This is a genomic window from Oceanobacillus neutriphilus (genome assembly GCF_014645515.1).
GTDB lineage: Bacteria > Bacillota > Bacilli > Bacillales > Amphibacillaceae > Oceanobacillus > Oceanobacillus neutriphilus.
Map to the genome: position 1 here is coordinate 115,344 of NZ_BMLW01000013.1, position 57,671 is coordinate 173,014.

Consider the following 57,671-nt stretch of genomic DNA (forward strand, 5'->3'; position numbering starts at 1 on the left):
TATCTGGAATATAACTGATATAGATTGTCCCAAAATCCGGCTGATTTGTCATCGGACAAAGTGTTGTAAATTCCGGACAGTTTAATTTCACAAAATAATCCCGATTCGGATGCTGATTATCAAACACCTCTAAAATCTCAGGTGTATAATCAAACGCATATTTCGTATCTTTATTTCCCAGCAATTCAATTCCTTGCAGATCCTTTTCACTTCTTCCTGCCATGCTGCTCACCTCCTTTAGATGTTTTAAGATAAACAAAAAAGCCATGCCCCCAAGGAGCACAGCATGATAATCGCAAGTTGTCCTTAGTTTTTTATAGAGGGTTTACGCTAAGAACCTCTGCCTATTGGTTAAAATTAACACTTCATATTATAAGAATGTAAACTCTGAATGTCAATCCTTCTTTTATATTATAAAATGCCTTATCTTACCTTTCATACCCGGATCGTGCTCCACAGCTTTACTCCTCAGCATCCTCACCAATAATCCGCACTTCACGCTCTAACTGCACAGCAAATTTCTCTTTCACTGTCGCCTGCACAAATTGAATTAATGAAATATATTCGGATGCTGTTGCATTATTTTTATTGACAATAAAGCCGGCATGCTTTGTAGAAACCTGTGCTCCACCAATCTGATGTCCTTGAAGATTACTGTCCTGAATCAGTTTTCCTGCAAAAAAACCGGGCGGGCGTTTGAACACACTGCCACAGGATGGATATTCCAATGGCTGCTTGGACTCTCTCTTATATGTAAGATCATCCATGATTTCTTTAATTTCTTCCTTACTTCCGGCTTTTAGAGCAAAGGTTGCTTCTAAAACAATATAGCCGTTGTCCGGGATATTACTTGTACGATAGCTGAGATCCAGCTGTTCTGCAGTTAATGTCAGCAGCTCTCCATCTTTCGTTACAACTACTGTGCTTTCCAGCGCATCTTTAATTTCTCCTCCGTACGCACCTGCATTCATATACAGAGCTCCCCCGACAGAGCCTGGTATTCCACATGCAAATTCCAGCCCTGTAAGCTTTTCTTCCAAAGCAAAACGGGAGGCATCAATAATTCTTGCACCACTTTGAGAGATAACCTTATCCCCTTCTCTCCAAATCGATGCCAGCTGTTGAAGGTTCATAACAATCCCGCGGATACCGCCATCCTTCACGATTAAATTAGATCCATTCCCAAGCATCGTAAATGGTACATTTTCCTGATTGGCAAAGCGGATAATTGCCTGAACTTCCTCATAAGATGATGGTGTGATATAAAAATCTGCTGCACCGCCCAATTTTGTATACGTATGTTCTCTTATCGGCTCATTGATTAATACATTTTCTTTATTTGTATGTTGAATTAATTGATCATAGAGATGATGGTATTTATTCATGCTATCATTCCTTTAATTTGATGAATCCTATACTATTGTAGTTGAATCCAATTAATCTTGCCACAAAAAGCTATAAATCAATTTATCAATTTGCTGGCTTTCATGCATAGCACTGTGTGTCAGCTGCGGATCATCAATAATTGTCTCTTTATAATTTTGTTCTGGTATTATATTCCTTAGCGTTTTTACACTTTCCGGCACGGCAACAGTATCACCTGTACTGGCTATATTGTACACATTAACATCTGCCGGAAACATATTCTCCCGCAATACATTTAGGGCGGGAGAGTCAGGTCTTAAATCATCTGCAGCTTCATCCTGATGTAATTCAAAATAAGCTTCATTATAAATACCATCAAACGGACTGCCGATTGCAACAAGCTTATTTACTGTTGGATAACCATTTAGCGGATACTCCATCGTATACTTCACTGCCAAAATACCACCCATAGAATGGCCTACCAGATTAACCTCTTCCACACGATAGTTTTCCTTCAGGTCGAGAAGCACATTGGCAATCCATTCTGTACTGTCCTGAAAGCTTGCACGGTTGTCTTCCAGAACAATCTGTACAAACGTCGGCGCGTATCTCCCTTTATTTAAATTATAATCAATTATATTACCGTCCTTTTGAACATAGTAAACAAAACCTTTATTTCCCCACTGGTACGTATTTTCAAAGCGGTCAAGCATATATCCAAATGAATTTTCCGTTCCTTTGTAGCCATGTATAAAAACAGTCGGTGCTCCCGTATAATCTTCTGCCTGTGTTTGATTCTTCTGATAGAAATAAAAACCTGAAGCAATACCGGCCACAATTACTATACTCAAAACAAAACCTGCTATCTTCTTACTCATGTATTTCGTTCCCTCGATTTCTTTTGTAAATCTATGTTTGCATCATTGTCAAAAATACATAGCTATTATAACATCCCTATCTTGTTAAGACATCTTTTCAGATGAAGAAAAATTGGCAAGTCAAGCCAAAAAGTGCAGGGCTGTCCTAACTGAAAAAGTGACCGGCATTACGGGCCCATCAAAAATATACACTATTATTTTGGAGTGCAAAAAAAAGCAAATAGAATCTGCTTTTATAAACAGCATTCTATTTGCTTTCACTCATTAATGAGCAATCAGTTCATGAACAATCTCATCCGTATCTAAATCAGATGGATAATATGTCGGCCAATGATCCATTTCCTCTAATAAGTCGGCATTGTCATCTCCCATATACAAATGGAAGTGCCATGATTCACCAGGAGCGATTCCATGGTCGCTGAATTGGATATATGCTGGCAGGTTTTCATCCGCATCTCCTTCTAATTCAAAAATATAACGGACACCGCGGTTTCCAGCTTCATATTCAAGAATTTCATAACTGTCATAGGCATACGTTCCTGTGTGCTCTTCGCCATTTTGGTAAAACGTAATTTCATCCCCTTCAATAACAATACGCTCTACATCTGTTTCATAGCCAGTGGTATAATAATCTTTATATTCATCTGCTGTCATATCGTCACTTTCTTCTGCTTTATGCTCAAATACTTCATCTAAAGAACCATCTTCTAAATATGGATAGATGGATTGCCAATCACCTTCCCAATCAGCCAATGGACGATCTTCTACCTGCTCGTCTTCAAAATATCCTTCATAGATTTGCTGGCTCTCCTCATCATCTCCATGATGGTGATGATGTCCATGCTCATGGTCATCGATTGTAATTTCTGTCACAGGAGATTTGGCAACAGGCTCATGATCGCCATCATAAAGAACGGCAAGAACCTCCTGCCCGTCTACTTCTGCATCACCAATATAAGAGTCCTCATATTGATCTTCTGCCACAACCCATTCCTCTTCAGAAGAATCACGTATGTACCAATGCCAATGATCAAAGTCCTCTTCTGTTACTGCTTCTAATTTAAAAACATCACCTGTATGGTAATGGTCGGATAAACCTTCAATTTGTATATTTTCTGGTACATCATCAAAGGAAACAGCTTCGTCCCCATGATCGTGATCATGCTCTTCTTCATGATTCCCTTCTGCCTCTTCCTGGCTATCTGTTCCTTCCTCCTGACTGTCTGCTTCGTCATTTCCCGATTGACAGCCGGCTATAAATAGAAAACTAAATAAGGCTAAAATAATTCCTAATTGCCAAAACCTCTTCATATAGACACTCCTTTCATTATACGTAATGATTACGTTTCGTAACGATTACGATTTAAATTATACATAGGTGCCTATTAATGGTCAAGAGATTTTTTCCCTATTTAAAAATCTCATTCTGTTTCTAATTGATTTACAAGCTTTATTAGATACTGAGGAGGGTCTATTTTTTACCCTGTTAAATGAAATACTAGAAAGAACATTGAAATCATGTTTTGTCTCTAAAAGCGTAATATTGTCATATTGTATATTATGGAATGAACAAATAAATTGGCATTATGCTCTGCTTCTAATAAGGGGGAGAAAAGCTGAGGACTCTTATGAATCCTCCATTTTCTAAAATCCAACAAAAAGTTGTACACATAAGTTAATAGCTGGCAACTGGTATAATTCCCCAAAAAAACAAACCATTTGCTTTGATATCAGCTAAATTAAATACAATTTCAAGTATATTTGTTTATCTGTTTCTTTTTCACAAATAAAGAGAAAAACAACCCAATTAATGCAAAAGTCATAATAAAAACAAATGTATATTTTGTTCCTGCAGCTAATAATTCTTCAGACGTCGATTCAGGGAATTTATCAACAAACAAATTTTGACCACTAACCATTAGTGTAATGGCGATAACAGTGCCTATTGAACCAGCTATTTGCTGTAAGGTATTCATCACAGCTGAACCATCTGCATAAAGGTTTCTTGGGAGTTGATTTAACCCATTTGTTTGGGCAGGCATAATAATCATCGATATCCCTAAGAACAATATCATGTATGCTGTAACTACTTGCCAAATGGGGGTAGTAGCTGTAATAGTTAAAACAAAAGATAGATTCGCTACAAACACTAGAAAGAAACCTAATATTAAAAATTTCTTCGCACCAAATTTATCAAACAATGAACCGACAATTGGTGACATAAGTGCATTTAAAACATTACCTGGCAGTAACATTAATCCAGCCATTGCTGCACTAAAAAGTAAAGCGCCCTTTAAATACATTGGTAATAGAATTCCAGTAGATAGAATGACAAGCATTCCTAGAAATAATAAGACAGTTCCTAATGTGAACATTGGATATTTAAAAACGCTTAAATTCATCATTGGTTCAGTCATTTTGAATTGACGCCATACAAATATTACAAGTGCCAATATACCTGTTAATAGTGGTAATAACACAAGCAATGAAGAAAGTGATTTTTCAGCCATTGTACTAAGTGCGTAAATAAATAGACCAAAACCAATAGTCGATAAGAAAATAGATATGAAATCAATTTTTGGTTTTGTAATGTCTGATACATTTTCAATTTTTGATACTCCAAAAATCAAAAGTAATAAATAAAAAACGAAGCTAATCCAAAAAATATAGCTCCAATGGAGTGCTGTCACAATAAAACCAGAAAGTGTCGGACCAATTGCTGGAGCTGTTGTAATAACAAGTCCCATCATTCCCATAACAATTCCCCGGCGGTGCATTGGGAAAATTAATAAGATAACATTCATCATAAGTGGTAATATTATCCCCGTTCCCATAGCTTGAATAACTCGTCCCATTAATAACATTTGAAAATTTGTTGAGATTCCAGCAAAAATTGTACCTATAATTGAAAGGATCAATCCTGCAATAACTAATTTTCTTGTTGAAAACCACTTTATTAGGAGTGCAGATATCGGTACTAAAACCCCTAATGTTAATAAATACCCTGTTGTTAACCATTGTACTGTTGCGGGAGAAATTGAAAATTCGTCCATAATATTTGAAAGTGCCATATTTAACGCTGTCTCACTAAATAACCCTACAAATGCGCCAGCAATTAACACAAACGCCATCGTTTTAGGTTTTTTTACTTGAATATGATTTTCCATAAAAAAATTCCTTTCATAAAGAAACCAGTCTGAATAATAAAGTTCGATTAGAACTCTAATCGAACCTTACTTTGAGACTGTAATCCTTAACTATTCGTTTTCACCGACAACAGTAAAACGCTCATTTATATGCTGTGGATTTTCAATTTCATCTAAAATTGCAATTGCGTAATCAGCGTAACTGATATAGCTTTCCCCTTTTGAATTGAAAAGAAGTTGATCTTTTCCTACTTTATAAGCGCCTGTTCTTTTTCCTTCTGCGTCGAATACAAGAGCAGGGCTAATAAATGTCCAATTAATACCGGTGGTTTCCTGTAACTCTTGTAAGTTTCGTATTTGTCCTCTCGATGTTGGTTTACCGAATTCTGGAATACTAAGTGTATCAACTACCTTTGTAGTTTTACTATCATCAACATAAAGACCACCGGCACCACCGACAATAATGGCCCTTGTATCCGTTCCCTTTAGTGCCTCAATTAAAGCGTGTCCGGCATCTACATGTATTTGTTCTTCTCCAAGCGGAGCACCAAAAGCATTTACGACTACATCCAACTGCTTCATATCATCTTGTTTAAGGTCTAATATATTTTTTTCAATTACTGCAACATTCGTATCTTTAAGTTTTGATTTATTCCTTACTATCGCTGTTACTTGATGTCCTCTATTAACTGCTTCCTTCAAAATCAGATTACCTGCTCTTCCGCTTGCACCAATAACTCCAATTTTCATAACAAAATCCTCCTTGTAATAAAATATCACTTGTAACAATATCAGTTACTTGTAATTATTATAGTTACAAGTAGAATGAATGTCAATTAAAGTAGAAAATTTTACTTTGGTTATTCTTTTAAGTTATAATAAACTTGTAACCAGTTAAGTTACATGGCGAAATAATAATTCATTTTTATAAAAAAATAAAGAGGTGAGTGAATATGCCAATCAGCAGTAGATTTGCTGTTGGGATTCATATATTAACACTAATTGAAGTAGAAAAAGATAAAGTAATCTCCTCTGAATCTTTAGCAAAGAGTGTTAATACAAACCCAGCTGTTATCAGAAAGATTATGGGAATGCTAAAAAAAGCAGGATTAATAAATATACAGCCAGGTATTGCCGGGGCACAGCTTGCAAAAGATTTCTCTAAAATTACATTACTTGATGTTTATAAAGCAGTTAACGTTGTCAAAGATAAAGAGCTTTTTGCTGTTCATGAAAACCCAAACCCTGATTGTATTGTTGGCAAGAACATCCAACACTCTATTGAACAATACTTTTTCAGTGCCCAAACAGCTTTGGAGAAGGTTCTAGAAGATGTGACCATTGAAGATGTAGTAAAGGATATTACTGAAAAAAGAGAAGGTCAATGGTTAAATGAATGACTAATGTAACCAGAAAAACTTCGATTCGTTTTAAAATTAAAAACTAAGAGGTCGGGACAAAAGTTAGTGTTTAATTCCAAAACGGAACAATGCACAAACGTAGCGCAGGAAATATACGTAGACTCCTGTGGGAGGAAGGCATCGATGGGACATCACAGTGCATCAGCACAAGGAGGCTCACCTGGTACTGCGATGACTTGTACCACCAAGACCGTAGCTGCCCTCGGAAAGCGAAGTATATTTCCGAAGCGGAAACTCGCTCAATCTATGTTTGGAATTTGCCAAGTTAAAATACTTCTGTCCCTGCCACTTTTTAATGTATAAAGATTAAGAAACACCTTAAAGCAAGAAAATCTAAAGCTATCATGATTAACTATTAAAATAAGCTTTAGATTTTCTTCTCCTTCTTAATTTATTTGACAACCAGCACTTTACACTGCGCCTGATGAACAATTTGGCTGCTGACGCTACCCAGGAAGAATCTTCCTACTCCTCCCAGCCCCCGGCTGCCTAGAACAATTAATTCTACTTCATTTTCTTTTGCATAATCAATTAGTTGTGAAGCTGGATTACGGAAGGTATAATCCATCAGAATATCTGTTTTACACTTAATCCCCGTTTCCTCCAGCTCCTCACGAAAACTTTCAATAGCTGGACGGGCTTCTTCAGCCAAATCGTTCATAAAACTGCGGGCAAGAGCCACATTTACAGTTGGTCCGCCATTTGAAATAACAGTTACGACATGCAGGACAGCTTTCTCTGCAAGCTCAACCTGTTTTTTTGCTTCTTCTACTGCTTTTCTGCTAAGGTCGGATCCGTCATAAGCTACTAAAATATTAAAACTCATTACTATTCCTCCCCAATTCATATTTTCTTCCTATTTATATCGTAACATATCCCTTTAAAAACGTTTACAGATTTATAATAATGTTGAAAAGGCGCCATTATTTAATGGAATGATAATGAACCTCTTCTCCATTGATACTGCTTATATAGGAAAAGCCGGCATCTGTCAGTATTTCCTTTGCTTCCTTAAAATGAGCAGCAATTTCTTCCGGCCGGTGCGCATCAGATCCCAATGTGATAATCTCTCCGCCAAGCTCACGATATATCCGCAATATATTTTTACTTGGCAGCGGAGCATCCATGCCATATTTATAGCCGGATGTGTTTAACTCAATTCCTTTGCCCTCCGAGATAACTAATTTTAATATTTCTTCTATAATATCTGTCGGCAAATGCTCCAGTCCCCCGGATGCGTATCTGCTGACCAAATCAAGATGGCCCAGTATATGATAGTTTTTAAAATTCTTTAAGCACGCATAGTATTCTTCAAAATAAACACGGTATGCTTCATCGATGGTTCTATCCTCAAAAAATTCACCTGAGTGTAAATCCTGTCCATTCGTTGCATGCATAGAACAAATGATAAATTCTGGCTTCAATTGGTCAATAAATTCGGACGTCTCCTTAAGCACATGCGGTTGTATGCCAACTTCAATCCCTTTACGTATTTGAATTTTATCTTGATATTTCTCCCGTAAACCTTCTAATTTTTTTTGATAAGCTTCCGGATCAAAACTGAAATCCCATTCCTCATCCGGATAGTCCACATCTAAATGCTCGGTAAATGCAATTTCTTTAAGCCCCTTTTTAATCGCTTCCTGAATCATATCCTCCATTGGTGCATCACAATCTGCAGAGAAGCTTGAGTGCATATGAAAATCATACATAAAAGTTGAACTCCTTTCATTGACTTTTTTTCTGAACATTATTATAATACTAAATAACTTTAATTAGATAAAGCACTAAATTAATAAAGCGTTTAAAATAGAAGGAGAATTTTATGAGAAATAAACAATTGCTTCATTCCATGTTCTACCCGAAACAATACGCTAAAAAACGTCATGTTATCCATAAATTAACCAACCGGTTCACAAAATTCGGTTATCAGCAGGTGGAGACACCTGTTTTTGAGGATTATGATTTATATAATGATGTCCAGGGGACGGTTAATACAGCTGACATGCTAAAGCTGATTGATCCATCTGGAAAAGTGCTTGTTCTGCGTCCTGATGCAACCATCCCAATTGCCAGACACTATACCCGCCTGCAGGAGAAGGTGGCATCAGGCCGTCTGTCTTATGTGCTTGATATTTTTCGTTCTACTTTAGAGGAGCGTTCCCGCACCCAGGCAGGCGTAGAGCTGTTCGAAGAACGCACACCTGAAGCGGATGCTGAACTGATTGCATTAGCTGTTACAAGTTTAAAAGAATTAGAAATTCCTTCTTTTAAAATAGAAATTGGCCATGCGACTTTTTATAAAGAATTATTAAGAGAAGCCAATCTTAACGCTATGCAGCAGAAACAGCTGGATCAATATATTCAATCCAAAAACATCTCTGAAATTGTTCCTTTTTTAAAAGACCTGGATTTAGATGCTTCTTTAATCGAGAAGCTTCGAAAAATTCCTATGCTGTACGGCGATGCAAGTCTGGTTATCGATGAAGCAGAGAATATTATCACAACAGACCGCATGCGTGAAGAGCTCGACTATCTGTCAAAAGTGTATCAGCTTCTTAAAGACTATCAGGTTGATTCTTACATTTCAATTAACCTTGGACTGATTAACCATATGAATTATTATTCCGGGATTATATTTCAGGGATTTGCAGAAGGTCTGGGGCAGCCAATTATGATGGGAGGACGCTACGATTATCTGAGCCGCTCCTTTTACCGGGAAATGCCCGCCATCGGCTTTGCCTTTGAGGTGGATTTACTGGTTGACTTACTCTCCGGTGATTTTACAGAAGAAGAGATTATCGAGCTTCGTTATGAAGCTTCTGAACGCCGGCGTGCATTTCAGCTTGCTGAAGCATTAAGGACAGCAAATTATACAGTCATTTCCAAATCTGCTAAAGAGGACGAGGAACTCTCTGATTCACCGGGAATATTCGTAAATATTGAAAAATTAGTATATAGTAAACAAAAAGAACAAAGGGAATTTAAAACAGAACAGGAATTACTAGATTGGTATTTAAGAAAGGACGTTGAATAATGCAGCCCGTAACAATCGCTTTAGCAAAAGGACGTCCTGCTAAGCAATCCATTGATTTATTAGAAGCAGCAGGAATCCATTTCGAAGATTTTCATGAAAAAACACGTAAGCTTGTTTTTTTCAATAAAGATAAAACATTACGATTAATATTTTTAAAAGGGATGGATGTCCCTATTTATGTAGAAAAAGGTGCTGCCGATATCGGTATTGTCGGCAGAGATAATATCATCGAAACAGAGGCGGATGTTTACGAAATCCTTGATTTAGGGATTGGGAAATGTAAATTCTCTGTCGCCGGGAAAAAAGGTGTCTCTCTTCCTGATAATCAATCTTTAACGATTGGCACCAAATATCCGAATATCGCTAAAAACTTTTTTGACAAGCGCAATCAGACGATTGAAACCGTGCATCTCAATGGCTCTGTTGAACTGGCGCCATTAATTGGTCTGGCGGATTACATCGTTGACATTGTTGAGACAGGAAATACGCTGCATGAAAATGGATTGGAAATATTAGCAGATATCGAAACTATCAGCACGAAATTCATTGTGAATAAAGCCAGCTTTGTAACACGGTCAAAAGAAATTCAGGATGTACTAAAAAAATTGGAACAGGTTGTGAGTGAGGAAAATGCAAATTCTCCGTTATGAAACATATAAACAAAATGTAGCAAATACAGAAAAAGCAACGCAGACGATACAGCAAAATTTAGATGAGCAGGTTTTGGACATTATCCGTGCTGTGCAAAAGCGTGGCGATGAAGCAGCACTTGTATATACTAAGAAATTTGATAAGGCTGATGTCACCTCACTCTCCGTCTCAGAGGAAGAGTGGAATAACGCTTTTAATAGTATAAAAACAGAACAGCCGGCACTTTTTGAAGCATTAACAGCTGCTGCTGAAAATATACGGCAGTACCAGCAAAAAACAAAAGAAGAAGGCTTTCAATTCAGCCCGCAGCCAGGTATTCAGCTGGGACAAAAAATTACACCGCTCGATCGTGTCGGTGTCTATGTACCGGGAGGAAAAGCCAGCTATCCCTCCACTGTATTGATGGATGTTATTCCAGCTGTCGTTGCCGGTGTAGAGCAGGTTGTCATTACAACTCCACCCCGGCCCGATGGAAGCCTGGACCCTGCCGTTCTTACAGCAGCCAAAATCGCCGGTGCAACTGGTGTTTACAAAATTGGTGGAGCCCAAGCAGTCGCTGCTTTAGCCTATGGAACAGAGAGCCTGCCTAAAGTGGATAAGATTGTCGGACCGGGAAATGCCTTTGTCGCCCGTGCGAAAAAATGGGTATTTGGCGATGTTGCTATTGATATGATTGCCGGTCCAAGTGAAATCTGCGCCTTCGCGGATAATACCGTTCCTCCTTCCTATGTTGCCGCCGATTTATTATCACAGGCAGAGCATGCCGAGGACGCTACCTCGATTTGTGTGACCACAGATGCTGACTATGCAGAAGAAGTACAGAAAGAGGTCGAACGGCAAATCCCATTACTGGAGCGCGCAGCTATTATCCGTGAATCGATTCAGGCAAATGGAAAAATTATTATTTGCGATGATGAGGATCAAGCGATGGAACTTATTAATTCCATTGCTCCGGAGCATCTGCAATTAATGGGAGCAGGAGCCGAAAAGCAAGTTGAAAAAGTAAAGCATGCCGGGGCTATTTTTATCGGGCCATATTCGAGCGAGCCTTTGGGAGACTATTTTGCAGGTCCTAACCATACCCTGCCGACAAACGGGACAGCACGTTTTTCTTCCCCGCTCGGTGTATATGATTTCATGAAAAAATCAAGCACCATTCATTATTCAAAAGAACGGCTGCTGGATTATGCAGATACCATTATTACCATCGCAGAGGCGGAAGGTCTTACTGCCCACGCGAATGCTATTCGGATTCGAAAGGAGAATAACGATGCGTCAAGCTGAAAAAAAACGTCAAACAAAGGAAACAAGTATAGCTCTTGCTCTTAACTTAGATGGAGAAGGAAAATCTGAATTAAAAACAGGGGTCGGCTTTTTAGATCATATGCTTACTCTCTTCACCAAACATGGTGGACTGGATTTGCAGGTTGCATGTGATGGAGATTTAGAGGTCGATCAGCATCATACAGTAGAAGATATTGGTATTGTGCTTGGCCAGGCATTTAATGAAGCATTAGGAACAAAGGAGAGTATTAAACGCTATGCCACTGCCACAACACCAATGGATGAGTCTCTCTCTTCTGTTTCTATCGATATCAGCGGCCGCTCCTTTTTAGTTTACCGGGTAGACGGTCTGAAGGATAAAGTAGGGAATTTTGATACGGAATTAGTTGAAGAATTTCTGATCGGTTTTACCAGCCACGCAAAAGTTACACTTCATGTCGAGGTTTTATATGGAACAAATACACACCATATGATTGAATCGATTTTCAAAGGATTGGGCAGAGCAATCCGCGAAGCCGTATCCATTGATCCGACAATAAAAGGCGTACCTTCTACCAAAGGAAGTCTTTAATAACGCTTATCTATCTTTTTAAAGGAGCCCAGCATATGATTGCCATTATTGATTACGGTGCAGGAAATATCAAAAGCCTGCAGTTTGCATTAGATAAATTAGGAAAAACCTCCAAGCTGACAATGGATCCGGAAGAAATTAATCAGGCTGATTCCATTATCCTTCCCGGTGTTGGTGCCTTTAAGGATGCCATGGAAGCATTACAACGCTATCAGCTGGATACTATTTTGAAAGAAGAAGCGGCAAATGGCAAGCCTATTTTAGGAATCTGTCTCGGCATGCAGCTTTTTTATGAATTCAGTGAAGAAAATGGCGGCTGTACTGGCCTTGGTTTCCTGTCCGGTTCTGTGAAACGTATTTCTGACAAAGTAAAGGTTCCACATATGGGCTGGAATATTCTCCAATCAGATCAGCCCGGCACCTTATTAAATCATCTTGGCGATGAGCCATATGTCTATTTTGTTCATTCATACGCCGTGGATGACCTGGATGAGAATACACTGGTAGCAAGCGCTGATTATGGTGGACGTGTGCCAGCGATTGTACAGAACAAAAATATAACAGGCATGCAATTTCATCCGGAAAAAAGCGGCGATGCCGGAATTGCATTATTGAAAAATTATGAGGAGTCGATTTCATGATTATTTTTCCAGCAATTGATGTAAAGGATGGAAACTGTGTACGTTTGAAACAAGGGGATTATAATCAGCAGACTACTTATAACAACTCCCCCGTAGAAACAGCAAAAAAATGGCAAGAGGCTGGCGGAACCTTCCTTCATATGGTTGATTTAGATGGCGCCAAAACCGGGAATGCAAAAAATAAAGCAGTCATTTTAGAAACCATTCAGGCTTTATCCATTCCGGTAGAGGTCGGTGGCGGTATCCGTTCTTTAGATACTATTAAAGAATATGTAAAAGGCGGTGCTGCACGGGTTATCCTCGGCACCTCTGCTATCACGGACTGGGACTTGCTTACAGAAGCAATCAGATTATATGGTGATAAAATTGCTGTGTCTCTCGATGCGCGTAATGGCTATGTTGCGACCGATGGCTGGACAAAAGACAGCGATACAAAAGCAGCTGACCTTGCAAAAAAATTGGAAGCAGCCGGTTTAAAAACGATTGTATATACAGATATTTTAAAGGATGGTATGCTGCGCGGTCCAAATCTCGAAGAATTAAAAGCGATGCAGAAAGCTACTAATATGAATATTATTGCCTCTGGAGGCGTTTCCCGTAAAGAGGATGTTACCAATCTTCAGGCACTCGGCCTTTACGGAGCGATTATCGGGAAAGCTCTGTATGACGGAACCATCCAGCTGGAAGATGTTGTAAAGGAGGATAATCATGCTCGCTAAACGAATTATCCCCTGCCTTGATGTGGACAAGGGCCGTGTTGTGAAAGGAAAGAAATTTCAAGATATCAAGGATGTTGCTAATCCGGTTGAATTGGCTGCCCGCTATAACCGAGAAGGAGCAGATGAGCTTGTATTTTATGATATTACTGCCTCCAATGAAGAGCGTAATATCTTCTTAGACGTTGTGGAGCAGGTCGCCCGTGAAATCGCAATACCATTTATGGTCGGCGGAGGTATCCGCACAATAGAAGATATTCACAGTGTTCTTCATGCAGGCGCCGATAAAGTGTCCGTAAACAGTGCTGCCGTACAGCGTCCAGAGTTAATTAAGGAATCCTCCGACAAGTTCGGAAGCCAATGTATTGTTCTTTCCATTGATGCAAAAAAAACATCAGATGGTGATTATCACGTATTCATCAACGGCGGCAGAAAGGATACAGGAATGGATGCAATCGAATGGGCAAAACAAGGTGAAGCGCTCGGAGCGGGAGAGCTTGTTGTAAATGCTATGGATTCTGACGGCGAGAAAAAAGGTTATCAAATTGAATTAACAAAGAAAATTGCAGATGCAGTAAACATCCCTGTTATCGCCAGTGGCGGTGCAGGTAAATATGAGCATTTTTCAGAGGTTTTTGCAGAAGGAATTGATGCAGCACTTGCCGCATCTGTCTTTCATTACGAGGAGATTCCAATTCCGGAATTAAAAGAATATTTATCCTCACAAGGAATCCCAATGAGGAGGAGAGCATAATGGATATTTCAATAAAATACGATGACAATGGACTGATCCCGGCTATCGTTCAGGACTATGCAACAGGAGAAGTATTAACCTTAGCCTACATGAATGAGGTTTCCTTAACAAAAACATTAGAAACCGGTGAAACATGGTTCTATTCCCGAAGCCGCGAGGAGCTGTGGAATAAAGGGGAAACCTCCGGTAATAAACAGCTGGTTAAAAAGATAAAGGTTGATTGTGATCAGGATGCTTTAGTAGTTCAGGTTCAGCCATTGGGACCAGCCTGCCATAAAGGCACAACCGCCTGCTTTGAAAATACCTTATTAGAAAACGAGAAGCCTTTATTCTCTATGATTCATGAGCTTACCGGCAAGATTAAAGACCGCAAAGAGAATCCGCAAGAAGGTGCTTATACTACTTACCTGTTTGATAAAGGGCTTGATAAAATCCTGAAAAAAATCGGCGAAGAATCTACCGAGGTAGTTATCGGGGCCAAAAATAATGATAAAGAAGAATTAACAAATGAGTTAGCTGATTTATTATATCACTCGCTTGTTTTAATGGAAAATCAAGGAGTTACAACCAAAGACATTAAACAGATATTAAATGAGCGTCATATTGAAAAAGAGGGACAGCATCGTGAGTAAATTCTGGAATCCATTAATCAAACAGCTGGAGCCTTATGTTCCTGGAGAGCAGTTAGATGACCCTGCCATTATCAAATTAAATACAAATGAAAATCCCTTTCCGCCATCTCCTAAAGTGCTGGAGGCGATTCAAGAAGAGTCTGTAAAATTACAGCTCTACCCTTCCCCTAGTGTGGATGAGCTTCGAGAGGAAATCGCCAGTTATTATAGCTTGAAAAAGGAGCAGGTTTTTGTCGGCAACGGATCTGATGAAGTGCTTGCCTTCAGTTTTATGACCTTTTTTGAACCGGGCAAAACGATAAAATATCCTGATATCACCTACAGCTTCTATCCGGCTTTTGCAAAGCTTTATCAGCTGGATGTGGAAGAAGTTCCTTTAGGGGACGATTTCAGCCTGCCTGTCGAAGCCTTCTTTCAATCTGAGGGCGGAGTTATTTTTCCTAATCCAAACGCCCCGAGCAGCCTTTATGTAAAAATGGGGGCGATTGAAGAAATCTTAAAAAACAATCCTGATCAAGTGGTGATTATTGATGAAGCTTATGTCGATTTCGCAGAAGCTTCTGCTGTTTCGCTGATTGACAGCTATCCAAATCTGCTTGTTGTGCAAACCTTATCCAAGTCCCGTTCCCTGGCCGGATTACGGGTCGGTTTGGCCTTGGGGCATCCGGATTTGATTGAAGGATTAACCCGGGCAAAGGATTCCTTTAACTCCTATACGATGGATCGGTTAGCTATCGTTGGAGCAATGGAAGCATTTAAGGATACAGCTTATTTCGAAAAAACAAAGCAGGAAATTATTACAGTAAGAGAATATTTTCGTCAGGAATTGGAGAAAAGGAATTTCTATGTCCTCCCTTCTCAAACCAATTTTGTCCTTGCTTCTCCCGCTGATATTGAAGCAGAGAAGCTATTTACTCAATTGAAGCAGGAAGGTTTCCTTATCCGTTATTTTAATCAGCCAAAGCTGGAAAACTATGTGCGAATTTCAATCGGAACAAAGGAACAAATGAATAAGCTTCTGGACGCAATCGATAAAATTATTGAAAATTAATCTATCTGAACAAGTTAAATACTCAACTTTCGCACTAAGAATAAACAATCATGCTGGTGTTTCAAATGGTTTTTAGCAGTTCAAATCATGACAGCATGAATAATTCATATCGATTGCTTTCATGCACCCAAAATAAGGATTGCTGAGCATATTTACCATGCAACACGAAAAATTTGTTCTGTCAGATCTGTCTTTTATTTGTTCAATTATTTCAGTATAGAATACCCTGCTAGCGGAGGCGGACCGTTTTGACTCCTGAGGGATTAGCACCATCTGAAGATCCACTTTTGCCAAGTGTTCTTCTTGGCAAAAGTTAGCTGAAGAGCGTGCCCCTAGGAAAGCAAAACGGTCCGCCGTAGCGGTCACTTTACACTTTATCTTCCATCTTTGTCAACAGATATATGGAAGAAATGATCAACCCCTGTTCCTATGGATAGGAAGTTACTTTTTAAAGTGCAAAAGTTGAGTTAAATAGATTAGCAGAAAGCTGTTAGATATTTCTAGCAGCTTTCTTTTATAAAAAATCATAAAGTGGTTGTATAAATTTTCGCAATTATTATAATGAAACTAAGACCATACTCACTTACTGAATATGATCGTTATGCTTTACCTGTTAAAAAGTCCTGGTTTCCATCTATGAAATTAGCATATACTAATACGTTCTCTCAATATTCATTCTATCTCATATAATTTAAAATCAGCTGATTTATTATGTCAGATTTCTTGACATGAATCTATTATTTCCATTATTATTTAGGCGTCAGCTAAGATTATTTCTGCCCAAACAGAATTATCTTTTTTCTGATTTTTATGTAATTGGATTATAGAATAGATTCTCTTACAGGAAAGCAGAAATAAATAAGGTTTCATGGTGGGTATTGTATATTCATTACGTGTCAGGCACGCAATGAATAATTTATAAAGAGAGATATTAGTTTATTCAGAAATACCACCAGGGAGAGTTCGCAACCATACTAGATGAGGAGGATTATAATGAACTCGAATATTTACGGTAATACACCGCCTTTGCTAGGCGCAAAAAATCTGACAAGTACAAAAGACTATGATACAGATGTATTAATTTATGGTGTTCCATGGGAGGGTGCTTGTACATGGGGAGACTATACCGGATGTGAGCTTGGTCCAAAACAGATTAGACTGTCCTCAGCCAGATATAGCACATATCTGCCGGAATTAGACCATATTAATGTAGAAGACCATTTAAGCTTAGGGGATGTCGGTGATGTCAGCATCGTTCCTCATGATGTCCCGGAAACAATGAATCGAATTGAGGAATTTGCAAAAAACCTGTGGAAGAGCGGGAAGTTTCTTGTAGGACTTGGCGGAGACCACGGCGTTACTTACCCTATTATCAAAGGTCTGACGAATACCGGTAAGAAAGTCGGCATTATTCATCTTGATTCTCATTATGACAATATGCCGCATCATGACGGAGACAAGTTTGCACGAAGCACTCCTTTTATGCGCTTGTATGAAACAGAAGGTGTACGTAATGAAAGCTTAATTCATACAGGGATTAAAGGGCCCCGCAACAAGCCGGAAACAGGAAAGTATGCTAAAGAGGCCGGTGCTGTAACAATAACGATTAATGATATCCGGGAACAAAAGGATTTAAAGAAATATGCGAATGAAATATATGAGATGGCTTCTAAAGATGTAGATGTTGTCTACTTGACTATTTGCAGTGATGTACTTGATTTTGCATTCAATCCAGGCGGACCGGTTGACGGAAACGGGTTAACTTCCTACGAGCTTCTTACCATGATTTATGAATTTGGTAAACGCGGACTTTGCGGAATGGATTTTGTAGAAGTATATCCTCAGCAGGATTTCAATCAAAATTCATCCCACTTTGTGTCCACAGCAGTGTTGTACGTACTGGCAGGACATGTTCATGGCGGACACGCATAAAAACCTGGCATTCGCTAAGCTTTTAATTGAATACTTTAGCCGCGGCTGCGATTACCCGCCCATGAATGAAAACTATTGGACTTGTGTAAACCGGAAAGCTTAACACTTTCCGGTTTACTAAATAAATAATAAGGGAACTCTCCTTATTAATTACAAACAAAGGAGGAGTTAACTTGGCTCAGTCAAAATTTGTTGAGAAGCTCAAAATTATCGGCCCAGGCGCTATTATTACCGCTTCTTTTATTGGACCAGGTACAGTAACTACAGCAACACGGGCAGGAGCAGGATTTGGATTTGCACTATTATGGGCAGTTATCTTTTCGATTATAGCTACTATTATTCTGCAGGAGATGGTAGCCAGAATTGGAATTGTAACAAAGCAAGGACTAGGGGAAAACATCAGGGAATTATTTCAAAATCAAATTCTAAAATTCGCAGCGGTATGGATTGTCCTTATTGCAGTTTGTGTGGGTTGTGCTGCATATATAAGCGGTGACCTATTAGGAACCTCACTGGGTATTTCTTATTTAACCGGTATATCTGAAAATTATGTTGCGCCAATTGTCGGAATTATTATTTTAATCCTCAATCTAATTGGCGGATATAAATTTATAGAAAAAATAATGATTGTCTTAATTGCTGTCATGAGTATAACATTTATCACAACTATGTTTGTTGCAGGGCCTGATATTTTAGATCTGTTTAAAGGAGCTTTCATTCCTACTATTCCAGAGGGATCTATTCTGATGATTATTGCTTTAATTGGTACGACCGTTGTTCCCTATAACTTCTTTATTCATGCGTCTACTGTCGGAGAAAAATGGAACAGCACCAATGATTTGAAAGCAGTAAGAGCAGATACAATAATCTCTATTACCGTAGGAGGAATTATTACAGCCGCTATTTTAATTACAGCTGGAGCATTAATTCAAGGTACAGAGGTTACAAGCGTGGTTCAGCTTGCATCGCCCTTACAGCCTTTGATGGGAGATTTAGCACCGCTGTTTATCAGTATTGGTCTTTTTGCTGCCGGTTTTTCTTCAGCGATTGCGTCCCCAATGGGAGCTGCTGTTACTGTCAGCAGTTTTATGAGATGGGAAGGCGGATTCTCCAATAAAAAATATAAAACTGTTTTCAGCGTGGTTATTATTTTCGGTATCATCACCTCAGGACTTGGTTTTGAGCCTTTAGAGGTGTTGCTTGTTGCTCAGGCACTGAATGGACTGATTTTACCGCTTATTGCAATACTAATTATGATTGTTGTCAATAAGAAAAACGCAATGGGTAAATACGTAAATGCGCTTTGGTTAAATATTATCGGCTGGCTTGTAACAGCTGTAGTAATATTCCTCGGTACATACAGCCTTGTAGATGCAATTCGCGGCTTTTTATAAAGAAAAACTTTCTTAATTCGGGTTTTACAGATAATTCTTCATATAAAAATCCAGTCATCTTTTGCAAATGACTGGATTTTTATATACTCTTTTATATTAATTCTTCGATTTCTGCAGATTCTCTTAGTTCATTTACTTTATCTGCATATTGCTCCCGCTGTTTATTCTGTGCAATCATACCTTCAAGCTGTGCTCTGGTTTCATCATTCAGTTCTCCTGCCTCCTGATCGCCAGACTGCTCTGCCATTTGATCATACATCTCTTCAACTTCTTCGTCTGTCACTTCCACATCAAATTCTTCTTCCATATATTTTCCGGTTGCAAGGTCAAACTTTAATTGTTCTGCATACTGTTCTTCGCTTAAATGTAATTGATCGAGCGTGGTTTGAAATTGTTCTTCATCTGCTTCTTTCATTGCATCTAACTCTGCCTGAACTTCATCATCTGTCACTTCTACACCAGCTTCATTTGCTTCTTGCATAATAAGCTCTTGTTCCACCAGGAATTTAATGGTCTCATCCTGCAATGCCTCTGTATCTTCTACATCTTGTCCTGATTGAAACATTACTGATTTAACCAAAGGATAGGCTCTATTATAAGCAGCTCCCTGAACCTCTTCTCCATTTACAGAAACAACAGGTTCTTCTTCATCAAGAAATTCATCATCTTCAAACTCCGGTGTTGCCTGCTCTTGCTGCTCTGGAGCACCTTCTTGCTGCTGGTCTCCTTCCTCTTGTTTTTCTGTATTGTTATCATCATTTCCACATGCTGCTAAAAGCATGGTTATAATCATCATTATCGTTAATGTCAGTTTCTTCATTTAAACATCCCTCACTTTAAAAATTTGTCATGTTCCATTCAATCATACTTGGCTATCTTGTTTCAAGTTTTCGAGCAATTTATTTTTAACAGATAACATGACCCTCCATATATCCTTCCCCACTTTTATATACAAAAAACTCCCAACTCGAAATTAAATTATGAAATACCCCTTTTCAACCTGTATAGAACATTCTGCTAGCGAAGGCGGACCGTTTTGACTCCTGAAGGGAAAGCAGAAAGCGTCGTTTAACACGTAACAACTGGACCGAAGCAACTAAGATAAAGGAATCATGCCCCTTTAGGGGTATGCCGCCGTTAGGCTTCAGCCTGCTTTTAGTCGGCCTTCCTTTACTTTAACGGATGATGACTTTCACCCGCGGGGCATAGGCGCGACTTTAGCTCTGTCTAAGGAGGCGCTAGAAATATTTTTCCTTTACTTTAAGGAAAAAAGCTCCATGTTCTTATTTCCTAAGATAGACAATAAAAAATATCCTCAAATCTGTTAAAAAGCAATCATACATGACTTTTAACAGATTTGAGGATATAGAAATACTGATAAACTTGAATGATCATAAAGTCTTCCTCTTTAAGATGATAATTAAGAATGTAACTCCACCAACGATTTCAATAATAATGGAAACCACGCCTTGAGCGTTAAATACATGATTCATAATAAAATATGCACCAGTTAGTATCAGGAATCCGATAGCGAGAGCCATTGGAAAAATATATCTGTGATCATAGGTTCGTGCCAGCTGATAACTCAACGTTGCAACCAAAAAGCCAAAGAAAGTAAGCGGCCCGACTAAAGCAGTTGAGATGGACATCAGTATAGAAACTAATACAAGAACATAAATGATACTAAACTTATGATTAACTCCTAAAGAACTGGAAATCTCTTTTCCGAGTGACAATACATTTAATTTCTTCGCATAAGCAAAGAGAAGGAATGCTGCAACGATTACTATTGGAATTGCAATAGGAAAATATTCTGCATCTGCATTATTGACAGATCCAAACAGCTTCGCCTGCAGGATATCAAATTCAGAAGGTGCTAGCAGTTTTCTCATAAAGGTTGACAATGACCTTAGTCCCGTTCCGATAATGATTCCAACCAAAAGCATCAGCTGTAAATTTCCATACTTTCCTGAAAGTAACCATCCATAAAGCACTAAACACATCGCGACCATAATAGCCACTTGGAATAAAAATGATCCAGTACCCATATAACCTATAAACGCAGTGGCACCAAAGAAAAACATGGTACTCGTATGTATCGTGGAATAAAGTGCTTCAAACCCTAAAAGCGAAGGAGTTATAACCCGGTTATTTGTAACCGATTGGAAAGCAACCGTCGCCAAACTTTGACAAACTGCTGCAATAATCATGGAAACAATAGCTACCATTCTTCTTTTTGCAACTGGGATAAAGGAAGGGGAGTCTACTGGAACTGGATTATTATAAACTAAAAGTCCATACGAAGAAAGAAGACCCAAACCAATCAACGCTATCAATAATATCCAATAACGCCTTTCCTCCTTTTTGGAACGAAAAGCTTTAGAAGGTTTATTTTTATTAGGAAGGCTGGAATCCATTTTGACATTTTTTTCATTAGTATATTCCAATTTGTTATCCTAGCCTCCTTCTTCTTAACAAAATAACAATAAATACGACTGCTCCCACTGTTCCAAGTATTAAAGAAACAGGTACTTCAAATGGCATAATAACTGTCCGGGATATGATATCAGCAGCGGTCAAGGCAGCCATTCCGGACACACAAACCCAAGGCAGATTACTCCTGAGATCATCGCCTCTAAACATAGAAACAATATTTGGGACAATCAAACCTAAAAAAGGTAAGTTTCCAATCACAGCTGCAACAATACCAACTGCGACGGCAATAAGCGCAGTACCAATAAGAACGATCTGATTATAACTCACGCCAAGATTTTTTGTAACTTCCTCCCCCAGTCCAGCTAATGTCAGTCTATTAGCGTAGATAAAAATGAGAAAAGTAATGGCAACAATCAGCCATAGATATTCATATCTTCCGACCTGTATCGATGCAAAAGAACCTACAAACCAGGTTTCCACACTTTGCGACATTTGAAAAACAAGGCCTACAAACGTGGAAACTGCAGAAATAACCGCTCCAAGCATGATCCCGATAATCGGGACAATTAAAGACGATCGAAGCTTCACTCTTCTTAAAAACAAAAAGAAAACCATCGTTCCTATAAAGGAAAAAATGATTGCTCCGGTCATTCTTTGGAATAAAGTTGGCGCAGGAGATAATAAATAAACTACAACTAATCCCAAGCCTGCCCATTCAATCGTTCCTGTTGTGGTAGGTTCAACTAAACGATTCTGTGTAATAAGCTGCATGACAAGCCCGGACATCGCCATTGCGGCTCCGGTAAGCATTAGTGCAGCTGTCCTTGGTATACGGGTGATGAAAAACATATCCATTCCATCTTCTTGTCCACGTATATCGTAAACTCCTACAAGCATAGAAATAATACCTAGAATAATAACAATGATAACTGCTAAAATAAAAGGCTTTGTCCATATTTTTTGATGATTTGAATGCAGGGGCTGAGAACTCCCAGCCCCGAACATTTTTTGTATTGTATTTTTTAGCACTATAGTTATACTCCTCTATACTATTCAGCTAAAGTATTTGCAAGATCCTCAAATAATTTAGTAAATGTTTGTATGGATTCATTTGTATAGGTATCTGCCGGTGCATAAACTATTTGTCCTTCAGTAACAGCAGTTGTGTTTTGAAGAGCAGGTGCATTGTCAATTACATCCTGAGCAGGGGTTGCCTCCTCTTCAGATGATATAGCAGCATCACGGTCCATTACGAAAATCCAGTCTGGGTCCGTTTCTGCAATAGCTTCAACAGAAATATCATCACCTTGGTGGTCTGAAGAAGACTGATCAATTTCTAATGCCGGCGTCCAGTCGAAAATATCGTACAATGGTCCCCACACACGGCCGGAATGAGGAGCTGCAAAATTAATGTCTCCACCAGATACGATAACACTCATTATTGTATCCGTTCCATTATAAGCAGATTTAGCATCTTCAATCGACTGATCAAAATCAGCTGTCAATTGTTCAGCTTCCTCATTTTTATCAAAAATTTGCCCAAGAGAATTTGTAACATCCTTAAATCCGTTTTCTAAGTTTTCTCCAGGTGTGTCAGCTTCCTCGGAAACATCAAAGTTAAGATCAATAACCACTGCGTTTGGCACTAATTCTTTTATATCTTCATAATAATTGCCAAACCTTTGACCAACGATGACAAGTTCAGGGTCTACCGCTGCGATAATTTCAAGGTTTGGTTCACGGTGGTTCCCAATGTTTTCAATTGATTCATCAGTTGCATAATCTATATTTTCAGGTATTAAATCTCTTGGAGCAGCAGCTAATTCAATACCCCAGTCAGATAACGTTTGAAACGTTCTGCTGTCTAAAGAAACCACATTCTTTGGATTTACCGGTACTGTAACTGTTCCATGGGCATCCGTTATTTCAACCGTCGCATCTTCAGCAGAATCCTCTGCTCCTTCATCCGTTTCAGCAGAATCGCTTGTCTGGTCATCAGCATTTTCATTTTCATCACTTGAATTTGAACAAGCTGCCAGTGTCAATGCGAAGATTGCGAATATTGCTATAATAAATGTTGACTTAAAAAGTTTTGTTTTTCTCATTCTCCTACCTCTTCCTTTATGTATTATTAATGATTAGACTATTAAATTGATCAAATTAATATCTGCGTTATATTTTAGCGAATGATTTAAATAATAATTATTATTTCTATTTTTGCAATCATATAACTTTTTGATAATGATAATCAATCTCAATTAGTCTGCTTAAAGTATATCAAATTAAGAAGCGTTGTCAACAGTATTTTGAAATTTATATATTATACAATAATCACCAATTCGGACACTCCTTTATTCTCGTTTTATCACGGGCAGGCGGGAGTATTTCTGTTCCACATCATAGACATGCGTGCTCCCTGTACAAGGAAGCACGCATGTATTTAGAAGTCCCTAACGGTTAAGTTCATTTAACTTATATGGGAATCAAAGTATACACAAAAACGGCAGCCGTTTTGCATATGGACGGGAATGTGCATATCATATACTTCGTTTAATGCCTCTGAATTAATAATTTCGTGTGTTGGACCATCTTTTATCAGCTGTCCATCTTTTAAAGCTACAATGTAATCCGAATAAACCGAAGCAAAGTTAATATCATGCAGTACAATCACAACGGTTTTCCCCAGCTCATCAACAAGCTTGCGTAAAATTTTCATGATTTGTACAGAATGCTTCATATCCAGATTATTTAATGGTTCATCCAGTAAAATATATTCTGTGTCCTGGGCAATAACCATGGAAATAAACGCCCGTTGCTTTTGACCGCCGGACAGTTCATCCAAGAATTTATGCTGGATATCTGTTAAGTTCAGATATTCAATTGCCTGATCGACGATTCGATTATCCTCTGTATTTAGACGGCCTTTTGAGTAAGGATAGCGGCCAAATGATACCAATTGCCGGATCGTTAATTTTACGTTAAAAAAGTTTGATTGTCTTAAAATGGCAATGCGCTTGGCAAATTCATTGGATTTCATATTCTTTATATTGTTTTTATCAAGTAATACATCTCCAGTGTCTGCATCAAGCAGCCGGCTTACCATGGAGAGCAGCGTTGATTTCCCTGCACCATTTGGTCCAATAAACGACGTAATTTTGTTAGGCTTAATTTGAACCGATACACCTTTTATAATAGGTTTATTTCCAAACCTCTTTGTCAATCCTTTTATTTCGATCATCTCGCAGCCCCTACTTTCTTTAAGTATTAACTAAAAATATAGAAATAAGTAAAAAGCATTCGTAATGCAATCAAATCTTCTATACATGCAAGGCCTTTCCCTGCAGGAATTCAACAAACTTCCTTATCTTAAGAATTCATTCAAAATTAAGCCAGATAATAATTATTATCAAACTCTAATAGTTCTAAATAAGAATGATATTCATTATCAATTAGATACCAATACCTAGTATATCAAATTTTCAGCCATCGTCAATGGAAGATTAATATTAATTAGAGAATAACAAAAAAAACTGCTCTTATAGGCAGTTTTTTTTGATTTTTGTTCAAGTTTTTGTCAAATTCATAATCGTTGATACTAATTAAAGGAAAGTTCCCTTTAATTTACAGAGATACTTTTATTAGCTTCTTCTTTATTTATTCTCACATCCATCGCCGGTACAGTAAGATGTTTTATTCTCATTTGGATTTAATGATTGCAAAACAGGCTTTGGCTTTTCCTGCTCCTCTTGCCACACCTTTTCAAGTACTTGTGTAAAAGTCTCTTCCGGCTGTGCACCAGAAACTGCGTATTTTTCATTAAATACGAAGAAAGGAACTCCCTGGACACCAAGCTGTTTTGCTAAATCTATATCCTCATTGACCTTATTACGAAATTTACAGCTTTCTAATACGGTTTCTGCATCTTCTCTATTTAAACCAATTTCCTCAGCTAAACGGATCAGTGTATTTTTATCACTCAACAGATCAGAATCTAAGAAATGAGCCTGGAATAAACGTTCTGTCAACTCAGCTTCCTTTTCATTTTCAGCAGCTAACTTAGCAAGTCGATGCGCATCAAATGTATTACTATATTTCATCGTTTCAAAGTTATAAGTTAAACCAACCTCTTCTGCTTGGTCTCCTACTTGTTTGTTCATCACAGATACCTGCTCCAAAGAAATACCCTTCAGCTCAGAAAATGTCTCAGCATAATTTTTTCCCGGGATATGCTGCGCAGCCGGGTCAAGCTGGTAGCTTCTAAACTGCACTGTTACCTGATCACGGTATGAAAACTTCTCCAAAGCGTGTTCAAACCGGCGTTTTCCAATATAACAAAATGGGCATACAAAGTCAGACCAAATTTCAACTTTCATTTTTGTTCACCTCAATTTCCCCATTTATTTTAGCACAAGGAAACCTGGGAACAAAGTAATCTGCATTCATTCTTGGCACTGACTATTTTCACATTCAAAATAGCAGGATGACTGCGGTAAAAATCAGTAATTTCTTTTATCCTCTATTGCCCCGTCTGCCCGATAAATGGTTAAAGATGTCCCTTTATTTTTGGCAATTTCCGCGGCTCTTTTCACTGCCTCCTCTTTGTTTTTAAATATTTCACTTGCCTGACTGGAACCTGTAGACGCTACAGCCCAGCCTTCCTCATGGGAGTAGACCTCTTCGCCTTCCTCCAGACGCTCGGGGTTATTTGTTTTTTCTTTCCCTTCTTTGGACCGTTGTGTTGGTTTTCCGCTTTTTTCATAGCTGCGAATCTCTTCTTTATCGGCATTATTATACCATTCCTTCGCCTGCTCAATAGCTATCGGAATAGCCCGTCCTTCCTGATAGCCGTCATCAAGCATGGAATTAGCAATATCAATGGCTTTTTTAAGAACAGGTTTTTCAAGATTTTTCATGGAGCTTGGATAATCATTCATTGTCCAAACCATTAAAAACGCCTCCTTTTTATATGGAGTTTTCCCGTTTCGAATGACATAAAACATCTTTATCCATAAAAAAGCACGGGAATATTCCCGTACTTTTTTACGTATCTAATAGCGATCTTCCATTAATGGAGACACGCTTTGTGTTCTTCAATTCATCAAGATTGACAGCTCCAATACCGAACATCGTCATCTTCAGCTCTAATTCTAATTGCTCCATTGTTTGAACAACAGCTTCTGCTGATTCTGTCGCTGCCTGAAGCAAGTGTCTTGCATAACCGATTACATCTGCACCGATTGTAATTGCCTTTGCAGCATCTACTCCTGTTTTCATGCCGCCGCTTGCGACAAGCGGTGCATCCGGAAGCTGGCTGCGTACAGATACCAGACAATCCTTCGTTGGATTTCCCCAGCTATTAAATGCTTCTGCCGCTGCTTTCTTCAATGGGTCCTTAGAACGTAGCTTCTCAACCTGACTCCAGGATGTCCCGCCGGCTCCGGCAACATCGATATAAGATATTCCTGCGTCATAAAGCCTTTTCGCTGCTTCTCCATCAATTCCAAAGCCAACTTCTTTCACGCCGACGGGTGCATTTACCTGCTTACAGACCTGTTCAATCTTTGGCAGCAAGTCTTTAAAATTTAAATCGCCGCCATCCTGTACTGCTTCCTGCAAGGAGTTTAAATGCAGGACAATAGAATCAGCCTCAGTTTTATCAATAATACGCTGACATTCTTCTGCTCCGTAGCCGTAATTTAATTGAACGGCTCCAATATTTACAATTAATGGCACAGTTGGGGCCTGCTGACGGATAAGGAAGGATTCTTTATGCTGATCACTTTCTAAAAATGCTCTGGTTGAACCGATGGCTAATACCCATCCTTTTTGCTCCGCAGCCAAGGCTAAATTTTGATTAATGGTTGTCGCCAGCTCTGAACCGCCCGTCATGGAGCTGACCAGAAATGGCGCCTGTAAAGCTTTGTTCAAGAATGACGTTGCAAGTGAAATATCGGCAAAGTCAATCTCCGGCAAAGCATTATGGAGAAAATGAATTCCTTCCAGCCCAGTTGATTTATTGACACCCTCTACCTCTCCCTCAAGGCAAAGACGGATATGTTCTGTTTTACGTTGGTTGATTCCTTTTTCCATAATTGTCCCTCGCTTATCTCAATTTAGTACTATATCTAGTGTACTTGTTTCGTGAAATAAATGAAAGATAAATGACGCTGAGCCAGTATACTGTAAAAATAAATAGAAAGATTTCTAAACAGTTCAGATTTCAGGCATTTCTTCATATAAAGTTCAGATTATAAGTGTGTTTTCTGTTATAATAATACTACTTATTTATGTTTTTGGGAGGAAATAATGAAAAGAAACCACGCAAAAGCTTTTGCCACAAAAGCTCATCAAGGGCAAATACGTAAAAATTCAAGTGAGCCCTACATCACCCACCCTGTTCGTGTAGGAGAACGCTTAGAAAAAGAAGGCTGTTCGGATGATTTAATCAGCGCAGGCTATTTACATGATGTTGTAGAGGATACCAATGTCAGTATTGAAGATATTGAACAGCAATTCGGGAAAAAGATTGCGGATCTTGTTGCTTCCCATACAGAGGATAAATCAAAATCCTGGTGGGAAAGGAAAAAGGCAACGGTAGATCATTTAAAGGATGCTCCAAAAGAAGTGAAATATCTGATTATTGCGGACAAACTGGATAACCTCTTAGAATTGGAGAAAGAGCATAAAGAGATTGGTGACGACATTTGGAAGAACTTCAATGCCGGGTACCGCCAGCAAAAATGGTATAACGAAGAAATTGCTAAACAAATGTATGCTCACTTATCCCCTCATGAGATTCCTCCATATTTTAAAGAGTTTGAACAGGCTGTAAAACGTTTTTTCAAGTAATTAGAAAACACCTTCTCTCTAATATAAAAGAGGAAAGGTGTTTTAAATTTATATAATGCTTGTCGTATTCAAAATTAGCGTTTGTTCATTTCATTTGGATGTGATCCGCTTCGGATATTGCGATCCAGGGCATCAATTGTTTTCAGTTCTTCTTCACTTAACTCAAAATCAAACACGTCCAGATTTTCTTCAATGCGGGAAGGTGTCACTGATTTTGGTATAACAATCAAATCTGACTGCAAATGCCAGCGAAGAATTACTTGTGCAATTGTTTTCCCTTTTTCTTCAGAAATTTGCTTAAGAGCTTCATCCTCTAAAACATCTCTGCCATTCATAAGCGGGCTGTAAGCTTCTACATGGATGCCTTTTTCTTTGCAAAATGCACGCAATTCTTTTTGCTGCAGGTACGGGTGGCATTCCACCTGGTTCACAGCAGGAACAACTTCACACTCCTCTAATAAACGCTCTAAATGCTCCACTTCAAAGTTGCACACGCCTATAGCTTTTGCCTTGCCATCTTTGTATATTTTCTCCAAAGCTTTATACGTATCAATATACTGGTCATATTCCGGAGTCGGCCAGTGAATCAAATATAGATCTACATAATCAGTTCCAAGTCTTTCTAAGCTTGCATCAAATGCTTTTAAGGTTTCATCATAACCATGATCTGCATTCCATACTTTGGTTGTAAGGAAGATTTCTTCGCGCGCTACGCCGCTATTTGCGATTGCTTGTCCAACACCTTCTTCATTTCCATAAACTTTCGCTGTATCAATCGAACGGTAACCAGACTTTAACGCATGCTCTACAGCAGGAATCGCTTCTTGATTTTCTACTTTCCAGACTCCAAAACCAAGCTGCGGCATTTCCAATCCATTATTAAGTGTAACGTATTTCATATTCGTAAGTCTCCTCCTCTAAGTAATTTTATTTCTGTTTAGTAATATCAGATTGCTTCTTTCCTGTAATTCATTTTGATTTTACAATAATAGGCAGGTAAAACAAAGAAAAGTGCCTAACGCATTTAACCGATTTGCTATACACCTATACAGAAAAATCCGAAAGCTATCCAATTACTTTCTGCATGTTATTATTTATTTTCGCTTAAGAAACAATTTGTCGTATGGTCATTTACCATCCCAGTCGCTTGCATAAAAGAATAACAAATCACTGGTCCAACAAAGGAAAATCCTCTCTTTTTCAAATCCTTGCTTATTTGCTTTGATAACTCTGTCTGAGCAGGCACCTCTTCATGCTTTTCCCAATGATTTACAATGGGTTTTCTGTCAACGAATCCCCATATATATTGATCGAACGATCCGAACTCTTCTTGAACCTGTTGGAACGCATTTGCATTTTTTATCACAGATTCAATTTTTCTTCTGTTACGGATGATTCCCTCATCCTCCATTAACGCCTCTACTTTATCATCTGGATAAGCAGCGATCACGTCAACTTCAAAGTTATCAAAAGCCCGGCGGTAATTTTCCCGGCGTTTTAGAATCGTGATCCAGCTTAACCCGGCCTGCGCACCTTCCAGTGTCAGCATTTCAAATAGATAGCGGTCATCACCGAAGACCGGGTTCCCCCATTCTTTATCATGGTAAGCAATATAAATATCCTCCTCACTTACCCAGGCGCAGCGCTCCTTACTCATCCTCTTCACCGACAGTTACTTCATTCTTTTCATAAGAAATCCAGTCACTAAAGCTTCCTGGATACAGTTTTACATTTGTAAATCCAGCATTATCAAGTGCAAGAATATTCGGGCACGCCGAAACACCGGATCCGCAGGAAACAATAATTTCATCATCCTTATTAAACTGAGAAAAATGCTCCTGCAGCTGTTCTTCATTTTTCCATGAGCCGTCTTCTTTTAAAACACCTTTCCAAAAATAGTTTACTGCTCCTGGAATATGACCGGCACGGGCATACATCGGCTCCTCGTCTCCTAAATATCTGGCGCTTGATCTGGAATCAATAATAGTTGTTTCCGGAGAGGCAAGCTTCTCTTTTACTTCCTCCATATCAACATAACGATTATTCTTCTCATTTCTTTGGAAAGTTTTAGGTTGAAGATTCGGAACATCTGTGGTAAGCTTTCCTCCCTCTTCTACCCAACGGTCTATACCGCCGTCCAAAATATACACCTTCTCGTGACCTAAGTAGTCAAGAAGCCACCAAAAGCGCGGGGCAAACATATCGTTTCCCTGATCGTATACCACGACCGTTGTATCATGTGAGATGCCTAATTTCCCAAGTTTATTTGCAAAAAGCTCCCAGTCAGGTAAAGGGTGATTTCCGCCATGCTTTCCTGCCTTGCCAGACAAATCTCTATTTAGATCCATATAGACAGAACCGGGTAAATGACCTCGTAAATAAGCCTTCCGCCCAGCATCATCATCCATTAAATTAAATCGTACATCAACCATAACAATATTATTTTGCGTTAAGCGATGTTTCAATCTTTCTACGCTAATGATGTTTTTCAAAATCATACCCTCCCATATTCTACTTTTTCTAATCATATCATTTCTTGTATATTTTAACAGAAATAATATAAGTTCGGTTATATGTCAGCTGTTATTGAATATATGCTATATTTGATATAATTTAATTATAAGATGATACATAAAGGGGTTATTCAAATGAGTTACCTAACGAATATTTAGAAGATCTGCTTGTAAGAATGTCCCATCATTCCAATGCTATTGAAAATAACACCATTACATTACCGGAAACTGTATCTATCATTGTACACAGTATTGAATTTGAGCGTATTCACCCTTTTGCTGACGGAAATGGCCGGATTGGCCGATTGATGATGACCTATTTATTCTTAAAAAATAATTTACCCCCTCTTATTATTGAAGGAAAAGAAAAAGCGGCCTATACACAATTCTTAGCAAATAGAGATATAGAAGGATTTAGCGATTTTACAGAAAAGAAGCTAATAAAAGAAAAAGAGCGGATAGAAGCTTTTGAAAACAGCCAATCGAAGGATCTATAAAGAAGAACTTTTTCAATGACTGAAAAAATACTCTCATACGGATTTTTATTTAGACTATGGTAAAATATACAAAGAAACGTGAAATTAGCATTGCAGTAATTTTCACGTCAAAACAACTTTAACGAAATAAAATTTACTTAGAAGGAGTCTTTTTAATGAAGGAAAAACTAATCAAACGACTGGAAACTTATGCAAAAATAGATACTCAATCGGATATGAACTCGGAAACAACCCCTTCTACACCGGGACAATGGGATTTAATTAAGCTGTTGGAAAATGAACTGAAGGAGGTTGGATTGGAAGAAGTATCCTATGATGAAAATGGTTATTTAATGGCTACACTTCCTGCTAACACCGATAAGGATATTCCGGCTATTGGCTTTCTGGCGCATGTGGATACTGCAACAGACTTTACCGGCAAAGGTGTATCGCCAAAAGTAATCAATTATGAAGGCGGAGATATTGTATTGAATGAGGCTTTACAAGTAATTCTTTCTCCAGATAAATTTCCAGAGCTTTCAAATTATCAAGGACATCAACTGATGGTTACGGACGGAACAACTTTACTTGGAGCTGATGACAAGGCGGGTATTGCTGAAATTATGACAGCTGTGGAATACTTGATAAACCATCCGGAAATCGAACATGGAAAAATTCGTGTCGCTTTTACACCAGATGAAGAAATCGGCCGCGGACCACATAAATTTGATGTAGAACGCTTCGCCTGTGACTACGCCTATACTGTAGATGGCGGACCATTAGGCGAGCTGCAGTTTGAAAGCTTTAATGCTGCGGCAGCCAAAGTAACTTTTTATGGAAATAGTGTACACCCGGGAACAGCAAAAAATAAAATGGTAAACGCCGGCAAAATGGCTGCACAATTTATTTGCAAATTTCCTGATGGAGAGTCTCCAGAGCATACAGAGGAATACGAAGGCTTCTATCATCTGATCTCTGTAGAAGGAGATGTGGAAAAAACAACCGTATACTATATCATTCGTGATCATGACCGGGAAAAGTTTGAAACCCGCAAAAATACACTTACCCAGTATGTGGAAGAAATAAAGAACGGATATGGCGAGGATGCTGTTCAATTAGAAATGAAAGATCAGTATTACAATATGCGTGAAAAAATTGAACCTGTAAAGCATATTGTGGATATTGCCGAACAAGCTATTAAAAATCTTGATATTGAGCCGGTTATCCAGCCTGTCCGCGGTGGTACAGACGGTTCACAAATCTCCTTTATGGGATTGCCGACACCGAATTTATTTACCGGCGGCGAGAACTTCCATGGCAAGTTTGAGTACATTTCTATAGATAATATGGAAAAAGCAGCAAAAGTAATTGTGGAAATCAGCCGTTTGTTTGCAACAACAAAATAATATTTTGATTTCTCTACCTAAAACAAACCGGATAAAATCAGCCTATTGATTTTATCCGGTTTATTCTATATAAAATTTAATCTCTTTCTGACTTTCATTCTCTGTTAAAATTACATATACTAAATATAAAATAAAACTTCTATTCGCTGGAGGTTTACGAACACTCATGATGTGGTAAAGTTATTCGACAAAGCACTATTAAAAACATAAATTATCAGTTTATAAAACTTTATTTAAAGTAAGGAGATTTCTCAATGCAATTACTTAGCTGGATTATCTTCCCGGCCGTCTGCTTAACGCTTATTACCTGTCCATCTCATGAATCCCTTAAGGAAAATACAGATTCTGAAGCTTTTAAACAGCTTATCACGCAAGCAGAATCATATGTCAAAGAAGAGACAACTCCTCCTGATGCCTATCTGCAGAAGTTTGACCAGGACGAGAATGTACAGCTTTTAAAAGCAGCTTTAAACCAAATCGGCTATGATTTAGACCTTTCTGATTTTTACGATGAAGAGCTTACCTGGGCTGTTACAGATTTCCAGATACAGTCTGAAAATGCTTCTATTTCGGGCATTTATGATGAAGCAACGAAAGAGGAATTATTAGCTTATTTTGAGGAGGATAAAAGTATTGAACCGGGAGAGGGTTTAGCTCATCCCCCTGAAGAACCTGAAGTAACAGAAGCCGGAACAGAGGTTGTCGGCAATCCATATGATGAATTAGCACTGGTAAATAAAAGCTTCGCACTTCCCGAGGATTATATCCCGGAAGACTTGATGGTACCAGATGTGCCTTTCCCTTTTACAGAGGACTTACCTAAAAAATACATGCGCGAGAATGCAGCACACGCGCTTGAAGATTTATTTGAAGCTGCGGAAGATGCCGGTCTTGAGATGTTTGCCCAATCCGGATACCGTTCTTATGACCGGCAAGTCGATGTATTTGCAGCTAATGCCTCCCAGCATGGCGAGGATTACGCAAATAAATTTAGTGCCCGCCCTGGAGAAAGCGAGCATCAGACAGGGCTGGCTATGGATGTAACCAGCGCAGAAGTAAATTTAGAATTGGTAACGGAGTTTGGGGAGACCGAGGAAGGTAAATGGCTTGCTGAACATGCACCTGAATTTGGTTTTATCATCCGCTTCCCTGAGGGTAAAGAAGATATCACCGGCTACCAATATGAGCCTTGGCATGTTCGTTATGTCGGTGAAAAAACGGCTAAATACGTAACTGAAAAAGGCATTACTTATGAAGAGTATGTAGAGCAATTTAATAATTAGATTAAGGTAATACGCTGGAATATACAGATATTCCAGCGTATTTTTTGATACTGTAAAACTTATATAAAATCTCAACAGGGCATCTCTCCCCGCAGGATATGTTAAAATTGATATTGAAAATTAAATTCAGAAGGGTTGATCATATGAATAATAATGAGTCTATTAAACTAACTGCTTTATCCTCCAAAGGTGGATGCGGCTGTAAAATCGGGCCAGCAGATTTACGCCAGGTATTACAGTCCCTTTCTCCCGCAACAGATAACCCTAATTTATTAGTTGGTCTGGATACCAGTGATGATGCAGGTGTCTATAAATTAAATGATAATACGGCGATTGTTCAGACACTCGATTTCTTCACACCGATTGTAGATGACCCTTATTCCTTTGGGCAAATTGCTGCTGCTAATGCAATCAGTGATGTCTACGCAATGGGAGGAAAACCGATTACAGCGTTAAATATAGTCGCTTTTCCAATTGCTGATTTAGATAAACAGATTCTTTCCCGCATTTTGGAGGGTGCAGACAGCAAACTGAAAGAAGCGGGCGTAGCTTTGGTCGGCGGTCATTCCATCGATGATAAAGAACCAAAATTCGGACTGTCTGTTACCGGAACAATCCATCCTGACAAGATCCGTACAAACAGCGGTGCTAAGCCAGGTGATGTGCTTATTTTAACCAAACCAATCGGCGTAGGTATCTTAACGACTTCTATTAAAAGAGGATTGTTAAACGAATCGGAAATAGCTCGCGTTACAAAGGTAATGGCGACATTGAATAAGGCAGCTGCAGAAACAATGGATAACTATGAAGTACACGCATGCACAGATGTTACCGGATTTGGCCTGCTTGGACATGCTTCTGAAATGGCAAAAGGCAGCGAGGTGGAAATCCGTATTTCAAATCAGCAGGTCCCTGTTTTACCAAGAGTGAAGGAGCTTGCTGAAAATAGCGCAGTTCCCGGCGGTACGAAAAATAATTTCAACTATTTACAAGAAGATGTCACCTTTGCAGAATCATTGGATCAGATTGATCAATGGATACTATGTGATGCAGTAACCTCAGGCGGTTTATTGGCTGCAGTGAAAGAAACGGACGCTGAAAAATTACTTGCAGACCTTCGGGATAAAAACATAGAAGCTGCAATTATTGGCAGTGTCACAGATGGGAACAATGGTCATATAACTGTGGTAGAATAATTAGTTCGTTAGGAAGTGAAGGTATGTTTCAGGATATTGAGTTACATGATTTATTGAAGAGACAAAAGGAAGAGCCCATTGCATTAATTGATGTACGTTCTCCACAGGAATTTGCTGAATTCCGTATTCCGGGAAGCATAAACATTCCTATCTTTAATAATGAAGAACGCGCAGAGGTAGGCACCATTTATAAACAAATCAGTCCGGAAGCAGCGAAGGAAAAAGGGTTAGAGATTTTTTCTGCAAAGCTGCCACAGTTTATTGCCGAGTTTCAATCGCTTGGAAAAGAAAAGGTTGTCTATTGCTGGCGCGGCGGAATGCGGAGTAAAACTGCTGCCACAGTTGTCGATTTAATGGGGCAAAAGGTTTCCCGGTTGAGCGGCGGTATCCGCTCATACAGAAAATGGGTGGTAAACAAATTAGATCAGCAGCAATCTTTTCCAAAAATGTACGTGTTAAATGGGTATACGGGATCTGGAAAAACTATTTTGTTACACCGGTTAAAGCAGCTGGGCTATCCTGTCCTTGATTTAGAAGGAATGGCAAATCACCGCGGGTCTATATTTGGCCAAATCGGATTGGATCCGAATAATCAAAAAACCTTTGAATCTTTATTGGTCCAGGAACTGGAACGCTATAATCAATCTCCATTTATTCTGCTGGAGGGAGAAAGTAAACGTATCGGCAAGGCAACACTGCCTTTATTTTTACATGAAGAAAAAGAAGCAAGTGTGCAGCTGTTTATCCATTTGCCTTTGGAAAAAAGAATTGAAAATATATTACGTGAATACAACCCGGAAGAACATCAAGTACAAGTAATAGAAGCTTTTCAAAGGATTCAAAAGCATATTCACACACCTATAGCCAAACAAATTGCCGATGACATAGAGTGTGGAAATTTCTCGTCTGCTGTAGCACTTTTACTGGAGTATTATTACGATCCAAGATATGAGCATACGCTTCATCACTATCCGGAAGATAAACAAATCCATATCCATGCCGATAATCTTGATGAAGCTTTGAATGCTGTTGTCAGCTTTATCAAACAGGAAGAAAATACAAATATTAAGCTGTAATCAGCTATTTTACAAGCTCCCATCCCTTTGATAATAGTGAAGGCAGATGGGAGCTTATTTCATATATTGAATTGAACCAGCCAATTAATTCGTAAATGTTGTTGCTGAAGCAGCTCCTTTCTCGTCAGCCTTCACACAATCAATGGCAACAACAAGTGCAATAACGGTTGTTTCCATCTCTTCATTCACTACTTACACCTTGTAGCTGTCCCCCCAGGTAAACCACTCCTTGCTCACTTCTCCGACGAGTTCGCCATGCTGGTACACCTGAAAGTGCATATCCCACCAGTTACCACGCACCTCAATATCTGCCGCATCAATGGAATAACGCGCTTTAAAAAAAGAAACTCCTTTCTTAATCGCTAACACTTCCCGGCCATTTACCTCCACAAAAAACTTCGGCAAAAAGCTGAATGTTTTTTTCGTTATGTGTGCTACTTCTTCTCCGCTTGCGTCCTTAATAGAGAAGGTCTTCGGAATTCGCATAAAGCTGCCTGCCACATAGTAAATATCTTTTTCCTGCTGATCCTTCACTGTGAACTTTTCGTTTAAGCTGAATACCTTTTGTTTTATATATAATTGTTTCATTCTTTGCCTCCTTCGATATACTGCTTCTATTTAAATTTAAATACACTTATCTTACATACAGAATCAAGTGGTAAGGTATTATTTAATACTAAAATTTCCCCAATAAGGTTTCATTCTTAAAGTAATTTTATCAAATTGTACTGCTTGACCGGAACTTATGAAGTTTTCCATATTATTTTCAGCTTTTCACCAAGTCTTACTCCCGTCCACATCACAAAGCCCATATTGTGCATAAAAAGTTATTTTTTGAACAAATTAGGGATAGTCAAAACAACGAGGTGTCCGATGTTATGTCTTATCGTAAATTTATAAAAAGAAAGAAGCCTAAAGAGCAAAGTGAAGATTTAGAAAAAGTTGAACCAAAAAGCATTGGCACTTCGATTAAAGAAAATCTGAATATCATTAAACAAAAAACTGGAAATAGTCCGGATATCATTATCCGTATGCTTACTTTTAGTCATGATCCCAGGGTGTCTACTGCCATCGTCCACGTAGACGGGCTGGTAGATAATCCTACAATTAATGAGTTTTTGGTGCAATCCATGGAAGACAGCGTTCAAGAAAAACTGGAGGAAAAAGATATTTTCAAGGTTTTTTCTGAAAAAGTTATTGCTGTCAGCAGCTTGGAAACACGGAAAGATTGGGATTCCTTATTTCAAGCTCTGCTTTCCGGGGACACCATTATCCTCGCCGATGGGAAAAAGGAAGCACTGATTGCCAGTACCCGGGGCGGAGAAAGACGTCTCGTTGAACAGTCTGATTCTGAAATTACGTTACGCGGATCTAAAGAAGGGTTTACGGAATCCATTAACACTAATACCGCTCTCGTGCGTCGAATTATTAAAAACCCGAATTTATGGGTGGAAACCATGAATCTCGGAAAACAGACGAACACAGACCTGTCGATTATGTATATCAATGGAATAGTTGATACCGACATAGTGAAAGAAGTCCGTCAACGTCTGGGCCGGGTAGACCTCGATGCCATTCTTGATTCAGGTTATATTGAACAGGTGATTGAAGATGAAAGTTCCGGGCTGTTTCCAACGGTTACTCATACAGAAAGACCTGATGCTGTTGCCGGCAACCTTCTGGAAGGAAGGGTCGCTATTTTTGTCAGCGGAACTCCTCATGTGTTGATTGTTCCTGCTGTCATGATTCAATTTTTCCAAACACCGGAAGACTATTACGTGCGCTTTCCGATTAGTACCTTGATTCGGATGTTACGTGTTTTCATGTTTTTGATTTCGTTGATTGGACCTGCTTTTTACGTGGCAGCTACCACCTTTCATCAGGAAATGATTCCAACAGACCTGCTCGTTATTATTGCTTCACAAACTGAATCCGTACCTTTTCCTGCAATTGTAGAAGCGCTGATTATGGAAGTCACTTTTGAGATTCTGCGGGAGGCAGGTTTAAGAATGCCGAACAAAATCAGTGCGACCATCTCAATTGTTGGAGCACTTGTCATTGGACAAGGGGTCATCCAGGCCGGAATCGTCTCCCCGGCAATGGTTATTGTCGTTGCAACTACAGCGATCGCCAGTTTGGCTACTCCTAATTATGACATCGCTATTTCTGCCCGTTTGCTCCGCTTTGCTTTTATGCTGAGTGCTGCAATTGCCGGATTTTATGGCATCATCCTCGGCTTGATTATGCTGATTGTTCATCTCGTCAGCTTACGTTCATTTGGAGTTCCCTATATGTCACCATTTGCACCATTGGTACCGAAAGGCTTGAAGGATACCATAATGCGAGGACCAATTTGGTCATTCAATGAAAGACCAAAATCTCTTCACCCCCAAAATCCTGTTCGCCAGGGTAAGCACCAAAAGCCCCTGCCGCCATTAAAACGGAGAATGGTCAGAACGAATACGAAAGAAGGAGATAAAAATGAATCGTAAATGGATAATTCCTTTTTTCATGGCAATCTATCTCCCTCTCCTTTCTGGGTGCTGGAGCAGTATCGAGTTAAGAGATTTGGCTATCGTTTCGGCTTATGCACTCGATAAAAATGAAGACGGAACTTACGTTGGCACGTTTCAGCTGATCAATCCAATGAATGTACCTGGAGCGCTTCAAGGAGGACAATCCGGACAAAAGCCAAGTATTGCTACCTATACAGCAACAGGAGGAAATCCGCTGGAAGTAGCCGATCGGGCCTCCACGAAGGTTTCAAGGGATCTCTATTTTGCACATACCAGTCTATTGGTTATCAGTGAAGAGCTTGCCAAAGAAGAAGGACTTTCCTCTATTTTAGATGCAATGGAGCGCGGTCTTGAATTTCGGACTACGACCAATATAGTAATTAGTCGGGATATGAAAGCAGGCGATTTCGTTCAGGTTTTAACAGCGATTGATCAAGTCCCTGCTGAAAAAGCAATTAAATCCTTAGAATTCACTGAAAAACTGTATGGAGAAAATATAGCTACCAATCTGCAGAAATTCATCAAGGCTGCTGTTTCGACAGGAAAAGAGCCGCTTGTCAGCGGCTTCACTGTAGAGGGAGATATCAAGAAAGCGAAAACCATGGAACAGCTTCAATCCTCGGAGGGAGAAGCGACAATTGAAGTAAACGGTATTGGTGTATTTAAAGAAGGAAAACTGATGAACTGGATTGAGGGCGATAGGAGCGAAGGAACATTGTGGGTACTGGACCAAATTCAGCAGGCTCCTGTAAATATTGATTGGAAGGACAAAAAAGAAGCTATCTCCTACAAAGTAGTACGCCAAAAAACAAATGTAGAGGCACAAACAAAGGATGGTAAACCAGTGATTTCAGTGCACATCCGTGCAGAAGGTGACCTTCGTGCGATAGATGTGCCGGTCAATGTGACAGACCCGCATGTATTATTCCGGATTGAGAAAGCATTGCAGCAGAAAATCAAGGATGAAGCTGAAGCAGCAATCCATGAAGCACAAAAAACCAAAACCGATATCTTTGGCTTTGGAGAAAAGCTGCATCAATCCGATCCACACAGCTGGAAGAAACTTGAACCAGCATGGCAGGATGTTTATTTTCCTGCATTGGATGTCGATGTGACGGTGGAAGCCTTTATTCGCCGTACAGGAATGAGAAACAACCCGTATCTTTTTGATCTGAACAAGAAAAGCGACTAGAAAGGAGGGAATTCATTTATGGAACAGGCAAAAATCAGCACAAGTCAATTGTTTATCCTTATGATTTTATTTCAGCTGAGCAATTCGTTGCTGATTCCTCTTGCCATGAAGGCGGGCCGTGACAGCTGGTTAGCTATTCTGATTGCAGCAGCTGTAAGTATCTTCTTATTTTTTATCTACCGTGCACTTTACCTGTATTATCCTACACTCTTGCTGACCGACTATACAGAGAAGCTGATTGGCAAGTTTTTAGGACGAATACTGGCATTCCTGTATATCCTCTTCTTTTTATATTCTGCTGCGAGGGTACTGCGGGAATTTGGGGTTATGCTGCTCTCTTTTGCCTTTCCGGAAACCCCTTTATTCGTTGCATGCGCCATGATGATGCTTGTGGTTATTTACACTGTGTTTAAAGGCATTGAAGTCGTTGCCAGAACAGGAGAACTGCTTTTTGTCATCATGGTTATGCTTGCATTCTTTCTGTTTCTCCTTATTGCTATCTCAGGTTTGATTGATATTTCCAATTTAAAACCAGCCTTTGAAGACTCACCAAAAATATTAGATACTGTATTTACAGAAACATTGTATGTTCCCTTTGGTGAAATCATTGTATTTACAATGATTTTCCCCTACTTAAATCAATCAAAAAAACTGGGAAAGACAGGGATTGCTGCAATTAGCATAACCGGAGCCTCTCTCGCTTTCACCACCATTTTGAATATCAGCGTTCTTGGTGTACCTCTTATTGAACGTTCTCTTTTTCCTTTATTAACAACTATTCAGTCTATTCAAGTCGGCGGATTTTTACAGCGTCTGGATGTTATCTTTATTCTTGCCCTGGTAATCGGGGGATTCTTTAAAGTTACAGTATATACATACTGCGCTGTCATCGGTACTGCCAGTTTGTTTGATATTAAAGAACCCTCTAAGCTGGCTTATCCAATGGGAATGACAGTTTTATTTTTATCCTTGATTATTGCGAGCAATTACTCCGAGCATATTGAAGAAGGGTTAAAGATATTCCCGCTCTATGCACAGCTCCCTTTTCAAATTATTCTTCCTGTCTTCCTGCTTATCATCGCCTTTCTCAAAAACAGAAAAAAGGGATAGAGTGCCTGTATTCACGAAAATGGAAAGATATTTAAATACGGATCGGAGAGTGTAATAAAGTGAAAATCATTGGTATTTGTTTGTTCATGTTCATCTTTTTAGCTGGCGTTTCCTTAGGGATTGATTATTTGAATAGATATGAATTACCCACTTTTAGATCCCTGAATCCTTTATATGTGATGGAAATTCCAGAATTAGCAATCATGTATCTGCTTCTTCTCTTCTTATTTATTGACCCTTTACTTTCTTTTTTACAAAAACGGCGAAATCGAAAAAAAGGAGAATAGAGAATATCCTTCCCCTACCCTCAAAAATAATATTTTATGATTTGCAATTTTCAATTTTAAAAAAACATTTTAATCATTTTTTAAAAAAGCTTTTTTTATTCACCGCAGTTCTATTAAATATTTTTTTAGCGTGTATGTAACACATGCCTTATGGCTACTGCTTTCATCCACTTTTTTTATTTGTGATTCGAGGTTTCTGTTTGAATATGAACAGAGAGCGGTAATTAATCGGCATTGAATAATAACTTCAGTGTGTAACCAATTTTCACCTTTATCGTGATGTAACTGGCTGGTCGACAAGCATGCCACGTCCTGGGACTGCGGTACAATAATTCCTCGTCCGTTCGAAAAACATTGTGGTAACCTACTTCTTATATGCTAAAACCCTCTGATTGAAGTTTCACTTTACATTTCAGAATGCCCAGCCACCATTTCTGAATATTGTTTCCCGTGTCCCGTCTTTATGTATGCCATCAATACTCATGTCAGCTGTGCCAATCATAAAGTCGACGTGAGTAATGCTTGTGTTAATGCCCTTCTCTTCCAGCTCTTTCTTTTCCATTTCATTCCCGCCTTCAATATTGATTGGGTATGCACTGCCAAGAGCCAGATGAGTAGAGGCATTTTCATCGAGAAGGGTATTATAGAAAATAAGATTCATATCAGAAATATGCGATCTGTACGGGACGAGTGCAATTTCGCCGATATAAGAAGCTCCTTCATCGCTTTCAAGTAAACGCCTCAGTGTTTCTTCTCCTTCTCTAGCGTTATACGAGATCACTTTTCCATTCTCGAAGGTCAGTTTAAAATCGTTGATTAATATCCCTCCGTAATTGAGTGGTTTCGTACTTGATACTGTACCGTTTACTCCTTCTTTTTTCGGGGCTGTGAACACTTCTTCGGTCGGGATGTTGGCAACAAAGTTTACCCCTTCCTTGTTGACACTTCCTCCCGCTTCCCAAATATGAGTTTCTGGAAGTTCAATTGTCAAGTCGGTTCCTTTAGCTTGAAAATGTAAGGCATGATAGTGCTTTGCATTTAAGAACTGCATTTTTTCATCAAGCATTTGCAGGTGGTTCTGCCATGCTGTTATCGGATTGGGTTTATTCACACGAGTCGCTGAAAAAAGTGCTTCCCACAGTTTATCTACCGCTTTTTTCCCTTTTGATTCAGGAAAGACTTTCTCCGCCCATTTCACCGAAGGCACTGCTACGATGGACCAGCTGACTCTATCAAACTGGGTATAGCTACGAAATTTAGACAATACTTTGCTTCTTGTTTTATTCTCCGTTGAAATACGATCCGGTTCGGTATCTTTCAGCAAATCCGGATCCCCTCCGGATTCAGAGATGCGCAGAAATGCAGCATTGTTTTCTGCTTCCTCTACAAGTGCTTGCACCTTCCAGTTGGGAAACTCTGAAAGAGACGCTTCAGAGGCGAGTTCAAATTTGAGACGGGTTAGCTCTTCGTCATTCCATTCTACGTGCACATGCTTTGCTCCCGCTTGATAAGCCTTCTTGGCGATAATACGAACAAATTCAGCTGCATATAGCGGGGTACTGATATAGAGTGTTTGGCCTTTCTGAAGGTTCACCCCTACTTTTAAAGCAATATCTGCGTAAATTTCAATTTTATCCTGAAATGTTGACATGCTTCACCCTCTTTTCTATGGATTGGATTTTACTCTCATACGTGAATTGTATCACTGGCAAGATATTTTTACATTACTCAAGTTTCGCACTTTAAAAGTAACTTCCTATCTACAGGAACAGGGTTAATCATTTCTTCCATATATCGGTTGACAAAGAAGATAGAAGGTAAAGTGTAAAGCTACCGCTGCGGCGGACCGTTTTGCTTTCCTAGGGGCACGCTCTTCATCTAACTTCATCAGGATATTATTTCTTCCATGCGCTGTAGAATCCTATTAGAGCGCAGGCCAACCACGTAGATTCCTATGGGAACAGAGCGAGCTGAAGATCCACTTGAAAAGCGGGTTTCTTTTCAAGTTAGCTGAAGCCGTCCCCATGGAAAGCGGAGTGGTTGGCCGGAGCGGAAGCTATACACAATAACCTGTTCAAAAAATAAAAGGAAGATTTAACTAAAAGCAAGCATGTTAATAGAGACCATGTTCATCCTGGAACAGCAAGGTTAGTATGTTTATTTTTAGGTACGAAAGTTAAGTGCATTAAAAATACATTTGCAAAGATTTTATAAATTCGTTACAATTTAATTGATAATAGTTATCAATTAAATTGTATAGGGGTTTATTTCATGAGTCGAACAGAGCTTGCAAAATTAATTCGTGAACGTCGCGCGATAAAAAAAGGATACAATGATAAAAAAGTGACCAAAGAAACTGTGATGCAACTATTGGAGGAATCCATCTGGGCTCCCACCCATGGGATGAGACAGCCATGGCGTTTTCTATTTGTTGATAAAGATCACCTCCCCGGCTTTGCTAAAAAAATTGCCGCTACATATCCTGAAGAAAGACAAGAAAATCGTGAAAATTATTTAAATGAGCCAAATGCCATCCTTGTTGTCATCATGAAAACCTCCGATATTCCAAAGCAATGGGATGAGAATTTTGGTGCTGTCTCCGCCATGATTCAGAATTTTTGGCTGTTGGCATGGGAAGAAAAGCTTGGTATCGTCTGGAAAACGAATCCGCATATTTATGATGAAAAAGTAAAAAAAATTCTCAATGTAAAGGACAATGAAAAAATCGCCGGTTTTATTCATATGGGTTATTTTGATGAAGTCCCAGATGAGAAAGGGCGTATTCCTTTGGCAGACAAATTTGAAGTATTTGAAGGATAATAAAATCAGATAATTTTATTTTTTTCTATAAATCTATTGACAAGTGCCTGTCTCTTCGTTTAGTATTAGTTTCAATAATTAAATGATGTGGCGTTGATGAAGAGTAGTAGTTGCATGCAAACTCTAAAGAGAGCTGATGGTTGCTGTGAATCAGTGAGTATTCTTGTAACGAATGGACTTCGGAGCTCCAAACCGAAACATAATCGGAGTAGGCTTTGGCGGAATGGTTTCCCGTTATGGAAACTTAGAAGATATTTATCTTCTTTTAGAGTGAGCTGCATGTCAGCTAATAAAGGTGGTACCACGGTCCCTCGTCCTTTTTATATATGGATGAGGGGCTTTTTTGTATTTATACGTTATAAAATAAGCGATGATGAAGAGTAGTAAATAATCTGCACTGCATAACAGAGAGCTGATAATTGGGTGGAATATCAGTATGCAGGGACTATTGAATGGACTTCAGAGTGTTTTTCTTAAAAGGTGCATCTGTACCTGAGTAGGAAAAAACGTATTTCCGACGTTATACGGATAGGGTATCTGAATTTTTTCTGTACCTGATAAAGATAGAAGGAGCATTCCTTCTAAACAGAGGTGGCACCGCGGCCCCATCGTCCTCTATAAGCACATAGCTGTGTTTATAGAGGACTTTTTTTATTTCAAAATAATAATCACAGAATCTTCAAATATAAAGGAGAGATAATCATGACGGCACACATAACACATCAAACCTGTTCCATAGATGGATTAATCCCCATTCAAGTTTTTCAAACTCTGCCAAAAGCAAAAAAATATCTGCTGGAAAGCAGCTTTCCACATGAAGAAAAAGGGCGCTATTCCTTTATCGGCCTTCATCCTTACCAGGAGATTATTGGCCGCGGGAAGGAAACTACACTCATTAGTGCTTCTCATGTAGAACCGCTTGTTGTACACCAGCACGCACTGCATTTCTTACAGGAGATTATGCCGAAGATTGAATTATCTCTTCCCCTCCCCTTTTATGGCGGAGCAGTAGGTTATATCGGTTATGATACCATTCAAGCTTTTGAAGATATTGGTTCAGCCCCGCTCGATGATCGGGATATGCCGGATATTCATTTGATGCTTTTTGAGGATACGATTATTTTTGACCATGAAGAAAATAAGCTGCATTTTATCGCAATCGACCGGAACGGCGGTACAGAAGAAAATCGTGCGCAGCGTATACAAAAGCTGAAGCAATATGTGGAGGAGGCCAAATGTACTGTACTTCCTGAACCGCAAAAATATGCTTTCACACCGGAAACCGATCAGAGAAAATTTGAAGAGAACGTGCAGATTGCTAAGGACTATCTGCAAAAGGGGGAAATATTTCAAGTTGTTTTATCCCAGCGTTTTTCAAGAGAGATTGAAAATGAAGCAGAGTTCGGACTTTCCTTTTATGAGCAATTACGGAGACATAACGCTTCCCCATATATGTTCTATATCGACTTTCTAGACTATACCGTACTCGGTGCTTCTCCGGAAAGCCTGATAGAAACAAATGGAAGCCGTGTTGTCACCAACCCGATTGCCGGAACCAGAAAACGCGGGCAGAATGAGCTGGAGGATCAGGCGCTCGCTGAAGAACTGCTTGCCGATGAAAAAGAACGGGCAGAGCATCGGATGCTTGTTGATCTAAGCAGAAATGATTTAGGCCGTGTCTGTGAGGTAGGCAGTATCGAAATTCCAGTCTATATGACCATTGAGCGTTATCAGCATGTGATGCATATCGTTTCAGAAGTGACAGGAACATTACGCCCGGACTATTCAGGAATTGATGCTCTTATCTCCTGTCTCCCGGCTGGAACAGTATCGGGAGCACCAAAAATTCGGGCAATGCAAATCATTAATGAACTGGAAACAGTAAAACGTGGTCCTTACGGTGGCGGAATCGGCTTTATCAACTTTGAACATGATGTGCATATTGCACTCGCCATCCGCTCCATCGTTATAAAGGGGCATAAAGCTTATTTTCAATCTGGAGCCGGTGTTGTATATGACTCCGTTCCATTCAATGAATATATGGAAACCATTAACAAAGGAAGATCTTTTATGGAGGTGCCTGAACTTGATTCTATTAATTGATAATTATGATTCTTTCACATATAACCTGTATCAATATGTTTCCGAATGCGGCGTACATGTTGAAGTAATCCGTAATGATGAAGTTACTTTGGAAACAATCCAATCACTAGATCCAGAAGCCATTATTATTTCACCTGGACCAGGCTCTCCAAAGGATGCCGGAAATTGTATCGACATTGTGCAGGCCTTTTATAAACAGCTGCCGATACTGGGTATCTGCTTAGGTCATCAGGTAATTATGGAAGCGCTGGGCGGAAGAGTTATTCAGGCCTCTACCATTAAGCATGGGAAAACATCGCTGATTCAGCATGACGGCTCTGGGCTGTTCCAAGGCCTTTCTAACCCGGTTGAGGTAATGCGTTATCACTCTCTTGCTGCGGAACAAATCTCGGTACCGACAGAATTACGCATTACTGCAACTGCTTTAGATGATGATGAAATTATGGGAATAGCACACCAAACTTACCCAGTTTATGGACTGCAATTCCATCCTGAATCAATCGGAACGCTGGATGGAAAAAGTATTATTTCTCATTTTGTTGAGAAATTATCAAAACAGAAGGAGGAAGTAACCCAATGAAACCGCATTTTAGTCAGTTACTTGAAGGAAATAATTTATCATTTGAAGAAACAAAGGCATTATTTAATGCTTGTTTCCAGGAAGATGTTTCAGATACAGAGCTTGCTGCCATCTTAGTTGCTTTAAAAATGAAGCAGCCGACAGCTGAAGAGCTGGCCGGCCTGGCGGAAGTGATTCATACCAACTCCCCTTTCCAATTTGAATTGGGCATTCCGGCAATGGATAACTGCGGAACTGGCGGGGATCGTTCTAACAGCTTTAATATCAGTACCTGTTCAGCATTTGTTTTAGCCGGCGCGGGTATTACTGTCGCTAAGCACGGAAACCGCCGTATTTCCAGCCAGACCGGCAGTGCAGATGTATTAGAAGAGCTGGGAGTCTCCCTGAACCTGACAAAATCACAACTCAAATATATGCTGCAGGAAAATCGGATTGCCTTTTTATTCGCACAGCATGTTCATCCGACCCTGAAACAAATTGCCGGCGTACGCCAAAAGCTTCGTACACCGACCATTTTCAATCTGGTCGGTCCTTTGACCAATCCTGTTGCTTTAAGCTCACAGCTGGTAGGAGTTTATTCTAATGAAGCATTGCCGATTGTGGCGAAATCTTTAAAAACACTCGGCAGAAAGCGCGCACTGGTTATTCATGGTGCAGGCGGCATGGATGAAGCCTCCCTCCAGGGTGAGAACAGATTTATTTTACTGGAGGAAAACGAAATAAAAGAAGGATCTATCCATCCGGAAGAAGTTGGGTTATCCGTATATGACAATCAGGAAATTGAAGGCGGCGATGCCAAAGAAAATGCAAAAATTCTGCTCTCTGTATTAAATGGAGAACCCGGTGCATATCTCGATACGGTTCTGTTTAATACAGCAATTGCTTTATTCGCTACCGGAAATGTCGATTCCATTAAAGATGGCGTAAAAGTTGCTAAAGACAGTGTATTCTCTGGCAATGCAAAAGCAAGATTGGATGCATTGGTTCAATACAGTCAGGAAGTAAAACGTGAGGTGGTTTAAATGACTTTTTTAGAAAAAATAATTGATAAGAAAAAACAGGAAGTCGCACAGCGAAAATTACAGACAGACAGGAAATATACTCGAAACAATCCGATTTATTCCCTGCATGAAAATGTCCAGGCAGCAAATCATATATCCATTATTGCGGAAATCAAACGGGCCTCCCCTTCCAAAGGGCCAATTCAAATGGACGTGGATATACTGGAGCAGGCAAAGCAATATGAACAATCCGGTGCAGCCGCGATTTCTGTTTTGACGGATGAGAGCTTTTTTCACGGTTCACTGGAGGACCTCAGGGCTGTCAGTGAAGCTGTTTCCGTGCCAGTTCTTTGCAAAGATTTTATTATTGATGAGATCCAAATCGATGATGCAAAAAATGCAGGAGCATCCATTATCCTGTTAATCCTTGCTGCATTGCCGCTTGAACGGTTTCAGCGTCTTTACAACTATGCGACAGAACAGGGACTTGAGGTACTATGTGAAGTCCATAATGCGGATGAATTAAACGATGCACTGACAGTCAGCCCAAAAATCGTCGGTATTAATAATCGTAATCTAAAAACATTTAAAGTGGATTTACAAACAACTGCGGATCTTGTTCAGCAAATAGATGAAAAGGGACTTACCGTTATATCTGAAAGCGGGATGCGCACGAAAGAAGATGCAGAGCTGGCAAGAGATGCCGGTGCTAATACCATTCTGGTCGGTGAAACGCTGATGCGCTCAGATAATGTGGAAAAAGACATGCAGGCACTGCAGGTACCGCTCTCCTCCGCGAAAGGGGCTTCCTGATATGCTTGTCAAAATCTGCGGGATTACATCTCCTGAAATCGCGCAGGCCGCAGTCCAAGCCGGAGCTGACTTTTTAGGATTTGTTTTTGCGAAAAGCAAGCGCGAAGTCTCCATAGATCAAGCACGGGAAATTATTTCAACGTTGCCTGACCATGTAAAAAGCGTAGGTGTTTTTGTAAATAAAGATGTACAGGAAATAGAAGAAATCGCTCAGGAAACAGGGCTTGATTATGTACAGCTGCACGGAGAAGAATCTGCCCAAGTTGTCTCCCAATTCAAAGTCCCTGTCATTAAATCACTTCCGGGGACAGAGGAAGGAATTAAAAAGACTGCACAATATGATGCTGCATCTTATCTGCTGATGGACAGTCCTCCCCTGCCCCACGCACACGGAGGTAATGGAACAACATTCAACTGGTCCATCTTAAATGAAAATGCTTTTTCTGACAAACTGATTTTGGCAGGAGGACTGACACCGGAAAATGTCGCTGAAGCTATTAAGCAGGTAAACCCGATTGGCGTAGACGTTTCCAGCGGAGTTGAAACAGACGGACAAAAAGACCCGGATAAAATAAAAGCATTTATCCTGGCGGCAAAAAGAACTGTAGAAAGGAATCGATAAGATGCAAACATACACATTCCCAGATGAATCAGGAAAATACGGCAAATTCGGAGGCAGATATATACCCGAATTACTGATGCCGGCTGTCTTAGAGCTTGAGGAAGCTTATGAAGCAGCAAAAAAAGACCCTTCTTTTCAGGAGGAATTAAATAACTATCTGACAGAATACATCGGCAGAACGACTCCATTGTATGAGGCAGAACAATTAAGCAAGCATTTAGGCGGTCCGAAAATCTATTTAAAACGGGAAGACCTAAATCATACCGGTGCTCATAAAATAAATAACACCATCGGGCAGGCGCTTCTAACCCTGCGGATGGGCAAAAAGAAAGTTGTCGCTGAAACAGGAGCCGGCCAGCATGGAGTTGCCACAGCAACCGTCTGCGCGCTGCTTGGTTTAGAGTGTATCGTTTTTATGGGCGATGAAGATATGAGAAGGCAGAAGCTCAACGTCTTTCGGATGGAGCTTTTAGGAGCAAAGGTTGTCGGTGTCTCTCAAGGGAGCGCAACATTAAAGGATGCTGTGAATGAAGCACTGCGCTATTGGGTGAATCATGTTCACGACACTCACTATATCATCGGTTCTGTTGTCGGACCGCATCCCTTCCCCCGCATTGTCCGGGACTTTCAATCGGTTATTGGTTCGGAAACAAAGCAGCAGAGCCTTGAAAAACAAGGAAAATTACCGGATGCTATCGTTGCCTGTGTTGGCGGCGGAAGCAATGCAATGGGCATGTTCTATCCGTTTGTGGAGGATAAAGAAGTTGCCTTATACGGTGTTGAAGCAGCAGGTAAGGGTGTTAATACCAATGAGCATGCTGCCACATTAACCGGCGGATCTCCGGGAATGCTGCATGGCACATTTACTTATTTATTGCAGGATGAAGCCGGACAGATTCAGGAAGCGGCCTCTATTTCTGCCGGGCTAGATTATCCAGGTATTGGACCGGAGCATAGTCATTTGCATGATACCGGCCGGGTTACCTATCCTTCCATTACAGATGAAGAAGCATTAGAAGCCTTTCAGATGCTTGCCAAATTAGAGGGAATTATCCCTGCTCTCGAGAGTGCACATGCCGTTGCCTATGCCTGCAAGCTGGCTGGAGAAATGTCTCCCGACCAGTCACTGGTTATCTGCCTCTCCGGACGTGGAGATAAGGATGTAGAACAGGTTAAAGCAAAACTGGAGGATGATTCCAATGGGAAAGCATAAATTAGAGAATACATTAAATCAGATAAAAGCAACCGGAAAGCCTCTTTTCATACCTTATATGATGGCAGGCGACGGCGGTATTGATCAAATTAATGAACGTATTAACTTCTTAGAAGAATGTGGTGCATCTGCCATTGAACTTGGCATTCCTTTTTCTGATCCAGTAGCAGATGGCCCTGTCATTCAGGACGCTGGACTGCGTGCTTTACAAAATGGAACCACATTAAAACGAGTTCTCGATGAGGTACGTAAACAAAAGGAAACTCGGAACATTCCGATTATCTTAATGACCTATATTAATCCTATCTGGAACTATGGCTATGAACAATTCGCAAAGGACTGTGGTGCAGCGGGAGTAGATGGCATTATTATCCCGGATATCCCAATGGAAGAGGAAGAAGATATTGCAGCACAGCTTTCCGCTAATGGTATCGCCTTTATCCGCTTAGCTGCGATGACAAGTCCAGATGAACGCCTGAAGAAAATTGCCGGGATGTCGGAAGGATTTTTATATGCTGTTTCTGTCAGCGGTACTACCGGTGAACGTGCAGAGCACCAAGAAAGCACACTTAACTATTTGGAAAAATTAACTGAACTAAGCTCTGTTCCTGTTCTGGCCGGATTCGGGATTTCCAATCCGGACCAGGCTAAATACTTAGCCGCTTATTGTGACGGTGTAATTGTCGGCAGTAAGATTGTCCACCTGTTTGCAGAGGGGAAAGAAACGGAAATTAGGGAATTAATCGGTGAAACAATTAAATAAATGTATGTTTGCATTGATATAAGTGACGAGACAACCATTTTTTAATTGCATAAACTATATTAGAATCTAGACAACGTTGTCACTGATTCAAACCATCACAACAACCCATGCCTTGAGGGAGCTGTATGCCATACACAGCTCCTGTTTTTTTGTCTTCCTGTTCAATATTGCACCGTCACAATTCCTTCAAATTTTTTTAAGCAAAACACTTGCCAATCAGCATAGAATCATATATTATCTAAAAAGACTAACCAGTCAGTTTTAATAAATAGACTTTTAACCTGAAATATTCAGGATATAATAAAATGTTCATTAACTAATCTGACGTATAGGATAGACAGTTTACCTTTCGGGGAGTTCCCTGCAGATAAAAAACTGTCTATTATCTGTGCGGAAAAGAAGGTGAAAAGATGGCGCCGCGAATTTCTGAGGAAGCGAAAAAAGCAAGGAGAGATCATTTACTGGAAGCAGCACTCGAATGTTTCTCCTCCAAAGGATATTATGCATCAACAGTTGATGATATAGTTCGTTACGCTAATCTGAGCAAAGGCTCTGTTTATAACTACTTTTCAAGTAAAGAGGATATTTTTATCCATTTACTTGAAAAGAAACGCACAGAGTCCATGGAGCATTTAAAAGAAAAGCTGGATAAAATAGATAGTCCGACAACAAAATTACAGCACTGGATTCATGAAGATATTCCTTACAGCCTGGAAAAAAAGAAATTTATGCGGGTACACATTGAATTTTGGCTCTACTCCGCTGATTCGCCTAAGCTGAAGGAAATTCTGTCAAAACGTTTTGATGCAATGGTTGATATGACAAAGGCCATCATCGCAGAAGGTAAAAAAAGAGGCGAGTTTAGACAGGATTTAGATGTGGAACAGGCAACTGCCATGTTTTGGTCCCTGCATGATGGAATATGGCTGCATGCAGTAATCGGCTATGATGTTAAAAAGCTGGAATCTCATATCAGAGAGATGGAAAATGTGTTTATCACTTATATTCAGTAAAAGTACACATCTTTTCTTCCTGCTTCACATACATTAAGAAACTGACCGGTCATTTTTAAAAAGGAAGGTGAAATATATGTTAAAGAAACTTTTTGGACGTAAACGTAAAGCACAACAGGATATTTATATGCAAAATGAAGAGCATTTACTACGTGAACGCTTAGCTTTAGAGTACGATACAATTCGCTCTGGCGCTGGTATTAGATAATTAAATAACGCCTCAGTGCTTCCTGATGGAGCACTGAGGCGTTATTTTTTATATTACCTTAGTAATCACCTAAATCTATATACTTTGATTTTTTTACAAATTTACAAACCTTAGCTAAATAATAACCGCTCAAAATCCCAATAAAATTAAGAATAATATCATCGATATCCACCGACCTTGTAGCAAGTCCTATATAATGTAGCAAAAGCTGTCCCAGTTCAATAACGACTGGAATCAAAATTGCTGCGGCTGTTGTTTTTTTAAAAGAAACCCGGTTAAAGTACAGATAAGCTCCAATCGGTAATGTAAGCAGGATATTCCCCAACAAATTAACTCCAGCAATCCGTATGGAAATATCCCCTGCAAAAACAGCCTTTGCATAATCGCTGATAGTATAAAAAGGAATTATATTTATATTTATATATCCTAATGCTACAGGCAAATAAAACCATACGATGTAAATTAGAATAAAAACATAAAACAGAAACACCATATGGACAATTTCTGTAGACAGATAATCAAATCTCTTCCTGATTAATTTATAAACTATGTAAATAATGATGATTGGGATAAAAATAAGCCCAAGCTGTATAACCTCCAGCAACAAAAGATTCACCACCCAATTTTTTAATTAAAATGCAGAATAAAGGCTCTCCCTCTATTCTGCATTTTATTGTTACTCATCCTCAAATTCCATCTGATTTAAATTAAAATACTGATATTGCTTCATAGAATCCGCCGCTTGAATAATGCCTTGATAAACATTTTCCCCTGTCTCCAAATCAAACGCGTTTATGGAAACGTCAGTCGCAGTTAAGTTAGAAAACGCAGGAAATGCGATGTAGAAGTATCCATTTCGGATATCAGTTAATGGATAAACATCCTCTGGAATGATTTCTGAGTCTCCATTTAATACATTTTCATCAAAAATAACTTCCTTTTCCTCCAAGTTCTCATCAAACCTCGTTAAACTGTAATTCTCTCCCTGAAGCAAACCTGCATAAACTTCCCCATCATATATTCGAAGAAATTCCCCTTCATATAAGGAGTCTCCCAGAAGGTCAACCGATTTGAAACTATCTTCCTCTACATTGTATAGCCGCAATTCATATTTAAGCGAAGAATCGCCTATATAACCGCCGTTCTGGTCTACTTTATATTCATCATAGATATAGAGATAATTCATTTCTCCATTAATCAGACCGCTGTCCTGATAGATTAAAGTAGTATATATATCTTCTTTCGGCTCAATATCTTTTGACGGGAACTTTATATCCTCTATAGTTTGATTATTTAAATCAATGATCAGAATCGCATCATCATCCTGATAAATATCAGCCGCCTGATTATACTGTCCTTCCATATATACCTGGGCATATAATTTATTATCATTGATACTTATAGAATTCACACCATAAATCTGTTGATTTTCTTCAACAGGCAGTTCAAATGCGTTTACTTCATCTGTTTCTTTATCGAGTATTTCTACATGAATATCATTCGATTCATCAATTCCCCAGCCTAAATTGTCTCCATCTACATAAATAAGCTGGTTTTCTGTTTCTATAAAGTTCTCACTCCAAGCGTTTTTTCCGCGCATAAAGCTTTTATACTCTTTAACATACTTTTCCATCTGTGAATCCTGATAGTACCAGCCATAATACATTCCTCTTTGCAGTTCAATCCGCTTTGAATCTTCTAGAGATAAACGGAAAGGATCTGGTACTATATTATAATATGGTGAGTAGGTGCTGCGTTGTGCATCTCCATAGATTAAAACATCTTTTACCGTCTCTTCATCCCCTGATACTGTTTTCCAATTAAAATCAACCTCTTCCTTATCCACTAAGTAAAAGCCGATGATGATAACGGAGATGAAAATTAATGCAATATATATAGTTAGGTAGCGTTTTACATGATTCATCTCTATCACACCCTTATCTTTTTATTTAACAAATGATTACTAAGGAAAACAGATATGATGGAAAGGATAATTGCTATTGCAAACTGCATCCACAAGAGCTCATTATCAAAAAAATAGTCCTTCATGATTACTTGCAAAATATATGGTGAAAACACTAGAATTAACGCTCCGATTCCATAAAAAACAGCCATAAACACACCGCGGAAACGATAGCTGCGTTCAATTAAAATCATGGTAAACAATAATATAACGAAGGCTATACCGAAACCGTAATTAATAATAAAATCAATAAAGTTCTCCGGAAGCAGGAATCTCAAATAATATAAGCTTCTAATCATGCCCTGAGTGGTTAAATCCAACCGGTAATCAACCGGAATAACCAGCTTTAATATGACTTGCAATACAGGCAGGATAGCTACCTGAAAAGCAACTAATCCAAATACTAACATCAGGATTGTTGCTCCTTTTGAAAAAAACAGCTGAATACGCTTTACCGGCAGCATCAGCAGACGGTAAATAAAGGTATTCTTTCCCAGCCAGTCCCGATACCAGATAAATAAAATATAAATAAATATAGTCACTGCTGCAATGACCACAGGTAAGCTAAAAATAAAGCTGGACAATATATTTACCATCGAAGCATATCCATTGTCTTGAAGGAACTGTTCTTTGGATAACCCGTGCTTAACGATGCTTTCCGTAATTTCAGATTTCACCATAAAAGCATAAAATATTACACTGGCAGCCTCTATCAAAAATACAATCACTAGCAAAGTAATATAAATTGGTAAAAAACGCATAAATTCAAAGTTAACCAGCTTTCCAAAAAGCTTCATCCCTTATATACCTCCCTCATCACATCGATAACGGATTTGCTCTCTTCTTCTCTTACCTGCTCCGTCATAAATTCTTTTCTTACAACGCCGTCAGCTAATAAAACAGCCTTATCAATTAAATGCTCAATATCACTGATTTCATGTGTAGTTATAATCACACCGCGATCCTCCACCAGATGACTGGAAAATACATCTGCGATCTGCTCTCTGCTAAAGATATCTATCCCGGAGAATGGCTCATCCATTAGTATGTAATCGGCATCCATCGCCAGCCCCATTAATAGATTCACTTTCGCTGTATTTCCTTTAGACAGCTGTGAAATTCGTTCATCCTCTTGCAGCTTGAAAAATTCTAAAATTTCTTTCGCCCGCTTCCCATTCCAATTTTGATAGAAATCACTCATAAATTGAAAGGCGTCCTTTATCCGCATTTTAGGCAAAAGAGTCATAGCATCCGGAATATATGTTACTTTCTCCATTACTGCCGGAGATAATTTTTCACCATCAATCGTAATCTCGCCTTTTTGATAAGGAGTCAGACCCATAATAGCTTGAAGAATGGTTGTTTTCCCGGCACCGTTAATTCCGATAAGACAAGTAATCTGGCCTTTATCCGCTTCAAAAGTAATCCCGTTTAAAATTGATTTTCTTCCATACTTCTTCTCTACCCCGGTTAATTTAATCATGCTTTTCTTCCCCTTCTCTGCCCGGTTCATTTAATTTTGACTGTACAAGTTCAAATACTTGTTCTTTTGGAATTTGCAAAGAGGTGATGCGATCTACAAATTGATCAATTGCTTCTGTTATTAAGCTTTCACGAATTTCTTTAATACGCTTTTTTTCTTCAGTAACAATACTTGGTTTATTTCCATCCGTATAAATCAAGCCTTCCTCCTCCATTTCCTTATAAGCTCGCTGTACGGTATTCGGGTTAATTTTTAATTGCTGTGCTAATTCTCTTCGTGAAGGGATTTCTTGACCAGACTTCAATTCTCCAATTGCAATCTGCTCTTTAAAATATCTGATCACCTGAATATACACAGCTTCACGCTTATCAAAATGAATAGCCATCCACTTTCTCACCTCATTCTTCCAGTGCATAAATGTCTGCTGTATTAATACATTGATACATCTTGTAAGTGTATTATATGTTTAATACACAAGAAAGACAACTATTTTCTTCGTTAAAATTAAATTTTTCCATTCACATTAGATTATCTTTTATATTTTAAAACTGAGCAGTTTTTTTAAAATGGAGAAATTACTATTTATTAATAACTCCACTTTCGTACCTGAGAATAAATATCTATACCTTCCTATTCCAAGGTGAACATTTTCTTCATTATCCCGCTTGCATTTTGTCACCGTTTTATTGAAATGCAGATTGTGTATAGCTCCGCTCCGACCAACCACTACGCTTTCCATGGGGACGGCTTCAGCTAATTTGAAAAGAAAACCGCTTTTCAAGTGGATCTTCAGCTCGCCCTGCGATGCACAGGACGTGCAAGTGCAGGCGTTGTGACAGGAGTCACGGGTTTAGCCTGCGAACCACTGCTTAGGAGTCTACGTGGTTGGTCTGCGCTCAGTTAGGCTTCTACAGCGAATGAAAGGAATCATATCCAGATGGATCTGGATGAAATAATTGCTTTTTGCTTCAAGAAAAGATCATTTTAGTGTTTCAAATGGTTAATATGGCAATTGAAACTATGTCACACTACACCGCATGAATAGTAAATATCAGGATTAGCTTTTATGAATAGAAAGTAATCGTGACGGGACATTTTTATATGCACTACGAAAAATACGTTCTTTACTGGTCTAATTTCTATTGGCTCCGTTGTATTAAACAGTATAGAACTTCCTTCTAGCGGAGGCGGACCGTTTTGACTCCTGAAAGAAAAGCGAAAAGCGTCGTTTAAAAACGTAACAACTGGACCGAAGCAACTGAGATAAAGGAATCAT

General features: G+C 39.2%; 58 protein-coding genes, 1 pseudogene, 1 riboswitch and 2 other annotated features (1 of these 62 only partly in view). Of the genes and pseudogenes, 33 read left to right on the forward strand and 26 right to left on the reverse strand.

Translation table 11 applies throughout. The features are described from left to right. From queF to IEX29_RS20220, 6 genes are all read right to left on the reverse strand, one after another. Positions 1 to 223, reverse strand: partial view of a preQ(1) synthase gene (queF, locus tag IEX29_RS20195; RefSeq protein ID WP_188736618.1) — the beginning only. The gene continues 275 nt to the left of window position 1, outside the view; the window shows 223 of its 498 coding nt (coding positions 1-223); the start codon lies at positions 221 to 223; the stop codon falls past the left edge of the window. A gap of 77 nt (positions 224 to 300) precedes the next feature. Continuing rightward, a riboswitch (PreQ1 riboswitch) is annotated at positions 301 to 347 on the reverse strand. A 114-nt stretch (positions 348 to 461) separates the two neighbouring features. Further along, positions 462 to 1,385 carry a UDP-N-acetylmuramate dehydrogenase gene (gene murB, locus IEX29_RS20200; protein ID WP_188736620.1) on the reverse strand — a complete coding sequence of 308 codons (924 nt, stop codon included), beginning with the start codon at positions 1,383 to 1,385 and terminating at the stop codon, positions 462 to 464. A gap of 51 nt (positions 1,386 to 1,436) precedes the next feature. Continuing rightward, complete coding sequence (locus IEX29_RS20205; protein ID WP_188736622.1) at positions 1,437 to 2,243, reverse strand: alpha/beta fold hydrolase; 807 nt, start codon at positions 2,241 to 2,243, stop codon at positions 1,437 to 1,439. Positions 2,244 to 2,507: 264 nt separating this feature from the next. After that, on the reverse strand, positions 2,508 to 3,554 hold the full coding sequence (locus IEX29_RS20210) for a metal-binding protein ZinT (protein WP_188736624.1): 1,047 nt from the start codon (positions 3,552 to 3,554) through the stop codon (positions 2,508 to 2,510). 440 nt (positions 3,555 to 3,994) lie between these two features. Beyond that, positions 3,995 to 5,410 (reverse strand): MDR family MFS transporter, encoded by a 1,416-nt coding sequence (locus IEX29_RS20215; RefSeq protein ID WP_188736626.1) that lies wholly within the window; start codon positions 5,408 to 5,410, stop codon positions 3,995 to 3,997. A 90-nt stretch (positions 5,411 to 5,500) separates the two neighbouring features. Further along, positions 5,501 to 6,139, reverse strand: coding sequence for an NAD(P)-dependent oxidoreductase (locus tag IEX29_RS20220; protein WP_188736628.1), 639 nt, complete (start codon positions 6,137 to 6,139; stop codon positions 5,501 to 5,503). 203 nt (positions 6,140 to 6,342) lie between these two features. Here IEX29_RS20220 and IEX29_RS20225 point away from each other — a divergent pair, with 203 nt between their 5' ends. Together IEX29_RS20225 and IEX29_RS20230 are read left to right on the forward strand one after the other, a co-directional pair. Continuing rightward, positions 6,343 to 6,789 (forward strand): Rrf2 family transcriptional regulator, encoded by a 447-nt coding sequence (locus IEX29_RS20225; RefSeq protein WP_188736793.1) that lies wholly within the window; start codon positions 6,343 to 6,345, stop codon positions 6,787 to 6,789. A 144-nt stretch (positions 6,790 to 6,933) separates the two neighbouring features. After that, positions 6,934 to 7,113, forward strand: a complete 180-nt coding sequence (locus IEX29_RS20230; RefSeq protein ID WP_188736630.1) for a hypothetical protein — start codon at positions 6,934 to 6,936, stop codon at positions 7,111 to 7,113. A gap of 88 nt (positions 7,114 to 7,201) precedes the next feature. On the opposite strand, the gene IEX29_RS20235 is transcribed toward IEX29_RS20230, so the two are convergent. After that, positions 7,202 to 7,636, reverse strand: coding sequence for a universal stress protein (locus IEX29_RS20235; protein WP_188736632.1), 435 nt, complete (start codon positions 7,634 to 7,636; stop codon positions 7,202 to 7,204). A gap of 97 nt (positions 7,637 to 7,733) precedes the next feature. Next, the gene (locus tag IEX29_RS20240; protein WP_188736634.1) at positions 7,734 to 8,522 is read right to left on the reverse strand and encodes a histidinol-phosphatase HisJ family protein; all 789 of its coding nucleotides are present in this window, start codon (positions 8,520 to 8,522) and stop codon (positions 7,734 to 7,736) included. A 113-nt stretch (positions 8,523 to 8,635) separates the two neighbouring features. Between IEX29_RS20240 and hisZ the strand changes: the two genes are divergently transcribed. The 11 genes from hisZ to IEX29_RS20295 all read left to right on the forward strand — a co-directional run bounded on the left by hisZ (position 8,636) and on the right by IEX29_RS20295 (position 19,473). Next, complete coding sequence (gene hisZ, locus IEX29_RS20245; RefSeq protein ID WP_188736636.1) at positions 8,636 to 9,847, forward strand: ATP phosphoribosyltransferase regulatory subunit; 1,212 nt, start codon at positions 8,636 to 8,638, stop codon at positions 9,845 to 9,847. Further along, a complete protein-coding gene (gene hisG / locus IEX29_RS20250) occupies positions 9,847 to 10,497 on the forward strand; it encodes an ATP phosphoribosyltransferase (protein ID WP_188736638.1) in 651 nt (216 codons plus the stop codon). The genes hisZ and hisG overlap by 1 nt, the downstream gene beginning before the upstream one ends. Beyond that, positions 10,478 to 11,782 (forward strand): histidinol dehydrogenase, encoded by a 1,305-nt coding sequence (gene hisD, locus IEX29_RS20255; RefSeq protein ID WP_188736640.1) that lies wholly within the window; start codon positions 10,478 to 10,480, stop codon positions 11,780 to 11,782. The genes hisG and hisD overlap by 20 nt, the downstream gene beginning before the upstream one ends. After that, complete coding sequence (gene hisB / locus IEX29_RS20260; RefSeq protein WP_188736642.1) at positions 11,769 to 12,353, forward strand: imidazoleglycerol-phosphate dehydratase HisB; 585 nt, start codon at positions 11,769 to 11,771, stop codon at positions 12,351 to 12,353. The genes hisD and hisB overlap by 14 nt, the downstream gene beginning before the upstream one ends. A 35-nt stretch (positions 12,354 to 12,388) precedes the next feature. Continuing rightward, positions 12,389 to 12,994: an imidazole glycerol phosphate synthase subunit HisH gene (gene hisH / locus IEX29_RS20265; RefSeq protein WP_188736643.1), complete on the forward strand. Its 606-nt coding sequence runs from the start codon at positions 12,389 to 12,391 to the stop codon at positions 12,992 to 12,994. Continuing rightward, positions 12,991 to 13,713, forward strand: coding sequence for a 1-(5-phosphoribosyl)-5-[(5-phosphoribosylamino)methylideneamino]imidazole-4-carboxamide isomerase (gene hisA / locus IEX29_RS20270; protein ID WP_188736645.1), 723 nt, complete (start codon positions 12,991 to 12,993; stop codon positions 13,711 to 13,713). Before hisH ends, hisA begins: the two co-directional genes overlap by 4 nt. Further along, complete coding sequence (gene hisF / locus IEX29_RS20275) at positions 13,703 to 14,464, forward strand: imidazole glycerol phosphate synthase subunit HisF (protein ID WP_188736647.1); 762 nt, start codon at positions 13,703 to 13,705, stop codon at positions 14,462 to 14,464. Before hisA ends, hisF begins: the two co-directional genes overlap by 11 nt. Further along, positions 14,464 to 15,096, forward strand: a complete 633-nt coding sequence (hisIE, locus tag IEX29_RS20280) for a bifunctional phosphoribosyl-AMP cyclohydrolase/phosphoribosyl-ATP diphosphatase HisIE (protein WP_229720314.1) — start codon at positions 14,464 to 14,466, stop codon at positions 15,094 to 15,096. The genes hisF and hisIE overlap by 1 nt, the downstream gene beginning before the upstream one ends. Beyond that, positions 15,089 to 16,147 carry a histidinol-phosphate transaminase gene (gene hisC, locus IEX29_RS20285; RefSeq protein WP_188736649.1) on the forward strand — a complete coding sequence of 353 codons (1,059 nt, stop codon included), beginning with the start codon at positions 15,089 to 15,091 and terminating at the stop codon, positions 16,145 to 16,147. Before hisIE ends, hisC begins: the two co-directional genes overlap by 8 nt. 993 nt (positions 16,148 to 17,140) lie before the next feature. Further along, entirely contained in the window at positions 17,141 to 18,079 is a 939-nt protein-coding gene (locus IEX29_RS20290) for an agmatinase family protein (protein WP_188736651.1), read from the forward strand. 173 nt (positions 18,080 to 18,252) lie between these two features. Then, complete coding sequence (locus tag IEX29_RS20295; protein WP_188736653.1) at positions 18,253 to 19,473, forward strand: Nramp family divalent metal transporter; 1,221 nt, start codon at positions 18,253 to 18,255, stop codon at positions 19,471 to 19,473. 91 nt (positions 19,474 to 19,564) lie between these two features. On the opposite strand, the gene IEX29_RS20300 is transcribed toward IEX29_RS20295, so the two are convergent. The 8 genes from IEX29_RS20300 to fni form a co-directional block, all read right to left on the reverse strand. Next, a complete protein-coding gene (locus tag IEX29_RS20300) occupies positions 19,565 to 20,293 on the reverse strand; it encodes a SurA N-terminal domain-containing protein (protein ID WP_188736655.1) in 729 nt (242 codons plus the stop codon). A 571-nt stretch (positions 20,294 to 20,864) separates the two neighbouring features. Then, positions 20,865 to 21,890 (reverse strand): iron chelate uptake ABC transporter family permease subunit, encoded by a 1,026-nt coding sequence (locus IEX29_RS20305; RefSeq protein ID WP_188736796.1) that lies wholly within the window; start codon positions 21,888 to 21,890, stop codon positions 20,865 to 20,867. Positions 21,891 to 21,924: 34 nt separating this feature from the next. Continuing rightward, positions 21,925 to 22,914 (reverse strand): ABC transporter permease, encoded by a 990-nt coding sequence (locus IEX29_RS20310; RefSeq protein WP_188736798.1) that lies wholly within the window; start codon positions 22,912 to 22,914, stop codon positions 21,925 to 21,927. Between the two features lie 44 nt (positions 22,915 to 22,958). Next, positions 22,959 to 24,014 (reverse strand): siderophore ABC transporter substrate-binding protein, encoded by a 1,056-nt coding sequence (locus IEX29_RS20315; protein WP_188736657.1) that lies wholly within the window; start codon positions 24,012 to 24,014, stop codon positions 22,959 to 22,961. 362 nt (positions 24,015 to 24,376) lie between these two features. Continuing rightward, positions 24,377 to 25,147 carry an iron ABC transporter ATP-binding protein gene (locus IEX29_RS20320; protein ID WP_188736659.1) on the reverse strand — a complete coding sequence of 257 codons (771 nt, stop codon included), beginning with the start codon at positions 25,145 to 25,147 and terminating at the stop codon, positions 24,377 to 24,379. A 412-nt stretch (positions 25,148 to 25,559) separates the two neighbouring features. Beyond that, the gene (locus IEX29_RS20325) at positions 25,560 to 26,282 is read right to left on the reverse strand and encodes a DsbA family oxidoreductase (protein WP_188736661.1); all 723 of its coding nucleotides are present in this window, start codon (positions 26,280 to 26,282) and stop codon (positions 25,560 to 25,562) included. A gap of 123 nt (positions 26,283 to 26,405) precedes the next feature. Further along, positions 26,406 to 26,855 carry a DUF2188 domain-containing protein gene (locus IEX29_RS20330; RefSeq protein WP_188736663.1) on the reverse strand — a complete coding sequence of 150 codons (450 nt, stop codon included), beginning with the start codon at positions 26,853 to 26,855 and terminating at the stop codon, positions 26,406 to 26,408. Positions 26,856 to 26,949: 94 nt separating this feature from the next. Then, entirely contained in the window at positions 26,950 to 27,999 is a 1,050-nt protein-coding gene (gene fni, locus IEX29_RS20335) for a type 2 isopentenyl-diphosphate Delta-isomerase (RefSeq protein WP_188736666.1), read from the reverse strand. 216 nt (positions 28,000 to 28,215) lie between these two features. On the opposite strand from fni, the gene IEX29_RS20340 reads away from it, so the two are divergent. Beyond that, positions 28,216 to 28,758, forward strand: coding sequence for an HD domain-containing protein (locus IEX29_RS20340; RefSeq protein WP_188736668.1), 543 nt, complete (start codon positions 28,216 to 28,218; stop codon positions 28,756 to 28,758). Between the two features lie 74 nt (positions 28,759 to 28,832). Here IEX29_RS20340 and IEX29_RS20345 read toward each other — a convergent pair whose 3' ends face one another. The 3 genes from IEX29_RS20345 to IEX29_RS20355 all read right to left on the reverse strand — a co-directional run bounded on the left by IEX29_RS20345 (position 28,833) and on the right by IEX29_RS20355 (position 31,250). After that, positions 28,833 to 29,657, reverse strand: coding sequence for an aldo/keto reductase (locus IEX29_RS20345; protein ID WP_188736670.1), 825 nt, complete (start codon positions 29,655 to 29,657; stop codon positions 28,833 to 28,835). 191 nt (positions 29,658 to 29,848) lie between these two features. Next, positions 29,849 to 30,415: a DNA-3-methyladenine glycosylase I gene (locus tag IEX29_RS20350; protein WP_188736672.1), complete on the reverse strand. Its 567-nt coding sequence runs from the start codon at positions 30,413 to 30,415 to the stop codon at positions 29,849 to 29,851. Then, complete coding sequence (locus tag IEX29_RS20355; RefSeq protein ID WP_188736674.1) at positions 30,408 to 31,250, reverse strand: sulfurtransferase; 843 nt, start codon at positions 31,248 to 31,250, stop codon at positions 30,408 to 30,410. The genes IEX29_RS20350 and IEX29_RS20355 overlap by 8 nt, the downstream gene beginning before the upstream one ends. Positions 31,251 to 31,447: 197 nt before the next feature. On the opposite strand from IEX29_RS20355, the gene IEX29_RS20360 reads away from it, so the two are divergent. The 5 genes from IEX29_RS20360 (at position 31,448) to mnmH (ending at position 36,708) form a co-directional block, all read left to right on the forward strand. Further along, positions 31,448 to 31,768, forward strand: coding sequence for a Fic family protein (locus tag IEX29_RS20360; RefSeq protein WP_188736676.1), 321 nt, complete (start codon positions 31,448 to 31,450; stop codon positions 31,766 to 31,768). 155 nt (positions 31,769 to 31,923) lie between these two features. Continuing rightward, entirely contained in the window at positions 31,924 to 33,153 is a 1,230-nt protein-coding gene (gene pepT, locus IEX29_RS20365; RefSeq protein WP_188736679.1) for a peptidase T, read from the forward strand. Between the two features lie 254 nt (positions 33,154 to 33,407). Next, complete coding sequence (locus tag IEX29_RS20370; RefSeq protein WP_188736681.1) at positions 33,408 to 34,436, forward strand: D-alanyl-D-alanine carboxypeptidase family protein; 1,029 nt, start codon at positions 33,408 to 33,410, stop codon at positions 34,434 to 34,436. Between the two features lie 143 nt (positions 34,437 to 34,579). After that, on the forward strand, positions 34,580 to 35,632 hold the full coding sequence (gene selD, locus IEX29_RS20375; RefSeq protein WP_188736683.1) for a selenide, water dikinase SelD: 1,053 nt from the start codon (positions 34,580 to 34,582) through the stop codon (positions 35,630 to 35,632). 23 nt (positions 35,633 to 35,655) lie between these two features. Further along, positions 35,656 to 36,708 carry a tRNA 2-selenouridine(34) synthase MnmH gene (gene mnmH, locus IEX29_RS20380; RefSeq protein ID WP_188736685.1) on the forward strand — a complete coding sequence of 351 codons (1,053 nt, stop codon included), beginning with the start codon at positions 35,656 to 35,658 and terminating at the stop codon, positions 36,706 to 36,708. An 84-nt stretch (positions 36,709 to 36,792) separates the two neighbouring features. On the opposite strand, the pseudogene IEX29_RS20385 reads toward mnmH, so the two are convergent. After that, positions 36,793 to 37,296 (reverse strand): annotated as a pseudogene (locus IEX29_RS20385) (LURP-one-related/scramblase family protein). Positions 37,297 to 37,586: 290 nt separating this feature from the next. Here IEX29_RS20385 and IEX29_RS20390 point away from each other — a divergent pair. Genes IEX29_RS20390 through IEX29_RS26850 form a run of 4 tightly spaced genes read left to right on the forward strand, consistent with a single transcriptional unit; the run spans position 37,587 to position 41,813 of the window. Beyond that, positions 37,587 to 39,200 (forward strand): spore germination protein, encoded by a 1,614-nt coding sequence (locus tag IEX29_RS20390; RefSeq protein WP_188736687.1) that lies wholly within the window; start codon positions 37,587 to 37,589, stop codon positions 39,198 to 39,200. Continuing rightward, positions 39,190 to 40,416: a Ger(x)C family spore germination protein gene (locus IEX29_RS20395; protein WP_188736688.1), complete on the forward strand. Its 1,227-nt coding sequence runs from the start codon at positions 39,190 to 39,192 to the stop codon at positions 40,414 to 40,416. The genes IEX29_RS20390 and IEX29_RS20395 overlap by 11 nt, the downstream gene beginning before the upstream one ends. Before the next feature lie 18 nt (positions 40,417 to 40,434). Continuing rightward, entirely contained in the window at positions 40,435 to 41,526 is a 1,092-nt protein-coding gene (locus IEX29_RS20400; protein WP_188736689.1) for a GerAB/ArcD/ProY family transporter, read from the forward strand. A 59-nt stretch (positions 41,527 to 41,585) separates the two neighbouring features. Beyond that, a complete protein-coding gene (locus tag IEX29_RS26850; protein WP_229720315.1) occupies positions 41,586 to 41,813 on the forward strand; it encodes a YczF family membrane protein in 228 nt (75 codons plus the stop codon). Between the two features lie 412 nt (positions 41,814 to 42,225). Here IEX29_RS26850 and IEX29_RS20405 read toward each other — a convergent pair whose 3' ends face one another. After that, on the reverse strand, positions 42,226 to 43,464 hold the full coding sequence (locus tag IEX29_RS20405) for an aminopeptidase (protein ID WP_188736691.1): 1,239 nt from the start codon (positions 43,462 to 43,464) through the stop codon (positions 42,226 to 42,228). Positions 43,465 to 44,084: 620 nt separating this feature from the next. On the opposite strand from IEX29_RS20405, the gene IEX29_RS20410 reads away from it, so the two are divergent. The 10 genes from IEX29_RS20410 (at position 44,085) to IEX29_RS27105 (ending at position 52,949) form a co-directional block, all read left to right on the forward strand. Continuing rightward, positions 44,085 to 44,633: a nitroreductase family protein gene (locus IEX29_RS20410; RefSeq protein WP_188736693.1), complete on the forward strand. Its 549-nt coding sequence runs from the start codon at positions 44,085 to 44,087 to the stop codon at positions 44,631 to 44,633. Between the two features lie 84 nt (positions 44,634 to 44,717). Then, positions 44,718 to 44,955, forward strand: a binding site (T-box leader). 39 nt (positions 44,956 to 44,994) lie between these two features. Then, positions 44,995 to 45,252, forward strand: a binding site (T-box leader). A gap of 83 nt (positions 45,253 to 45,335) precedes the next feature. Further along, a complete protein-coding gene (gene trpE, locus IEX29_RS20415; RefSeq protein ID WP_188736695.1) occupies positions 45,336 to 46,736 on the forward strand; it encodes an anthranilate synthase component I in 1,401 nt (466 codons plus the stop codon). Next, on the forward strand, positions 46,720 to 47,316 hold the full coding sequence (locus tag IEX29_RS20420; RefSeq protein ID WP_188736697.1) for an anthranilate synthase component II: 597 nt from the start codon (positions 46,720 to 46,722) through the stop codon (positions 47,314 to 47,316). Before trpE ends, IEX29_RS20420 begins: the two co-directional genes overlap by 17 nt. Further along, positions 47,313 to 48,338 (forward strand): anthranilate phosphoribosyltransferase, encoded by a 1,026-nt coding sequence (trpD, locus tag IEX29_RS20425; protein ID WP_188736699.1) that lies wholly within the window; start codon positions 47,313 to 47,315, stop codon positions 48,336 to 48,338. The genes IEX29_RS20420 and trpD overlap by 4 nt, the downstream gene beginning before the upstream one ends. Further along, positions 48,339 to 49,130 carry an indole-3-glycerol phosphate synthase TrpC gene (gene trpC / locus IEX29_RS20430; RefSeq protein ID WP_188736701.1) on the forward strand — a complete coding sequence of 264 codons (792 nt, stop codon included), beginning with the start codon at positions 48,339 to 48,341 and terminating at the stop codon, positions 49,128 to 49,130. 1 nt (position 49,131) lies between these two features. Beyond that, positions 49,132 to 49,752 (forward strand): phosphoribosylanthranilate isomerase, encoded by a 621-nt coding sequence (locus tag IEX29_RS20435; protein ID WP_188736703.1) that lies wholly within the window; start codon positions 49,132 to 49,134, stop codon positions 49,750 to 49,752. A 1-nt stretch (position 49,753) separates the two neighbouring features. Next, on the forward strand, positions 49,754 to 50,965 hold the full coding sequence (gene trpB, locus IEX29_RS20440; protein ID WP_188736705.1) for a tryptophan synthase subunit beta: 1,212 nt from the start codon (positions 49,754 to 49,756) through the stop codon (positions 50,963 to 50,965). Beyond that, on the forward strand, positions 50,952 to 51,728 hold the full coding sequence (gene trpA, locus IEX29_RS20445; protein ID WP_188736707.1) for a tryptophan synthase subunit alpha: 777 nt from the start codon (positions 50,952 to 50,954) through the stop codon (positions 51,726 to 51,728). The genes trpB and trpA overlap by 14 nt, the downstream gene beginning before the upstream one ends. Positions 51,729 to 52,138: 410 nt before the next feature. Further along, positions 52,139 to 52,741, forward strand: coding sequence for a TetR/AcrR family transcriptional regulator (locus IEX29_RS20450; RefSeq protein WP_188736709.1), 603 nt, complete (start codon positions 52,139 to 52,141; stop codon positions 52,739 to 52,741). Between the two features lie 76 nt (positions 52,742 to 52,817). Beyond that, entirely contained in the window at positions 52,818 to 52,949 is a 132-nt protein-coding gene (locus IEX29_RS27105) for a hypothetical protein (RefSeq protein WP_268239105.1), read from the forward strand. Between the two features lie 58 nt (positions 52,950 to 53,007). Here the strand turns inward: IEX29_RS27105 and IEX29_RS20455 are convergent, their stop codons facing one another. From IEX29_RS20455 to IEX29_RS20475, 5 genes are read right to left on the reverse strand one after another with little or no spacing between them, the layout of a single operon-like run. Further along, positions 53,008 to 53,568, reverse strand: coding sequence for a VanZ family protein (locus IEX29_RS20455; protein ID WP_229720316.1), 561 nt, complete (start codon positions 53,566 to 53,568; stop codon positions 53,008 to 53,010). A 57-nt stretch (positions 53,569 to 53,625) separates the two neighbouring features. Then, positions 53,626 to 54,873, reverse strand: a complete 1,248-nt coding sequence (locus IEX29_RS20460; RefSeq protein WP_188736712.1) for a hypothetical protein — start codon at positions 54,871 to 54,873, stop codon at positions 53,626 to 53,628. A gap of 5 nt (positions 54,874 to 54,878) precedes the next feature. Then, positions 54,879 to 55,709 (reverse strand): hypothetical protein, encoded by an 831-nt coding sequence (locus tag IEX29_RS20465; protein ID WP_188736714.1) that lies wholly within the window; start codon positions 55,707 to 55,709, stop codon positions 54,879 to 54,881. Next, entirely contained in the window at positions 55,706 to 56,395 is a 690-nt protein-coding gene (locus tag IEX29_RS20470) for an ATP-binding cassette domain-containing protein (protein ID WP_188736716.1), read from the reverse strand. Before IEX29_RS20470 ends, IEX29_RS20465 begins: the two co-directional genes overlap by 4 nt. After that, positions 56,388 to 56,780 carry a GntR family transcriptional regulator gene (locus tag IEX29_RS20475; protein ID WP_188736717.1) on the reverse strand — a complete coding sequence of 131 codons (393 nt, stop codon included), beginning with the start codon at positions 56,778 to 56,780 and terminating at the stop codon, positions 56,388 to 56,390. Before IEX29_RS20475 ends, IEX29_RS20470 begins: the two co-directional genes overlap by 8 nt. Positions 56,781 to 57,671: the final 891 nt, after the last annotated feature.

Coding starts and splice junctions, on each gene's coding strand:
- murB (WP_188736620.1), bottom strand. CDS start 1,385: ATGAATAAATACCATCATCTCTATGATCAATTAATTCAACATACAAAT.
- IEX29_RS20205 (WP_188736622.1), bottom strand. CDS start 2,243: ATGAGTAAGAAGATAGCAGGTTTTGTTTTGAGTATAGTAATTGTGGCC.
- IEX29_RS20210 (WP_188736624.1), bottom strand. CDS start 3,554: ATGAAGAGGTTTTGGCAATTAGGAATTATTTTAGCCTTATTTAGTTTT.
- IEX29_RS20215 (WP_188736626.1), bottom strand. CDS start 5,410: ATGGAAAATCATATTCAAGTAAAAAAACCTAAAACGATGGCGTTTGTG.
- IEX29_RS20220 (WP_188736628.1), bottom strand. CDS start 6,139: ATGAAAATTGGAGTTATTGGTGCAAGCGGAAGAGCAGGTAATCTGATT.
- IEX29_RS20225 (WP_188736793.1), top strand. CDS start 6,343: ATGCCAATCAGCAGTAGATTTGCTGTTGGGATTCATATATTAACACTA.
- IEX29_RS20230 (WP_188736630.1), top strand. CDS start 6,934: ATGGGACATCACAGTGCATCAGCACAAGGAGGCTCACCTGGTACTGCG.
- IEX29_RS20235 (WP_188736632.1), bottom strand. CDS start 7,636: ATGAGTTTTAATATTTTAGTAGCTTATGACGGATCCGACCTTAGCAGA.
- IEX29_RS20240 (WP_188736634.1), bottom strand. CDS start 8,522: ATGTATGATTTTCATATGCACTCAAGCTTCTCTGCAGATTGTGATGCA.
- hisZ (WP_188736636.1), top strand. CDS start 8,636: ATGAGAAATAAACAATTGCTTCATTCCATGTTCTACCCGAAACAATAC.
- hisG (WP_188736638.1), top strand. CDS start 9,847: ATGCAGCCCGTAACAATCGCTTTAGCAAAAGGACGTCCTGCTAAGCAA.
- hisD (WP_188736640.1), top strand. CDS start 10,478: ATGCAAATTCTCCGTTATGAAACATATAAACAAAATGTAGCAAATACA.
- hisB (WP_188736642.1), top strand. CDS start 11,769: ATGCGTCAAGCTGAAAAAAAACGTCAAACAAAGGAAACAAGTATAGCT.
- hisH (WP_188736643.1), top strand. CDS start 12,389: ATGATTGCCATTATTGATTACGGTGCAGGAAATATCAAAAGCCTGCAG.
- hisA (WP_188736645.1), top strand. CDS start 12,991: ATGATTATTTTTCCAGCAATTGATGTAAAGGATGGAAACTGTGTACGT.
- hisF (WP_188736647.1), top strand. CDS start 13,703: ATGCTCGCTAAACGAATTATCCCCTGCCTTGATGTGGACAAGGGCCGT.
- hisIE (WP_229720314.1), top strand. CDS start 14,464: ATGGATATTTCAATAAAATACGATGACAATGGACTGATCCCGGCTATC.
- IEX29_RS20290 (WP_188736651.1), top strand. CDS start 17,141: ATGAACTCGAATATTTACGGTAATACACCGCCTTTGCTAGGCGCAAAA.
- IEX29_RS20300 (WP_188736655.1), bottom strand. CDS start 20,293: ATGAAGAAACTGACATTAACGATAATGATGATTATAACCATGCTTTTA.
- IEX29_RS20305 (WP_188736796.1), bottom strand. CDS start 21,890: ATGGATTCCAGCCTTCCTAATAAAAATAAACCTTCTAAAGCTTTTCGT.
- IEX29_RS20310 (WP_188736798.1), bottom strand. CDS start 22,914: ATGTTCGGGGCTGGGAGTTCTCAGCCCCTGCATTCAAATCATCAAAAA.
- IEX29_RS20315 (WP_188736657.1), bottom strand. CDS start 24,014: ATGAGAAAAACAAAACTTTTTAAGTCAACATTTATTATAGCAATATTC.
- IEX29_RS20320 (WP_188736659.1), bottom strand. CDS start 25,147: ATGATCGAAATAAAAGGATTGACAAAGAGGTTTGGAAATAAACCTATT.
- IEX29_RS20325 (WP_188736661.1), bottom strand. CDS start 26,282: ATGAAAGTTGAAATTTGGTCTGACTTTGTATGCCCATTTTGTTATATT.
- IEX29_RS20330 (WP_188736663.1), bottom strand. CDS start 26,855: ATGGTTTGGACAATGAATGATTATCCAAGCTCCATGAAAAATCTTGAA.
- fni (WP_188736666.1), bottom strand. CDS start 27,999: ATGGAAAAAGGAATCAACCAACGTAAAACAGAACATATCCGTCTTTGC.
- IEX29_RS20340 (WP_188736668.1), top strand. CDS start 28,216: ATGAAAAGAAACCACGCAAAAGCTTTTGCCACAAAAGCTCATCAAGGG.
- IEX29_RS20345 (WP_188736670.1), bottom strand. CDS start 29,657: ATGAAATACGTTACACTTAATAATGGATTGGAAATGCCGCAGCTTGGT.
- IEX29_RS20350 (WP_188736672.1), bottom strand. CDS start 30,415: ATGAGTAAGGAGCGCTGCGCCTGGGTAAGTGAGGAGGATATTTATATT.
- IEX29_RS20360 (WP_188736676.1), top strand. CDS start 31,448: ATGTCCCATCATTCCAATGCTATTGAAAATAACACCATTACATTACCG.
- pepT (WP_188736679.1), top strand. CDS start 31,924: ATGAAGGAAAAACTAATCAAACGACTGGAAACTTATGCAAAAATAGAT.
- IEX29_RS20370 (WP_188736681.1), top strand. CDS start 33,408: ATGCAATTACTTAGCTGGATTATCTTCCCGGCCGTCTGCTTAACGCTT.
- selD (WP_188736683.1), top strand. CDS start 34,580: ATGAATAATAATGAGTCTATTAAACTAACTGCTTTATCCTCCAAAGGT.
- mnmH (WP_188736685.1), top strand. CDS start 35,656: ATGTTTCAGGATATTGAGTTACATGATTTATTGAAGAGACAAAAGGAA.
- IEX29_RS20390 (WP_188736687.1), top strand. CDS start 37,587: ATGTCTTATCGTAAATTTATAAAAAGAAAGAAGCCTAAAGAGCAAAGT.
- IEX29_RS20395 (WP_188736688.1), top strand. CDS start 39,190: ATGAATCGTAAATGGATAATTCCTTTTTTCATGGCAATCTATCTCCCT.
- IEX29_RS20400 (WP_188736689.1), top strand. CDS start 40,435: ATGGAACAGGCAAAAATCAGCACAAGTCAATTGTTTATCCTTATGATT.
- IEX29_RS20405 (WP_188736691.1), bottom strand. CDS start 43,464: ATGTCAACATTTCAGGATAAAATTGAAATTTACGCAGATATTGCTTTA.
- IEX29_RS20410 (WP_188736693.1), top strand. CDS start 44,085: ATGAGTCGAACAGAGCTTGCAAAATTAATTCGTGAACGTCGCGCGATA.
- trpE (WP_188736695.1), top strand. CDS start 45,336: ATGACGGCACACATAACACATCAAACCTGTTCCATAGATGGATTAATC.
- trpD (WP_188736699.1), top strand. CDS start 47,313: ATGAAACCGCATTTTAGTCAGTTACTTGAAGGAAATAATTTATCATTT.
- trpC (WP_188736701.1), top strand. CDS start 48,339: ATGACTTTTTTAGAAAAAATAATTGATAAGAAAAAACAGGAAGTCGCA.
- IEX29_RS20435 (WP_188736703.1), top strand. CDS start 49,132: ATGCTTGTCAAAATCTGCGGGATTACATCTCCTGAAATCGCGCAGGCC.
- trpB (WP_188736705.1), top strand. CDS start 49,754: ATGCAAACATACACATTCCCAGATGAATCAGGAAAATACGGCAAATTC.
- trpA (WP_188736707.1), top strand. CDS start 50,952: ATGGGAAAGCATAAATTAGAGAATACATTAAATCAGATAAAAGCAACC.
- IEX29_RS20450 (WP_188736709.1), top strand. CDS start 52,139: ATGGCGCCGCGAATTTCTGAGGAAGCGAAAAAAGCAAGGAGAGATCAT.
- IEX29_RS27105 (WP_268239105.1), top strand. CDS start 52,818: ATGTTAAAGAAACTTTTTGGACGTAAACGTAAAGCACAACAGGATATT.
- IEX29_RS20460 (WP_188736712.1), bottom strand. CDS start 54,873: ATGAATCATGTAAAACGCTACCTAACTATATATATTGCATTAATTTTC.
- IEX29_RS20465 (WP_188736714.1), bottom strand. CDS start 55,709: ATGAAGCTTTTTGGAAAGCTGGTTAACTTTGAATTTATGCGTTTTTTA.
- IEX29_RS20470 (WP_188736716.1), bottom strand. CDS start 56,395: ATGATTAAATTAACCGGGGTAGAGAAGAAGTATGGAAGAAAATCAATT.
- IEX29_RS20475 (WP_188736717.1), bottom strand. CDS start 56,780: ATGGCTATTCATTTTGATAAGCGTGAAGCTGTGTATATTCAGGTGATC.